The organism is Planococcus liqunii (genome assembly GCF_030413595.1).
Classification (GTDB): domain Bacteria; phylum Bacillota; class Bacilli; order Bacillales_A; family Planococcaceae; genus Planococcus; species Planococcus liqunii.
This window is the reverse complement of sequence record NZ_CP129238.1, coordinates 1,786,305-1,843,780: the sequence shown is the minus strand read 5'-3', so window position 1 is coordinate 1,843,780 and position 57,476 is coordinate 1,786,305. Positions and strand designations below refer to the sequence as shown.

The following is a 57,476-nucleotide window of genomic DNA, read 5'->3' as shown; positions in this document are numbered from 1 at the left end:
CCGGCCCCGTAAATGAGCATCGATACTACCAATAGCGGGAGGCTATTTAGTACTGCAGCAAGCACCACGCCAAGCCCGCCAAATCCCCCGAGCATAAAACCGGTTGTCAAACCGAGGCGTCGGCCATAGCGCTGAGACAGCCGGCCAACAAGCACAGCTGCAGCGGCTGACCCAAGCGTAAACAAGGCGATCGGCATCCCGGCATAGGCAGCTGTCCCAAGCATTTGCTGCGCCAATAGTGCCCCTACGGTAATTCCTGCCGCCAATCCGGCCCCTCCAAAAATCTGCGACAGACTGGCGACAAAAATAACCCGGCGGTATAACTTTTTCATTTTTTCCGGTGAGTCGATATAAGTTTGAACGGACTGATCGGTTTTAGTTTCCATCATGAACCACCTTCTTTTGGCGAAACGTCGCGGATACTATAGAAATGAAAAAGCTTTGGCAACACACAACCATTATAGCCGGCGCTCATTATTTGAGATGATTAAAAGTTAAATCCAGTGCAGAACTGGCCATAAAGGCGTTCGGTAGGATTTCCCATTTTCCCGTGCTATACTTAGTCTCTAGCACTAATGGATTCTTTCAGACTTTTCTTAGTCACTTTCCATAGCAGGAAAGGAGACACTCTCTATGAAATACGATAGCGTAAAAGTTTTTTTAGAAACAATGTGTGAATACAATACGGTGAAGATCAATCAGGTCTTTACCGCGGAAGACGGTCAAAGCTTGTCTGTCCGCTGTTTGCCAAATACAACTACATTTGAAATTACTCATTCGTTTACCCAAGAAATTGTCCAAAACGATTCGACTGAAGAAACAGCACAATACATCATTTCATTTTTAAGTTCTTACGATATGAGCAAAAGCTCCTGACGACTCGGGGGTTTTTTCGATTAAGAAATATGAAATCGGGTAAAACCTTTATAGACAGGCTTGAGCGTATTAAAAATAATGGACGACCTATGTCAAAGAAGGAAAGAGCGCGATTATCATGAAGTTGGAACACATCAAGAATCTTTTGCAGATTTCATGCAATTTTAATACTTCGACCATCAGCCATTCCTTCTCGATTGGGGCGGAAGATACACTGACCGTGAAATGCCTTAAAGACACGTTCATCCTTGAAGTGACTTCCAGTGAAAATCAAAAAATTGAGTACTATACGTCTATTGATGAAGCGGCCAAAGCTTTGTATAATAAAATCCAGGCTACTGAAACAAACTAACCTCCTTGAAAAAGGAGGTTTTTCTGTGGATTGAATTCGGCAGTGGTTCCCGAAGTTGCTGCCAAGTTACTTGATTGCATTTCACATATTAGATTATTTATTTACGTTTTGCTTGTCAAATGATGTAGGAGTTGCTGATAGACCTCTTCCCCATCAGGCACATTGCCATAGCGGTAATGAAGCAGCGTTTTGGATTCTGTTTCCTGTGCTTTATGGCCAAGTGAATTTCTTTGGTTACCCCCTTCATGTACGAGCTTGATATAGGCAGTGGTTCCTACATTATCCGATATAAGCGCCAACTGCAGGATAGTGAAATGGCGCTTGAACTTGTGGCTGGGGTAAAATTCAAGTTCCTGAACAACGCCGCTATGGGTCAGATCGCTTTTGATATTTAGTGCCTTTTTTAACGAGAAATCCAACTCATGCATAGCAGCCAAAATTTTTTCTGCCGCTTCAGTCCCCATGACATGGATGTCATGCTCATCACTTGCCTCCTTCCCCTTTTCCGTTTTTAACACTGTTTTCAGCCAAACATCCACTTTATGGATAGTCTGAGGGGTTTCAGGAGAGAGCTTTAATGAAAACGGAACCGTTTTTTCCTCTTTCGGCAAAATCCTAAAAGAGTCTGTTAGGCTGAAGTGCTGGATTTCTGCGTCTTGCATAACTTTCCGTTCACCTTCGTTCACCAAAATAGTTGTCATAACTGAAATTGTAACGCCATCTATTTTTTGCTCCGCTTCGCCTCCTATTACATACACTTGCCCTGAAACCATATCTCCTTGTCTCACTTTGGCCTTTAAGATATGAAGTCCGATTTTGGCATTCCCTGTTCCGGCGTTTGTTCTTAAAGTTTCTAAAAGAGACACTGCAATCCCTCCTGATTTATCTATATATTCAATCTATTATAACACCGGAGATTGTCTATCGCTTCAGAATGGAATCAGGAAAAGCGCTTATACAGCATTCTTTTAGGCCTTGCCTTATATTCATTTGTTAAATCGGGTTGGCAGTTTTCTTCATCTGCTTTTAAACATACGCTGAAGCAACCTGGCCGGTTTCAGCAGGAATTTCATTGTCTGCAACACTTATCGACATATTAAAAAGAACTCCATGCAAATAATTAGGATAATCGAATAATAGCAGGTTTTAAGCTGGCTAAGATCGTAAAAATTTGGACTTATTAAGACAACAAATGTAAACTTGAGTTGTCAGAATTTTAAGGAGGCAGCCAGTGTGTGCACATCCATCACTTTGTATACGAAAGATCATTATTTCGGCCGCAATTTGGATTTAGATGTGACTTATGGTGAATCGGTTACGATTACTCCCCGAAATTTCTTATTCAAATTTCAAAAGGTCCCGGACATTCAAAGTCATTACTCTTTAATCGGCATGGCTATTGTGGTTGATAACTATCCTTTGTACTTTGATGCAACCAATGAAAAAGGGTTAAGTATGGCAGGATTGAACTTTCCAGAGAATGCTTGCTTTTTCTGGAAAAAGCAGACAAAGACAATGTATCTCCTTATGAATTTATCCCATGGATTCTCAGTCAATGTGAATCTGTTAAGGAAGCTAAGAGATTGCTGGCGAAAATCAATCTGGTGAACATTAACTTCAGCGACGAGCTGCCATTATCTCCTATGCACTGGATGATTTCAGATCAATTGCAATCCATTGTTGTGGAATCGATGAAAAACGGATTGAACGTATATGATAACCCTGCAGGTGTTCTGACCAACAACCCTGCATTTGATTTTCAGATGTTCAACTTAAATAATTACCGCCGCTTATCCCCTAAGGTTTCCGAAAATACGTTTTCAAAAAGTTTGGATTTGAACGTGTACAGCCGCGGCATGGGTGGAATTGGACTTCCCGGGGATTTATCTTCGACTTCCCGATTTGTAAAAGCCGCTTTTACAAGTTTAAATTCGGTTTCCGGCACTTCTGAACCAGAAAGTGTCGGCCAGTTTTTTCATATTTTAAAATCAGTGGAGCAGCAAAAAGGATTGTGTGAAGCAGAAAATAGCGAATATGAATACACCATCTATTCTTCCTGCTGCAATATGGACAAAGGAATCTACTATTACACCACCTACGAAAATAGCCAAATAACTGCTGTAGATATGCATAAGGAAGATTTAGACGGAACGGTATTAACCGCTTATCCTTTAGTAAAGGAGCAGCAGATTCGTTTCATGAATTGATTACAAGGATCATCAAGTATGGTGAACTAAGATTGCATTGCTTCGTTGCCGCGATTCAACTGGCAATTGAAGGCTGCTTTTGCTGGAAGGAGAAACAAAATGAAATTATTTTCCAGAAACAGTGAAGCTAGGCTCAAAAAATTCACCAATAAAAAGCTGTATGAGCGGCTTACACGGCTTGAAAATGAAAAAGTGCCCGATACCGAATCGCTGCAAGCCCTCCTTTTGGAAATCTCGCGTCGGGATCCAGCTGAATTCGAAGCGGGAAAAATCGCGGCAGAAGTAGAAAAATCCAAACGCCATGCTGTTAGGGAGTCTACGGACATCCTTTATTACGAAATCAAGTATTGCGAGGATTATCTAGCCAAACCGCAATCTGAAACCGATCCGTTTGAACGCAAGCTTCGGTATGCCAAACTTCAAATGATTCAAAAAGAATTAAGCTTTCGGAAAGTTTAGGGCAATTGCTTGATAAGGATTTCCTATGAATCAATCTCTGAAGCTGCTCGGTATTAAGACCGTTCTGACTGGCATAACCCCAAGACTCGCTCAAGAACTTATCAACAATGACACCATCCTGACATTTGACCACGTTTACGCTACGCTGAAAATGGCAGTCCGTGCATTAATTGACGACGAGTGAAAAGAAACAAGTTCCAATTCATCTTTGCCTCGAAAATAGTTCAACAAAAAAACAGGATGACTGGAATTAGTCATCCTGCTTTTTGTATAGATGAATCTTTTACAGCTATTGAACAGCAGTTTTTCTTTCAGCCAGTTGCGGCCAATCGATTTTCTTCTTAATCCACTTCTTCAGCCTAAGTGAAAAACTTTTGTTCAAATCCCTTCTCCTTTATAAGATCCAAGGCATGAATTATGATTTTGAGCCCTCGAAAGCTTCCAAAACTGAAAAGCTTTGTTTTTGATCCAGACGATAGCTCGCAAATGCCAAGCCGGAAGCAATCAGCGCACACAATCCTCCGACCCACGATAACTGGTGAAGACTTCCATTCGCTATGACATATCCACCGATTGTCGCTCCTAAAGCAATGCCGATGTTTACAGCAACAGGTGTTAGCGAAGAAGCAAAATCTTTAGCAGCTGGAGAATAAACCGCCGCTAAGTTCATCAAATACAATTGAATAGTGGCATTCATCGCATAAATCATGACGGCCATCAACATAATGCTCACAAGCCCGGCAAATGAATTTCCCATCGTAAAATAAAGCGAACCCAATATGACAGCTTGGATGATGAACACGTAGCGGAGCTTGCTTACACCATTATGGCTGGCAATTTTTCCTGCAACTATATTGCTTAAGATCGAGAATGCTCCATAAGCCAGTAGAACAGCACTAACATATGCCGTGGGAATTGCCAGTCCTTCTTCCAGGATCGGCGTGATATACGTATAAACCGTATAGGTCCCGGCAATTGAAAACGTTGGTATAAGGAAAGCCAAAATCATCCGTGGGTTCTTCAAAAAACGCAATTGTTCTTTTGCCGATCCTTTTTGTACTTTCAGTTTTCTGGGAAGGATTAGGATGGCCATGACCAAACTAATGATCCCGAGCAACGTTGTAAACCAGAAAGTCAGTTGCCAGTTGCGCAACTGCCCAATCAAAGTCCCTATCGGAACGCCGATGACATTGGATATAGTGAAGCCTGCAAAAATGAGTGCGATGATGGAGCTTTTCTTGTTTTCCGGCATGATGTCGCTGGCGACACTCATGGACAAGGCAACCAACACCCCACTGACCACTGCAGTCACGACTCTGGACAAAATCAACAGCTCATAAGAACTTGATAATGCGCTGATCATATTTCCAATGATAAATATAGAAATCAAAGTCAGCATTAATGGATATTTGGGGAACCGGCTGACAAAAATGGTCAGAATCGGCGTCCCGATTGCGTAGGAAATCGCAAAACCGGATATTAAGGTGCCCGCTGCCGCAAGGCTGATTTGCAAATCTGAAGAAACTTCATTCAGCAGGCCAACAATTACAAATTCACTTGTTCCCATCACAAATGTTAAAAGCGTCAGCGTAAAAGCTAATATTTTTTGTTTCGTGTTCAATGAACTCTTTTTTAAAACGGCGGTCATTAAAAATTCACTCCTGATTTTTATTCTTTGTAGAAGATAGTTGCATGAAATTCTTTATATAGATATATCTAGAAAAATAGATATTCATTTCGGAAGAAAAAAGACATGGCAATGTCTTAAATCTCTTCATTGATGAACTTTGCAATTTTCGCCAAAGTTTCTTCGTTCCGTCTGTAATAGGTCCACTGCCCGTAACGCACCGCTTCAAGCAAACCTGCTTTCTGCATAAGCGACAAGTAATGAGAAACGGTTGACTGGGATAAGTTCACTTTTTCTTGAATATCACCAACACAAACGCCGCCTTCAATGCTTACCTCCTTTGGCAAATGCGCTTGCTGTGCCGGAAAATTCTTCTCTGGCTCCCGCAGCCACTTTAAAATATTCAGACGGGTTTCATTTGACAATGCTTTGAAAATATCTAAAACATTTAAATTTTCCATGCATGTATCGTACATCGAATTTAATCGATATGTCAATGCATCCGAATTAAACCTGTGGCATGGAACCCTTGAAAATCAAGAATCTTACTCGAACAAGTAGTTAAACAGCTATTATTTCTTTGTCTTAAACAACTGAGAATTTACTATAAAAAGGTCTATCAACCTTTTTTGACGGCAGCCAATTCAAAACGGTGCCTCCAAAGTTATCATAAATCAACTTTTGGAAGACACCGTTTCTCCAGCAAGCTATCAAACCGAGCTAGCTCTTCAGTTTTAAGGTCATCGCATTAATTGCCACAATGACAGTCGATACGGACATCAGGACCGCTCCTGCTGCAGGGGCTAACGTAATCCCAATGGAAGCTAAAACTCCGGCAGCTACGGGAATGGCAATAAAGTTATATCCGGCTCCCCAAACGAGGTTTTGTTTCATTTTGCCGGTTGTTTTATTGGCCAATTCAATAAACGATTCGATATCTCCTGGATCCGACTGCGTCAAAATTACATCAGCGGAATCGATAGCGACTTGAGTTCCGGCTCCGACTGCGACACCAACGTCTGCCATCGCAAGAGATGGGGCATCGTTGACGCCATCGCCGACCATGATCACGGTTTGCCCTTTGTTTTTCAGAGATTCGACCAAATCGTATTTATCCTGCGGCGATTGGTTGGCTCTGTATTCAATGCCCAGTTCCTCCGCTACGCCCTGGGCGGCCGTTTCATTGTCGCCTGTAGCCATAATTGGTTGAATACTGTTCTGCTTCAATGACCGTATCAGCGTTTTACTCGTTTCTTTTAATTCATCCCCTAATGCGACCGTACCAATGGGTTTTCCGTCTTCAATCAGTATGCTTAATGTGGCTCCTTTTGGAACATCCACCGCAACAGCTTTTCCAAGCTCCTTTTGACTGATTAGTTTGTAGTTCCGTCCATTGGCGTTTCCTTCGACACCGGCACCAGACACAACCTCAATCTGATCGAAACCGGCCGGCTGAATCCCTTGCTCCTCAGCGTAATGGACAATCGATTGGGCGATAGGATGGCTTGATCCGCCTTCAATTCCAGCCATTAGGGCTGTGATTTCAGCTTTGGTATATTGGCTATCCAGCGTTTCCATATTCAATACTTTGAATTCCCCGGTAGTCAACGTGCCGGTTTTATCCAGTATCATCACGTCGGCCTTGTTCGCCAGTTCCAATGCTTCACGGTCTTTCACTAACAATCCACGGCTTGCACCGAGGCTGGTGCTTCGAGCTATCACTAAAGGAATGGCAAGGCCGAGAGCATGCGGACAAGCGATAACCAGCGTCGTGACTGTAAAGAGAATGGCAGTTTGGAAATCTGCTATATACAGCCAAACCCCAAATGCAATTATGGCCGCCGCAATGGCGATATAGAATAGCCAGCCGGCTACTTTTTGGGCCAAGTTTTCAGCTCTTGAAGGCTGATTTTGGGCCTGGCCAATCAAGGCTTGGACTTGAGAAATGAACGACTGGTCACCCGTTTCCTGCACTTCAAGATACAAGATGCCTTCGCCGTTCGTGGAACCACCGATCACCTTATCTCCAACCCCTTTTTCAACGGGTTTGGATTCTCCGGTCAGCAATGCCTCATTGATGCGGGAAGCTCCTCGTTTGATGATGCCATCAGCAGGAACGTTTTCGCCAGCCTGCACCCGTACAAAATCCCCCACTTTCAACTCAGCTACTGGACGAGTCTCAATCGAGTCGTCTTCCAAAACCACATGTGCATCTTTCGGCACCAATTCAGCGAGAGATTTTTGTGCGTCCCCTGCTTCGCCGACAGCTTTCATTTCAATCCAGTGGCCTAGGAGCATGATCAAGAGCAAGGAGGAGAACTCAAAAAAGAAATCCATAATGTGTTGGCCGGTCACATAGCGGGCAAGCACTGCATAAATACTATACAGATATGAAACAGATAGCCCTAAAGAGACAAGGGCCATCATGCCTGGAGCTTTCTGCTTGAATTCGCCTATTGCCCCTTGAAAGAAGGGTTTCCCCCCATAAACCAATAAGATAGTTGCTAAGACAGCGACTACAATATCCGAGTATGGGAAAGTAAATTGAAAGAAAAGCCGAACGTCCATCATTGGCGACAGTACCAGAATGATCATTCCCAGCGGCAGAGACTTCAGGAAAATTTCTTTGAAGTTCCCATGGTGCTGATGGTGGTCATGTTCACCGTGATTATGATGCTCGGCAGAATCGCTGGGGCCATGACTGCCTTCTTGCACTTGTGCTTCGTGATGAACATGCCCGACGTGTTTAGAATGATCCATCGTAACATGATTCTCGTGTTCCTGCTGCGAATCAAAATGGTTGTTTTCGGACTTCGTCATTTATAACGCCTCCTCCAAATACGGTTCAGGGGTATATTTTTCTTAAAAATATAAAGTACTGTTCAGCACTCTTATACGACCCTGTATCCTTTTTCTTCAATTATTTCTTGAATTTCAATCAATGATGTTTTACTGCTGTCAAACTCCACTGCCACTTCACCTTTAGCAAGATCCACTTTTACCGCTTTTACGCCTTGATGGCCACCTGCGATGGATTCAACCGCATTTACACAATGTCCACAAGACATCCCTTCTACTTTCAATATTCCGTTCATCATGATTCCTCCTAAGATTTGATCTCTTATAGTCAATATATCTATTGGACGTATACTACTTATTCTGTTCTCTCTTTAATTTGGCCACTATGGTATCTATTCCTCTGCAGGAATTTGTGCCAATTCAGGCGTACGGACAAATATGAGCGACAGGATTGCACCGGCAAATGCTATGATTCCAGACCAGAAGAACGCTTGCTGAAACCCTGCATTCAATGCCTCGATTGGATCAGCGGAACCGCTTGAAGCTGTCGCCGCGCCGGCAATTGCTACCATGATGGCCAATCCGATGGCGGAACCTACTTGATAAAAGGTATTGTACAGGCCAGATGCCAGCCCCGATCTTTCCGATTCAACTGCTGCCACTGATGCTGTAGTTGCCGGCAAATAGGCTAGGGCGTTGCCCAGTGCTGCCAGTAGCGACGCGAGTAAGACGTTCGTCCAGTAATTCCCTTCGATTGTTGCCGATTGGGAAAACAGGATGGACCCGGTTCCGAGAATAATGAACCCAACAATCAATGTTTTCTTGATGCCCAATTTGGCCATCAGTTTTTCTGCTACCGCAATCATGAAGATGGCCATCAAGATCGGCATCGGCAATAAGGCCATTGCTCCGCCGAGTGGTGAAAGCTGCAAGACTTGCTGCAAGTACAGCACCAAAATATAGATCAATGGGAACCACGATGCCGCAATCAGGAATACCGAAATATTCCCGATGGTCAGGTTAGGCGTCTTAAAAATATTTAGCGGCACGAGCGGGTCCTTTTTCTTTGCCTGAACCAACAGGAATATCAAGAACAGAACAATGCCAACTGCCAAAGACGATAAGGTATTGAACGACTGCCAGCTGCTTTGCTCGGCCATGACGATGCCATATACGATCAGCATAAGCGAAACAGTCACTAACACCGCTCCAAGATAATCGACGCGGCCGGCTGCTCTGCGTACGCTCTTTTGCAAAAGCTTGGGTGACAAGATTAGCACGATGAAACTGAGCGGTACATAAATCAGTAGCGTCCAGCGCCATCCGAACACTTCTGTAATCACACCGCCGAGCACGATGCCCAGTGCGCCGCCGGCAGCCCCGGAAAGTCCCCAGAAAGCCAGGGCTTTTCCCATCTCTTTCGGGTTGGCAGAAAACAGCAGCATGATTAACGACAATGCCGCTGGTGCGATGAAAGCAGAGGCCAATCCTTGGGCACCCCGTGCCACGTTCAGGCTTGTTTCACTCCAAGCAAGACCAGCAAGTAACGAAGATATGATTAAAATAATAACGCCTAGATTAAAGATGCGCCGGTTGCCGAATAAATCCGCCAAACGGCCGCCAAGCAGCAGGAATCCGCCAAAGAAAAGAAGAAAGGCACTCATCACCCATTGCAGGCTTTCCTGGCTATACCCGAGTGTCTCTTTAATGGAAGGCAAAGCAATTTGGACAATCGCCGAGTCCATCATCACAAGAAAGTTTGCAAAGCACAAAAGAGCTAATGCTTTCCAGCGTTTTGGATCTGGTTGTTGAATCGTTTGTGTTTGTGTAGCCATAAGTACATCTCCTTCTAGTTTCCAGTTAGTCAACAAAAAAGTTCACTTTCAGTGGCCCATTTTGATTTTTCACGTATTTGCCGTCGATAGAGTTGGAATCCACCAAATATATTAATTATTACTCTATTAAATGGAGCCGGCCTATTCTCTTGGTGTATTTGTAAAAGGTTTCGCGTTTTTTTCCTGTCTCTGCATATCCTGTGATGATTTTTTCTACTGCTTCGTACAATTCTTCAGAGGAAAGATTCTCCAGCAACAACGAACCAACTTCCGCATCTTTTCCTTTTGCCTTTCCACCGACATACAGATTAAAGCGGTCCCGGTTTTTCATCACCCCGATATCACTCAGCATCGGTTCGCCACACCCGACCGCACAACCCGTATAGGCAGCTTTCAATGTAACGGGCACCGGTTTTCCGGCAATGCGGCGGTTCAACTCTTTCGCCACCGGCATCCCTTCTGCTTCTTCCCCTTTGCAGAAATTGCAGGTCCTTAAGCTTTTGACAAAATTGCCGACCGGGTAACAGGCAAGTCCCACCTTTGTAAATTCTTCGATGACTTCTTTCTCTTTGTCTGCTGGAACTTCAACATAAAGCTGCTGGAAAGTCGTCAGCTCCAGCTCCTCATCCTCCTCCATATATTTTGAAATGGCCACCAGCTGTTTGGCATTCAGTTTGGCGCCGAATCCAATGCCGCCATTGATGGCAATTTTCATTTTCTCCTGTTTTTCCATATGCTTTCTCCTCTCTTCCTAAATAAATTTTTTAAGCAGCAAGAATTCCAACGCACACTATACATACAGGGGGTATGTAGTTGTGCAAAAAAATTTACCCTCGACTTTTCCTTGACAAACTTCGCTATTGAACATCTTGGCACCTTCAGATAATCTATCAACTTCACAAGAACAATATACTATACCCCCCTATAGTATGTAAAGAGATTTAGTATTTTTCTTAAAAAATCCCTGCTTCTTTGGATTTTGCAATCGGATGGCCTTCTTTCGACGTGATGGATAGAGAGACAACAGTACCCTGAAACACCATGTCTCCCCAGCTAGACAACTTAAACGATTAAAAGAAATTATTTTACAAGCAAAAAGGACATCACCTGCTGTACAGGGTGCCCTTTACTGACCATTGATCAAATTGATTTCTGACGTTTTTCTTTATCGATAAGAACTGGGAGTGAAACAAAGCATAATCCAATCTTTGGAACTCATTTTACTCTACTTGTATTGAAGAAAGGCCAAATTCCTTTGCTGCTGATCTGTCGGTTGTTAGTTTAAGTTCCTTATCAATTTTTTCCGTCTATCTATTTGAAGTATGAAACTTACAGGTTTTCACATGATCATCCACGATACCGATGGCCTGCAGAAAGGAATAGGTGGTAACCGGTCCTACAAACTTAAAGCCTCTCTTCTTAAGGTCTTTACTGACCAGGAGGGATAAAGGAGATTGCGCAGGCATCTGCGCATCAGTCTCCCAGCCATTCACAATCGGTTTATGATCGACAAAACTCCATAAGAAGTCAGCAAAACTCCCGTATTCTTTTTGAATCTTTAAGACTGCCTCCGCATTGGTGCGAATCGATTGAAGCTTTGAAAAATGCTTGATGACTTGATAATTCTCTTTTATCTCTTCTAAATCTGTATCATTCAATCCGGCGCAAAATGTGATGTCAAAATGATGAAAAGCAGTTTGATAAGCATTGCGCTTTGCTAAAACAATACTCCAAGATAAACCGGCTTGGGCCCCCTCCAACGTTAACATCTCGAAAATATATCGATCATCTCTACTGGGTCTGCACCATTCCTCATCGTGATAAGCTTGCATAAGTTCACTGTTTTGCGGCCATACACATCCGTCCATAGTTCGGTTCACCTCTTTCTTTTTACTGAACTTACTTTACCATTCCACAAGGTCCAACTCGCCCTATTAAGCATGGTATTTTCCAGCGGTATCAATCAACGAACGCCGTTGTTTAATTTCTTTTATGGAAAGGTACAAAGTATAATTTCCGTAATTTAGAATCGCATTCAAGAGCAGGTTTAACTGATCTTGGGAAGCCACTTTTATTTTCAAATGGTAGCAGCCTTCTCCCGATACACGGTGCGCTTCGATTACTTCTTGCCGCTCCCCAAGAAAATCGGTGAACTGCTCGTGATTGGTTGTTTTCATGTAAATGATGACAAATGCCGTATATGAAAACCCCAGCTTCATCTCATCGACAATCAGGGAATAGGCTTGAATGACGCCGCTGTCTTCCAGTTTCTTGATGCGGTTGCCCACTGCCTGGCCCGTCATGTGGATTTGTTCGCCCAAGTCTTTCCATTGGATACGGGAATTCTCCGACAGCAGGCGAAGGATCTGAAAATCAATATTGTTTAGTTCCATATTCAATTCCTTTCATGGTGAAATGATATGACGCAAAAACGCTTCATCAGCCTATCGCTAATTATGTGGAAGCTGTATATCATGAACGTGTAGGAAAAATTATAAATGAGGTGGAAAAATGAGTACAGCTTTGATTATTGTCGATATTCAAAAAGACTATTTTCCAAACGGCAAGATGGAATTAAGCAATCCTGAAGAAGCAGCTGCCAATGCAGCGAAAGTTCTTGACTGGTTCAGAAAAAATCAGAAAGAAAACATTTTCCATGTTCAGCACGTAGCAAGCGACCCTGCAATGGGCTTCTTTCTACCGGATACAGAAGGCACTGAAATACACAAAGCGGTTCATCCTTTGGAACACGAAAGCATCATCATCAAGCATTTCGCGAACAGCTTTTTGCAAACCGATTTGGAAAGCCAATTAAAAGAAAAAGGAATAACGAAGCTTGTAGTGGTGGGAATGATGACACATATGTGTATCGACGCAACCGTGCGTGCTGCTGTAGATTTGGGCTACGAAACAACATTGATTGAAGATGCCTGTGCAACTCGTGAGTTGACTTACCAGGACAAAGTCGTTTCAGCGGAACAGGTCCATTATGCGTTTGTCGGTGCACTTCAAGGCATGTACGCCGAAGTAACATCAACCGAAGCTTTCTTGCAACAAAAAGCCGCTATCCTTTAAACTGGTTGAATTCAATATAAATGGAAACTTGTTGTTCTACAAGTTTCCATTTTTCATTTCCTTTATTCTTTTACATCAAAGAGATGGTATGAGGAAAAGTATAATTTTCCTTTGTTCTAAACTTTTTAAAGGCAACTAATTATTACTTCGCTTGTTAACTTCGATTGAAATGAACTCCGGCAAATAGTTGGGCGTACATCCTTTGGATACCATTTCATCTTTGTAAAGACCCGTTTTCTCCCCAATATTCATACAGCGTGCACGATAATTTTCATCATAAATGCCTATCCAGCCTGCGGTGAAATTCATCGCCCATTGAACTTCCGGTTCTTCCTGCGCAAGATTCGCTTCTATTGCAGCCAGCAAATCTTCGGTGTTGTCAGGCGGTGTTTGGCCAGTCCATCTCAATCGCCCTTGATAATACCAGAAAGCTCGCCTTTGGAGAGCAGAAGGACTATTCCTCCAGGACTCCATCAAGGCAATGTTTTTCTTATCTTTCATGAGCTGATTAGCCATCAACCAATCCATCAAGTTATTTCGCTCATCAATAGTGTGCGTCTGCATATCTTGATCAAGCTGATTAAGAACATCTTGTGAGAGCAGTTTTTTGTCCATAATTAAGATAGCCAGTAACCTGGGCAAAAACTCTCCGGTTGACCAAAGTTCCATAGCAATTTCGTGGTCTTTTTTAATGTCTTTCGCGATTTTCCGCAAATCCCCCAGCTTCGTTTTACTATTGATCTGAAGTAGTATATCTTCTGCTTTTGAAGAGCGTTTTATTTCTGTCTCTCTTTTTTCAACCAATTTAAACAGCTCCTTTAGTAAAGCATTTTTTGTATGTACTTTAAATGATGTATCGAATACTTAAGTTCATTATAAGCCTTATTGTACTGGTGTGCTCCAGAAGTTCAGCTTAGACCATTTTAACGAAAGTATAAAAAATAGGCTGACATGAATCCGGTCAATTGCTGCATTCATGTTAGCCAAAAAAAGCATATCTACCGTTTCAGTTCTTAATACAAGTGATGATCTGAAAACATGAAAGTTCACTAAATAATTTAGTCTTAAATAAATTTACTGTTTCAATTCTTTTTGATAACTGCAAAAAACCATCTATTGAATCCAATCAATAAAAGGAGCAGGCCATTAACAAATGTTAATAGTGCTAAGATTGCTCCTCCGTAACCCGCTCCTTCCCCAGTTCCGCCTGAACTCCAGTCATAAAAGAAAAGAAACAAAGCTTTCATTGTAAAGTTCACTAAAGGGGAAAGCATTATTAAGATCAAACCTGAAACCATCAAACCTAGTTTTTCTTTTTTAGACAAGCTGAAGAAAAGAACATTCAGGGATATTAAAACTACAAGGAAGAATGCCAAAATTAAATTTGCCATAATGCAACTCCTTATCAGTTTGATTGGATTTCGATTTAGCATTTGTTATGTAACTAAGAACAGGGGGATAAATATTTCACCTTGTATAGTGGCCCATTCCTTTTTCTTTTAATAACATCACAGTTCCAGCATCATTAAATTGCAGTGTTGCAATTTCATTCTTCCGATGTCAGCATGTCATGAGGCGGCATCACCCCTACTTCATGATGTAGCGTGACGCTCCCAAGTTCCACTTCATAAGAAAGCATCTACTCTCCATTTGCCATTCCTCCGTGAAAAATCACCAGAAAACTGCAATTTCCAATAACTGATTGGTTTAAGCCTTTTTACCATCCTCATTATCATGGTTTGTACTTAATGACGGAATTACTTTTTACTTATTCTCTCTAAAAGTACAGGAGCTATATTTAGCAAAATCGATATGATGGTCAAAACCCATAATGCTGATGCCATGATAGGCACTACGTCCATTAAAGCAGACCAATCTTCCGCCTTTACCCAATTGGACACCATACTGTAATCTGCAACAACTGTTAGGGTGGTAAATGCTAATCCCATTGCCATTGCCATTTTATAATCTTTTCCTATTGCATACAGATAAAGATTTAAACAAGTGGCTGCTATTGCAATGAGTCCGAATATGAACCACATCATTATGCCTCCATTCTCTTTTTGTTTATGGGGAAGATTTATTAAAAGATTAAAGGATTTAATCATGACCTTCTTTTAAAATCAAATTCATTGGCGCAAAAATTTATCTACTCTTTAATAACGATAAAGATTTACAAAAGTTTCCAAAGGGTGCCGTGAATAAAGGGCCCCTCTTTTATGAGCGAACTTTAACAAACTAAAAAGACAAGAAATTCATAAACGAATTTCCTGTCTTTCGATTGTTCTTAATATATTGTGTTTATTCATTGAGTTTTCTAGCATTCATGCGGATGTCATTGCTCTCTAAATTACTTCTCATGCACTTCTACATATACCGTGCCGATGACTTTATCATTGAAAACCGCTGTTAACTTCCACATGCCCTTTTCAGGCAATTCCATCATTGTGGGGATGTGGTGGTCCGCACCGTTATTCGGGCTAGGGCGTGACTTCATTTTCGGAACCACCACAATTTCTTCAGGGCTGTTCTCATGGACGCCGAGCACTTTAAACGTACCAGTCAATTCTGCTTGGCTTCCCCAGAAATGCCACATGTACTTTTGTGTTTTATCTTCATTGATACGAGACACTTCAGCATCATCGTAAATAAAACCGGCTCTACCCTCTTCGCCAATCATGGTATAAGGTCCTGATTCAAACAAAGGGCTTTCCTGCCATTTGGATTCATCGGTTTTTTTCAGCACCAGGTTTTCCTGTTGGCCTGCCCACTCGATTGTTCCTGGGATTTCATCCTGATCCGTATAAAGGATGCAGGTCGTGCACGTCCCAAAATTAACATTGGCGTAACTGCTATCTTCATTTAATGTAACAGAACCTCCAAACGACTCTTGATCCTTTTTATAGAAAAACTGATAAGAGGCATCTTCCGGCTTCGATCCTTCCCCTATATATTCTAAAGTCAAAAACGCTGACCGTACGCCATCTTCGACTTCCGTTTGGCTATAGGTTACTTTCCAGTCCTCGCTTTCATCCGAAAAATTTTTAACCGGTACTGTCTTCCGTATAGAGGTTGAGGCCTGCCGTTCTTCGCCCATTCCGAGGAGGGCAGCAACAAGAAAAGATCCGACAACCGCTAAAAGAACGGTAAAAATAGCGGTAATTTTCAAAGTGTTGAATCCTCTCCTAATTAATTTTCTCGGTCTGTTCTCTTCATTTATTCTCAATAAGATTTTCTCTTTCGAAGCTTCATTGAAATGGGGACTTTCTCCGATAAACTTATCCATATCCCGCTTAAATTTGTTCATCAAGCAGCCCCTCCCATTCTCTTGAATCTATCTTGTCCTTCAACAGAACCTTTGCTCTTCTCAACCGTGTTTTCACGGTATTTTCCGAACAACTCAACAGGCGGCTGATTTCTTTAGTGGTGAACTCCTGGTAATAGTAGAGCAGGACAACTTCCCGGTACTTGATTGGCATCTCCAATACGTTCCTCATTAGAACAGCTTGTGCCGAATGCTGATCAAATGCTTCTTCAGGGGTTTGGGCCCGGGAAACCAACTGGCCCATCGCCTCTGTTAAGTAGGAACGTTTGTTTTTCCAGCTCCTGAGGTGATCGTGGCATTTGTTGATGGCGATTTTAGAAAGATAGGTTTTAAGGGAGGAACGTTCTTCAAATTGATTCGATTTCCGATAATAAGCGATAAAAACTTCCTGTACGATGTCTTCAGCTACTGCCCAGTCCTTTACATATAAAAAAGCTAAACGAATCAAGTATTCTCCGTACAGATTCATAACTTGCTTTAGTTGTTCTTCATTTAACCTTTTTTCTGCAAAGTCCCTCGACACAGAACGCACCGCCCTTTCCTGAACACCCCATAGACGCAGGATTTTCAAAAATAGTTTCATTATTTATTCGAAAGAAATATTTTGATGAACATTTTTTTGGAAGCTAAAAGAGGAAGAGAAGAACTTGATCTCCCTCTCTTCCCCTATATCAAAACCCGTTGAGTAGGCTATCGAATGCAACAGTCTATCTCAAAATTTATTGTTGCTCTTCGAATTTAACTGCAATGTAACTTTCAGTTTGAGCGCCCATCAGCTAAACGATTTCTTTTATTTATAAAGAACTCCATAATAAGAAGATTTACGAACGTATTTATTGGAATGAAATATAGCAGTGTCCCTATGCCTAATGATTCAAACAAACCTTCTGTCTGTTTATGAAAAGTTTGAACATCCAGTTTGTAAAGATAAGCTGAAGCTATCGAAAGGATAAGTGCATTTAAGCAAAAAACTGCCAAAATTCTTGTCCATTTGTTTGCTGTTGTTTTTGCCATCACATAACTTATTAGAGAAGAAATCAATAAAGAAAAAAGGATGACTCCCAGGAATGTCGGGTGCAAATTTATCTCTCTTGACTAATTTTTAAGTTAAATAATGAATGAGAAGTAAATACCAATAAGTTACACTCTAATTCATATTCCCAAATGGTAAAGAAAGAGGTTCTCTTCTTTCAACCTGTCAATCATAGAAATCAACCTTTCGAGTAAAGCAAGAACGTCATTTCTATTGAAAATTAAACCTTCATATTCACCCAACGTATTTTTCTTGGAAGAAAGCACAAACTCTCCAGTCAACTCCAGTTTTTCAGGAGAATTTGTAAACAAATTGTGCCAAGCGGCCAAAACATTTTTCATAACGGCTGCCGATGTTTGATCAAAAAGGGTGATTCCATGATAATTTATTCCTTTTTCTTCTCTTGTCATCGATTTGGCTGGATTCTTACTTGGAATCCAGTTCAACGAATCCCTTATGTATTGAATCAAGTCGTCTGGAATGGTTATGGAGTCAATCGTATTAGAATCTTTTTCTCCGCTCATAATCCGTTCAAAATAATTCACTGTTTTAGGTACTAAGCAAAATTCATGTTCTATGCTCATCTTTCTGGCCTCTCCTCTAATAAGTTTTAATTTTTATGGGATAGCTTTTGAAGGCAGAAGAGTCCCATCATATAGCCTTGGGGTGCGGTTTCGGCTGCCGCTGCCGCTACATTCTCTTAAGAAAACTCGTCATCTCCTTCTCCCGTCCTTATTCTCCACCCTTGCATAAGTAATAGCGGTGCTTGGCTATTTGTGTTTTTCGGAACCTCTTCAGTGTTCTCCTGATTTGAGCTCTATATACAAGGGATGGTCTTGGACAGAAGTCACTTCTTTCTGCCGATGGGATTAATCCTTATTAAGGAGAAAGAATCAAGCTTCGCGACCTTTAATAATTGTCTTCATTTCCAATCGTTCAACACAAGTAAATGAACAGGACTTAATTGCTGCTGTGTAGCATTCGAATCAAAAAGAAATACAATGCATTTAAAATTTGGTCTCAAATAAAATCCAGCCGATTAAAATGCTTTTATTACGTTCTTTTCCTGTCCACATCGTTTGCATCTGTAGATAAATAATGCTGCTTCGTTATCTCGCCCCACTTGCTCGAATCTATGTAAGCCAATTCTACATAACAAACTTTTTTCTTTATTAGTAGCCAGCGATGAAATTACCAACATAATCAAGCCCGCGATAATTAATATGTAAGGAGCATTGTATAAATTGAAGGTTTCATCAACTTTTGCAAGAAGAAGAACAAGTCCAGTCAAAATAGCTGTTGAAGCAATGAATTTAACTTTAGAAAACAAAAAACTCCTCCTTCCTAAATGTTTCATCCAGTTTCACAAATTATCCCCTAAATATTAACTTTAAATCCATGAGTTAACCCTGCAAATGGCCTGAACTAAGATAGCCACTACTTTTACCTTAGTTGTCCGGTGTTCAAACAGTCCTTGGAGTGCCATCGTGCTGCCCCTCTAATAAAGAAAATCCTCTGCTTCAATAATTTCTCCTAATTTCAGACATATCTTGTATTTTTGATCTGCCATTTAAAGTTGAAGCCTTACTTTCACTATAAACCAATGCAAACTTCATTCAATCGGTACTTTTTCTTAGCAAAGAATTTTTCCCAGCTCAATTTTCATCTAGATTTCATTTCTTTCCGGTAAAGTCGTTTTAAGTTAAAGGATTGGAACGGTTTTCATAAATATAAAAGCCTGCTAGCCAGAACGAACGGAGGATGAATGATGAAAATTGAAATCATACAGGCCGCATTGGCCCAAAGAGATGCTATGCAAAGCTTGCTGGAGTTGTACCAATACGATTTCTCGGAATTTGAATCTGAAGATGTAAACGAAGACGGAGTTTATGGATACAAGTACCTTGACTATTATTGGACAGTTCCGGGGCACTTTCCATTTTTTATAAAAGCTGACGGAAAACTTGCGGGTTTTGCCTTAGTGAGAGAGATTGCTTTGGAGGGGGTGCATCGTTCATCCTACTTCAAAATCAATGAATTCTTTATCCTTAAAAAATACCGCAAAGAAGGCATCGGGAAACAAGCAGCATGCTACTTATTCGATTTATATCCTGGAAACTGGGAAGTTGCGGAGTTGGAGGCTAACCTTCCTGCACAAAGATTTTGGCGTCAAGTCATTTCTTCGTATACACAGGGAAACTACGCAGAAATCCGTAAAGATGATTGGGAGGGGCCGATCCAGCGATTCACAACTGTACCCTGCTTTTCGCCGCGCACTGGAACTTCTTTGGCCCACTATGAAAGCTGTGTATAAGGGGAGCCGTGCAATCATTGCCAATGCTTCCGGATTGCTTGATTATACTAAACAAATCTGTAATGGCCACTATGCTGTAAGGAGGCAACTACTATGAAGACAATAAGGGGGATGGAACGCCTTTTCATCGCGGTTCCACTATTATTACTCCTGCTTTTTGCATGGACTTATCTTCCCAATAAAATTTTAGATTTAGAATCCGCCCAAATAGCTGAAATAGAAATTTTGAATGGAAACTCGGTAAAATTAACAGAGATCACGGAAGAAAGCGACATCCGGTACCTTGTCGACGATTTGAACAACATCACTTTTCAAAAAGGAGTCCCTTCAATCGGAGAGAAGGAATTTGGTTATAGAACGATCTTTTTAGATAATGAGGGAGAAGTAATGGAAGACTTGGTCATCCATTCAAGCGATACGGTAAAATACCAGGGTTTTTTCTACAAAGCAGAAACTGAAGCAATTGCTTACGATTTTATAGAAGAGTTGGCGAATGATAAGACGGGAAGTGGCGATTAAGAACCTAACCCCATATCAACCATTAACTCCATCCTAACTTTCCCTGGATTTCACATTTGAAGAGCTGGAACTTCTTCAAAGCACTCAAGACTTTTGCAACATAGTCTCGCCTTTTTATCAACAATCGAATATACACCGTCGATTGGGAAGTATTCACAAACTAAAGGGAGGAGCAGAACTTGCTCTCTCCTTTTTTTAATTTAAGATCATTGGAGAACTCTTGAGATACCAGCTGATAAAACGCTCTAACTAATCCAAGTGAACTAGGCAAGGCGGTAATGCCCGTGTGAAAGAGTTTCATTGAACATGCATAAATCAGGAATTAATGTGCTGCCATTGTCTGCACTCGCAAGCTAAACTATACAAATAAACGGGGAAAAGAATTGCTGCTAAACAAGTCTTTTCTTCGTTCTAATTTTAGGTCTAGCAGAGGCAATGTCTTTGTTAATCCAGGCATATCAACTGTTTTACTAAGGTCTTTCTGTTTTCTTAAAAAGTATTTATCTATCCTTATGGAATTTCCTTACCACTCCCGCCATTCTTCGGTAATGTCTTCATCGGCAACCAAACCGGCTTTCTTTGCATGTTCCATGATGAATTCACAGAGTTCTTCCCGCTCTAAAGTCTCAATGAAGAAGTTGTATTCTTCATTCACTGCATTCAAGCGAAGAACCACTTCTTTCACTTTTTCCATCAGTTCTTCTTCGGTCGGTTCTTGAAGCCGAGAAATTCCATCAATATAAGACTGAAGCACTTTTTCAGCTGCCGCTATACTTTCTGTTGAAAACAGGTCGTCCCCGTCATCCATCCGATTTTCCCACTCTTGTGTTGGCATAGTCTGTTCCTCCTGATTGTCGTCTTGTAATTCCGGTTTAACAGGTTATAAATTTCATTAAGGAGATGTAAACTTCATTTTTTTAGTAAGAAAATGAAGTTCGGAAAATCAAAATGTGTATATGCTTTAAGTTAGTTTCTTTAAAAGCTTTACAAATTCCCCGTATTCATCTTCGCCATGATATAAAATATTTGTAAACCCCTTCTTCTCGTAAAGATGTCTTGCGTTTAAGTTATCTGTGTCTACACCGAGTGAAACTTCTGCATAACCAATTTTTTTCGCATGATCAATCAAATAATCTGCAATAATGCCGCCTATTCCACGATTCCGATACTCTTCTTTAACAATCATATGAGACAGGTAAATTCGTTTACCAGGGATTGTGTACGCTGGATCATTGTTTTGAAGAACCAAAGAACCTTCCCCTACAAACTCATCATTCACTAAATAAATAAAAGTAATTCGGTTTCCACTGACTAACTCGTCATAAAACGCCACAGTCATCTTTGGATTCTTTTCCATCTCCCAAATATTACTGCATTTATGATAATCTTCGATTATTAGTTTTTTTATTTGATAGGAAGTCATCCTTCATTGCTCCCTCGTGATTATTTTGATTTATTTCTTATTATATCCAACTACACTCTGCTGTTTTGTTCTTAAGTTACTGGGAGTTCCATTTGAAATCAAAGACAGCTTTTTCTACGCTTGTCTGTTCATCGGTCGTTTTGATGATAATATCGAAATGCCGGCTATAAGGATGCATAAACAGTTCATATTGTATCCGGCGTTCTTCATGGGACTGTCTTAGATAATTAATTTCGGTTCCTCTTTCAATCACATCACGACCCGACCGTCTCCTGAATTCTGTTTCGCCATCTGTATAGAAGTAAATTTTCACATCAAATAAAGCGGGATCAATAAACGCCGCACTCATCCCTTCTACGATCGTCACGTTATTCTTGGAAGAGAGAAACTCGCTTTGTTTGTAATGCGTAGCTATCGTATATACATCCATCCCATTCCTTATCATCTGGACGTCTCTTTCTAGGGAAGGCAGATGATGCGCTGCCGGATGGCAGGCGGTCATTTTATACCGATGATTTTCGTTTTGATAGGAATAGTCGATAGTGGTGTGCTTACGGACTTGTGAACTCACAATATACGGATCGGTGTTCAGGTAATTGACCTTTTTTTCATCCATCAGGTTCAGAAGCCGATTTGTGAACGTCGTTTTTCCGGCAGCGCCATGCCCGGAAACGCCGATTACAATTGGTTTATTCGCCAGGCTGATCCAACTTAAGAGTTTTTCTATTAACTGTTCCGTCGTTTTCTCCTCCTAGTGTGCATATATCCTTTTAACATCCAAGTAAGTATATTTTCTATTCTCCTTTAGCTATATGTTACCTTTTTTCACTTTAGCATATTTATCCATTATTGAAGTCACTTGAATGTATCAACGAGATTGAATTTATCAGTTGATCTATTCGTAAATTCAAAAATACCAAAAGAAAAGGCATTTCCACGCTACCTTTACGGTAACCGGAAATGCCTTTTCTTTTATAGCCATTAAACTGACTGGCTAGATTCCTGTTTGTGTTGCTGTGTTTTTGAAATGATGCCATCTACTGCCAGCATTCTACTGCCGTTCACTGCAAGGAAAATAGCGATTGCCATGAAAGCAATGTCCAGTTCATATCCTGCTCCCACACCGTCGCCTAAGAATCCTGCCGGCAATTTTGCTGTGAAAATTGCGCCAAGCATCACCACTGCCAACAATGCGGAGACGATGCGTGTACCCAGTCCAATGATCAATGCAAATCCACCTATCATTTCAATTAAAGCCACAGCATATGCCAAAGATCCAGGGATGCCGATGCTGTCGAACCATCCTGCAGTATTGCCGATCCCTCCTTGAAATTTCACCAATCCGTGGACAAAGAAACTGATTCCCAATACAACACGCAACAATACAGTGCTTGCTTCTACTTTATTTGACATAATAATTTCCTCCTCTATTAGCTCTTTTGGGTCATGCCAGTGAATCTAGCAGCCACTTTTCAAAATCCTTATAATTCTGCAGCGATACAGTATGTGCTGACGGATAGTTCTTGAACGTCACATCCGCCCCTAAGCCCTGGAAATAATTCCGGCTTGTTTGTCCCCATTCAAAAGGCAAAGCCGGGTCTTGTTCTCCGTGCGAGATGAACAGCGACAGCCCTTCCATTGAACTTTGCTGAAACTCGGTTTTAACAAATTCCGGAATGTACCCACTCAAAGCAACAATGCCCCGGATGCGGGTTCCCAAAGACAATCCTATTGCCATCGAAAGAATGGCTCCCTGGCTAAACCCAAGCAAGTAAATCCGGCTTGCATCCAGCGGATATTCACTTTCAGCCCAGCCGATAAAATCCGAAACTTTATCGGCAGCTGCCTGAAACACCTCTTGATGGGGTTTTCCAAATCGCTCAATTGTAAAAAAAGCATATCCAGGTGGACGTTCAATTGGGCCGCGTATACTGAAAATATAAAAATGGTCTTCCAGTCCACTCACCAAATTCAGCATATCTTTTTCATTGCTGCCCATACCGTGCATGACAAAAAGTGCGGGATAAGTTCTGTCCGGATCTGCATTACGGGGCTTTTTTAGTTCAAAAGCCAAAGGTGCATTCATTTTGACCATCCTTTCTCTTTCTTGTTCTCTTTAAATTCTTTAAGAGATAAATTATTCTTATTAATAAACTTACAGGCAGAAAAAATAGCCAATCGGCTTTTTGTTTTCTAATAAGAATCTTTATTTCTTATAAGATAACAACCTTCTGCTAGATTGTCAACAATTTGTTTGCTAAAATAGAAATAAGTTCTCTATAATGAAACATAAGAGGTGAAGAAAAAAATGGACATTGGATCGAAAATCCGGAGCATACGCAACCGCAAGCAAATCACGATTGCGCAGATGTGTGAAGAAACCGGTTTGTCAAAAGGCTTTGTCAGCAACATCGAAAATAACAATAGTTCCCCTTCCATTAGTACACTGCAGACCATTTCAAACTATTTGAGGGTGCCGCTACCCTATTTGCTATTGGAAAAACAGGAGCATATGCGGGTTGTAAGAAAAGACGAGCGAAATTACTCCAAGTACAACAGTTTGAAGGTGGAGCACTTATCTTCTATCGGAGGTTTGCGGATGATGATTGTCGAATTTCCTCCTGGTGCGTCTACCGGAGAAAGCAATGCACATGAAGGCTTGGAGTCCCATCTGGTCCTTGAAGGAAAAATCCTTGCTGAACAAGGAGAAGATTCCATCGTAGCCGAAGCGGGAGATTCTTTCAGCTGGAATGCCTGTGTGCCTCATTTTGTCAAAAACATTGGTGAGGGGAAAGCGGTTGTCCAGGTTTCCGTTTATTCAGACACTGAACTCACAGAAGTTTATTGATCTCTTTTTGCTGCATTCATTAACGCACACCGCTTATATGAATGAAATTCAATTTCAAAGACTCCTTTAAGGACTGCACTCAATTGTCGGGCATCAATCCGGCAATCGAATGCAGTTTTTATTTGATGAAAGTTTATCTCGGATAGCGGGCGAATCGTCTATCCTTCTCTGCAACTCGATGCAGAGAAGGAGCACAGTAATTTACCGTACACATGTCCTGCGATAGGTTTAAACCATTTTATGTTTTGGGCCAGTTCATTTTAAAGCCCATAAAGTTTTAGCAATTATAAATTGCCCGGCTTGACGATGGTCACTTGGTTAGAACTTCTGCGTATTTCGGATGTACATCGAAGTGGTACTTTGTAGATGGACGGTCCACTATCATTTCTTATAAATCAAAATAATCACCTGAAGTTATAAATTTCACTGAAACGTCTGCGTTTCTTTTTAGTAATATTCTATGTTACAATTTGTTTAGCCTACTAACTATATTTGTTATCTAAGTGTCAGTTCACTTGATTTAATCCAACATGATAAGTAATAGGTGAAATAATATTCTAGGAGGAAGAAAAATGAAGTTTGGAATCATAGGAGCTGGACCAATAGGGGCAAGCATCTCAAAAAAATTAGTTAAAAATGGGCATGAGGTTAAAATTGCAGATGCCCGGAATATTGAACACCTGGATGGCAAGGATATTGCAGGAACACCTGTAGATGTCGAAGAGGTTATCACCAACATTGACGTTCTTCTACTCTCCCTCCCTCTTCATGTCATGCCGAGCATCCGCCCTATCATCGATCAAGTTGGAGAGGACGTCATCATTGCAGACACGTCCAACTATTATCCTTTTAGAGACAATCAGATTAAGGAAATTGAAAATGGAATGGTTGAAAGTGTTTGGGTTTCAAATCAATTAGGTCGGCCCATTATTAAAGCATTCAACAATCTGTTAGCATATACGTTAGAAAATAAAGGGACTCCTGATGGCACGGAAGGCCGTATTGCCATGGCAATTGCCGGTGATAGCCCATCACAAAAACAAGTAATGATCGACGTAGTGAATGAGCTTGGCTTCGATGCAGTGGATGGCGGTTCGTTAAGTGATTCCTGGAGAGAGCAGCCTGGAACTCCTGCCTACTGCACCGAACTGACAAAAGAAGAATTAGTCGAAGCCTTGAAAAAGGCCGATAAAGAAAAAGCACCCATCCAGCGGGATAAAGTAATGGAGAAGTTCTCAGCTGGAATGACACATGACGATATTGTGAGAATTAACCGGGAGACCTATAATTCTTAATTCAAAAAATCCCTAGATTCATCGCATCAAAATTTTTTAGTAAGACCGAAGCCAAAGGGTGCTAAATATTAAGCAAACATAAGAATCTTCCACTCGTTAGAAGGGTGAACATGAAAAAGAAGACCTGCAGCTATTATTTAAGCTGCTGGTCTTCTTTTTTGGGCAGTCCATTCAGTTAAGTACTTCTAATGCCATATTGTACCTGTATTTCTTTTACTAGAGTTTCTTAATATGTCTAATCGATCAATGCGGCGAATTAATCATTTCTCGCCGCACGACTACCCGGCGAATAAAGAATCCCATGATCAGGCCAAAAATAGCGATTATTACAGTAAACAAAAAGACGTTTTGCAAACCTGAAGCCATCGCATTGGCCATTTCTGACGGTTTTGTCGGTGCTGCAGAGTGATGCAGATAATTTTCCATACCGCCTGTCAAAATACTGACGGCTACCGCCGTCCCGACTGCCCCGATCACTTGCTGGAGTGTATTCATGATTGCCGTACCATGCGGATATAATTCGGGTGGCAACTGATTCAAGCCGTTCGTTTGGGAAGGCATCCAGATCATTGCAATCCCAACCATCAACCCGATATGCAGCGCTACGATAAATGCCACTGATGAAGCAGTGGTTAATGTGGTAAAGAACCATAACATCGTTGTAATAAGAATAAGTCCTGGAATGACAAGCCATTTCGGTCCGAATTTATCAAATAACCGGCCGATAACTGGTGAAAGCAACCCATTCAACGCACTGCCAGGCAATAGCATGAGCCCGGCAATAAAGACAGACAATCCGGCACCTGTCTGGAGGAACATCGGCAGAATGATCATGCTCGACATAATAATCAACATACTCATCATGACCAGAAGCAGTCCCACCACGTACATCGGAAATTTGAAAACACTCAGGTCCAGCATCGGATCTTTCATCGAGTTCTGACGCAGCACGAAGAAGAACAAAGCAATCAGCCCAATGATGATGGACGTGATAACGACCGTACTGCCCCATCCCGCCTCTCCTTCACCGGCCTTGCTGAACCCAAAGACCACTCCTCCAAAACCGATGGTGGACAGTAGGACCGAAAACAAATCGATCCGTGGTTTTGTCACTTCAGTCACATTTTCCAAATACTTCAGCCCAATCAATAGCCCAATTACCAGGAATGGCAGTGAGAACCAGAAAATGTAATGCCATGTTAAGTATTCGATTAATAAACCGCCAATGGTCGGGCCGGTTGCCGGTGCGAACATAATGACAAGGCCAACAAATCCCATAGCCGCTCCCCGTTTTTCAGGTGGGTAGATGACCAGAATGGTGTTAAACATGAGTGGCAGCAATAAGCCCATCCCCATTGCCTGCAGCACCCGTGCCACCATCAGCATCTCAAAATTGAACGCTAGTGCCGCAATTAATGTCCCTGTAATCAAGCTAATGAGCGCACCAATGAACAGCTGTCTCGTCGTAAACATTTGCAAGAGCAAGCCGCTGATCGGCATCAAAATACCCAATGTCAACAAAAATCCGGTCGTCAGCCACTGTGCGGTTGCCGCTGAAATGTGGAACACATCCATTAAATTCACCATGGCGATGTTTAAGGCGGTCTCACTGAACATGCCGACAAACCCGACGATGAGCAGCGATGCCAAAATCGCTTTTGTATTGTATTGTTTCTTCATTTGTTCTCTCCCAGTAATCTCATTAACTTAATAATGGTTAATTTATTTGCATAGCCTTGTTTATAAATTTGAAGCTATTGACGTTTGTTACTCATAGAAATCTCGTATTCTGCAAATCACTTAGTCTCCGCGTTTCCGTACTGATAAGGTACGCCCATGTTTTCGCGTAGCGTTTTTCCTTCATACTCTTTGTGGAAAAGCCCGCGTCCCTGCAAAATCGGAACAACCTGCTCCACAAAATCGGCTACACCATCGTAGGCAATATCCGGAACAACCGAAAACCCATCCGTCGCGCCTGCCAAAAACCATTCTTCCAAAAAGTCGGCTACTTGCACAGCAGTACCGGCAACGACCGGGTGATAATTGATGACGCCATGCGCCAGAACGTCGCGAATGGACAGGCCTTGCTTTAGCAGTTCCAAAGCTCTAGGGGAACGGGGATCCTGAGGGCTAGCATAGGCACGTTCCAACAAGTCAACCGGTAAAGGCTGGTCGATATCTACTGTATGTACTGATAGCCGTAACCCCACCATGGCTCCAAGGTAACTGACCCGGCTTGGAATCTCCTCGGGATTAAAACTCATTAGTTTTCTTCGCCGTTCCAGCCCTTCTTCTTCCGTCGCCCCGATGGAAAACATAAAACCGGCATACATTTTGATGTCATCCGGATTTCTCCCAAAACGGACTGCACTCTCCCGAAGCGCTTGCCGATGTTCACGGGCAGAAGCGATGTCATAAGGATTGGCATAGACACCGGACGCATAGCTTCCAGCCAGTTCCAGCCCTTCGTAACCGCCGCCAGCTTGGAAAATCACTGGCTGTCCTTGTTCAGAAGGAGGAATCGGCAATGGACCACGGGATGAATAATACTGGCCTTTAAGATTGACCGGCTGTATTTTGGCCATGTCGGCAAACTTTCCGCCTTTTATATCCAGCGTCCAGGCATCTTCTTCCCAGCTCCCCCATAAAGCTTGCACGATTTGAATCGATTCATGAGCCATGGCATAGCGTTCTTTGCGGCTTAACGGCTGCGCACCAAAATTTGATGCCGCGGATGGATCGGATGTGGTCACTGCATTCCAGCCGACGCGTCCGTGGCTTATCACATCCAACGCTTTAAACTGCCGCGCCAAATTGTAAGGGTAATTGAACGTCGTGGAGAGGGTGGCAACAAGACCGATTTTTTCCGTTTCCCTCGCTACGGACAGCAGGGCGAGCATCGGATCCATCGGAAACATCGGCGTTTGAGCTCCTAAATCATTTGGCAACGCCGGCGTATCCGCAATGAAGATCATCTGGAACTTCCCTTTTTCCGCTAATTTCGCTCGTTCCACGTAACTGTCCATATTGGTATAGGCTGCTGGGTCGGTACCCGGCATTCTCCAAGCGCTGAATTCGCCCCCGTAACCGGAAACCATCTGTAACGCCAATTGCATTTCTTTTTGTTTTATCATGTTGGTAATCTCCTTTATTTTTGATAAGCTCTAATCCTTTACATGTGCCTGCATAGAATTATCGCATTCACTTTTTTCTCTAGAGTAAACCTTGTTAAATATAGTCTTAATGATTAAATTCTATTTCACTTATCACTCTTAGTGCCTTTGCCGTCTATTTCTTAAATGACTATCACCCTTTGAAATAGATTTCATATAGGTTGAAAAGATTGCTAGTTCATAGTCTATTTGACGGGATCCATACTGTACCAGCGGTCCCCTCGATTATGAACACTTCCATTTCTTTTCAATATCCGCAAATGCTTATAGATAGAACCTTCCGAACTGTGTTCTTCCACGGATGATAAATTGATTGTTTTTAAGTCTATACAACTAATAATCTTTTTTGCGCTTATTCCGGGACGTTCTTTTATGCATATAATTATGCTCTCCTCGAGCTTAATAATTTTCCTCCCAGCTTTTAAAAAAGTATGTCTCTTTCCATTTAATTAGCTTGCTAAACAATTAATTTCTACTAACCTCGAAATTAACGCTCCTAAGAAACTTAGTTTCATCTATTAATACTTAGCCTGCTAAGTAAGTAGTTAGAGAGAACTTAAAACAAATTTCTCTCCATCCGCTTCATTAAATCTCTTAGAACTAAGCGTTCTTCCGATGAAATGCCATTCAGCAATTTCTCTTGCTGCTGTTTCCATTTAAAATCAACTGGACCTTCTAACTCTTTTCCTTTGTCCGTTAGATATATCCGCATAACCCTACCATCTTGTCCATCGCGCTTGCGGAGTATAAATCCGTTTTGCTCCAGCGATTTAACCATATTGGTGACTGTCGGCGGCTCGCATTTCAAATGATCGCATAATTGCATTTGCGTGATTCCATCCCCTGCCCATAAACGGGCAAGCAAATTGTCCTGGCCAACGTATAGATTAAGTTCTCTTAAGCTTTCACTATAGTCCCGGCGCATCTTGGATGATACTTTATCTAAAGACTCACGGATATCACAATCTACAGAGACTTTCATAGATTTCCCTCCACTAGCCATAATGTTTAGCCCACTAAATATATCACCACGAAATTTAGCTGTCAACAATTAATTAGTAGACTAACTAGTTATTCTTATCTTAATAATTTTTATAGGTAGCACATTAATTGATAAACTAATATTGATTTTAAGGAACTGTCTTTTAAATCATTGACAACCAGAATAAAAAGAGGCCTGTGTTAAGCCTGCTGTCTTTCTATAAGTACTAATAGATACTCTAATTTTTCGTCCATCTATTAAGGGTCGTTTTAAAGATTAGATATATTCCATGCTTTAACTTTTTTTCTTACCATTGCCGAGCGCAGAAATCATATATCTCCCTTTATTCACTTATTGTAATAACCAATTTCTTTAACTATACTTACAAATGAATTTAACTTCGACTTAATTAAATTCAGCAAGACGATGTTGAGTAAGCTGTCTTCTGCTTCCCCTTTCTTTGACTAATGATTTTAAAACGAGAAAAGGATTTTTTTAACTAAAATAAAACAGATGCTGAAATACCGAGAAAGACTAAAGGGATTGCCTAGGCAATCCCTTTAGTCTTTCATGTCGAAGAAGTCGATCTCGTGGATTTCTATTTCCCACCCAAGCGGTTCTCCTCGACTGACCTGTACAGCGCAGCTGGAGTTTCACCTTAAGATTGCCCTTCAGTATTTCAAAATGTCTTTACTTTGCTCGATGAATTGTTAGATTCACCTTATTTGTTTCGCACATAAAAGTAGACAGATGAACAGGTTCGTCATTTGCATCAAAAGCAATTTTTAAAATCCTAAACAAGTTTGCACCAACATCACATTCCAACAATTTTGCATAATCTGTTGTGGCACCAATGACATCGATGATTTTATCATTACTAATAATTTCTGTTTGATATTCCTTGGAAAGGGTTTTGTACGTGGATTCGTCCATTGCAATTTTCTTTTCTAAATCGGGAAAACGAATTAAAGGAAAATGAGCAATATCATAAAAAAGAGGATGATCATTTACGTACATGAGTCGCTCCAGCTCTAAAACCGGACTTCCCACATCAATTAAAAGATGACCTGCAACTTCCTCGGATGCTGGTATAACTTCGCTTCTTAAAATACGTGAGTTCGGAATCATGCCTAACTGATGGCTAAACTCCGAGAAACCGCTTACAGATAATAATTCGTTATGGAATTTATTAGTTGTAACAAAAGTACCTCTACGCGGAACACGTGTTAAAGTTCCTTCTTTCACCAATTCCTCAATAGCTTTTCGAATTGTGATTCGGCTAACATTATAGATATCACATAGTTCAGCTTCCGTTGGAATTTGTTCATCTGGCTGATATTTTCCTTGCTGAATATCATTCTTCAACATTTGCCTAATCTGCATGTATAACGGCTGGGGGGTTGAAGGATTTAAATTCATACTAACTCATCCTTATCCATCAATAGATTGTTTAGTCTCTATTATACATAGATTTCCAATCCCCGTCACCACGCTCCAAAATAGCCGATTGTTTTGGCAGCAGTATTTGATCCCAATTCCATACATTCATCAATTGAAAGTCCCTTTAAGGTTCCGAAAAGAAAACCTGCTATAAATGAATCCCCTGCTCCCATTGTATCTACTATTTCTGTTGCCACTGTCCCACTCCGATAGAAACGTTCTCCATCATAAGCAAGGGAACCATTCTCGCCTAATGTAGCCACAGCGATTTGCGACCCCCGATTTTTAACTTCCTTCAAAAATTGGCGAATATAGTCATCATCTTTTGTGTAAGAGAAAAATGAATAATCTACAAATGGCGAAAGACTTTTTACCAATCCATGACCTAGTTGATCGGAAAAATCAAAGGACGTAAGAATCCCCAGTTCCTTGAACAGCAGGTACTTGTCTTCAGCATGTCCCCAAATCCCTGAGTGTACAAGCTGGTGCGTTCCTACAAACTCCACTTCTTCCTCTGTTAAGCAGAAGTTAGCCATAACTCCTTCATCGTATTCACCGAAATAACGGTCGTTTCCATGTAACTCGACTTGCGTAACTGCCGTTTTCCCTTTTTTTGTTGAAAGATGAGTAGTATCTACGCCTTTTCCCTGGATCTCCTCTCTCATCAATTCTCCGTATGAATCAGAACCTATCCAACCGATATAAGCGACTTCAGCGCCTAACTCTTTTAAATATACCGCCGCATTCACTGGGTTTCCTCCAGGATATGCCTGATCATTCACTTGGTAAACATCCATGCAATTGTCCCCGAGCGTCACAATTTTCATCTTTCTCCCTACTTTCTCTGATATTAAGGAATGGGCACTACAAAGTAGCGCCCATCAGCATGTTAATATGCCATTTGTCGGTAATATCTTCTAAGAGTCAATGGGTGATTTCTTTCACGCTCTAAATATACACTGATACGGCTTAATAATGCCCAGTTGATGTTGACAGAGAAGTGGCTTCTGAATTCATCACTTATTCCTTCCATTTCAAAATCTTTCGTATCAATAACAGTAAGTTGTTTTGTAATCTTTTCAGCAAATCTTTCAACACGATCCATCAACGGTCTTGTTTCATCTTCGCCTTTCAGCAAAATAACACTGGTGTCTTCCAGAACCAGTTCAAGTGTACCGTGGAAGAATTCGGCTGCGTGAATCGACTTGGCATGAATCCATTGCATTTCTTCCAGAATGCACATTGCGTAAGAGTAAGTATTGCCCCATAAGTTTCCGGAACCGACCATCATGTGATAATCCGTGTCTTTATGCTTAATAGCAAACTCTTCTGCTTTCACATCAAATGCCTTCACCGCGTTTAAGATCGCTTTTGGCAACAGTGCAACTTCCTCTATGAATTTCTTGTATTGTGGAAATTCACCTTTGTTGTGCATAAACCGGAATACGACCATGTGTAACAGCATGAAGAACGTGTCAAAAGAATGCGTTTCAGATCCAGTCGTAATGCAGTGGTCGACTGCATAAGTAAGCGGTGTATTCGGTTCTGCCACTAAGGCGATCGTTGTTGCTCCTTTTTCCCGGCAGAATTTAGCCGCTGCCACTGTTTCTTCCGTTGTTCCAGAGACAGATGTGAAAATACAAACAGAGTCTTCGCTGAAGCGTCTATTGTTCATCACCATGAATTCCGCCGCTATTTGTGCTTGCACTTCGATTGTTGAATTGGCTTTCAAAATATATTCATAAGGATACATCATCGCGATGGTTCCACCTGCACCAATAAGGAAAATGTTGCTGTAGCCTTTGTCGCAAATCTCGTCTACAATTTCTTCAATTTTCCCTCTATAAGCTAGCCCTTCTTTTTCCACCAGTTTCAAAAATAATTCTTCATCGTATTTTAGCAATTTCATCTTCCTTCCATTTTTTATTTGTTATGTCTTGTATTATAAATTAATATAACAAATTAAACAAATAGTTTCTATTTTTGTTCAACAGGATTGATTTTCTCAGTTTTAAGGTCCCAAACCATTGCTTCTTCGCTCTTTCTGCCACCATATTTCTTTTCCCAGTAGTAGTACACAGGAAGTCCTGTGGCGACTACAATCAATGCTGCAATCATGCCTTCAATTGGTGCCCAAGTAAATGTGCCCCAAGCAAGCCAAGCTGCGCCTAGAATAGCGAGCATAGTAGTGACTCTCCACATTGGCATACGATAAACCGGCTTATAATCACCTCGTTTGCGGCACTTGTAGACTGCAGCAAAATCCATGATATTGATGAGCAATTGAATAAGCGTGAAATATCCCAGCAAAGCAGTCAGGTTGCTGAACATGACCAGAATGCAAGCATACGTAACTTGTACTACGATTGAGAAGCTCGGGGTTTCATACTTCGGATGAACTTTAGCAAAGCGCTGAAAGAATAAGCCATCTTTTGCCATCGCATATTCAAGACGTGGCTGGAACATGATACATGAACTTAAAGAGCCTAAAATGACAATAATGGCGGTAACCGCCACAAACGATGAAGCAATATCAGATAATCCTGGTATGAACTTTACAGCGTCTGATAAGGCTGCATTAGATGCGAGTAGGTTTTCAAATGGCATTAAGCCGATGACACAAACCGCAAGCAATGTATACAAAGACATCACTATCAAAATAGAACCGATAAGGGCACGTGGTAGAACCTTGCCCGGATTTTTAAATTCCCCTGCCATAAAGCAAATGGCTGCCATTCCTGTGTATGCCCAAGTAGTTGCCGATATTCCTCCAATCAAGCTTGTTGGACCTGAACCTGAAGGTGGGGTATATGAGAAATTTCCTGGATTCATGTACATCAATCCTAAACCAATCACAATTAAGAAGGGAATGATCTTAACGGCTGTAATGATAACTTGGAATAACCCGCCTTCTTTAACACTTCGATAGTGAATAGAAGTGATAATCAAAATGATCGCAATACCCAGCAATTTCCCTGGCAAGCCATCAAAGAACGGCAGAAACGTCGCTATGTAAGATACAAGCGCCAATGCCATGATTGCAATGGACGGAGGATCTAAAGCCCAAAACGTTGCCCAGCCATACAGAAAGCCTAAAGGGCGCCATCCAGCTTTGTTTAAGTAAACGTAACCGCTTCCATTTTGCGGGTAGGCAGTTGATAGTTCTGCTAATACCATGACTTGCGGGATAGCAATTAATCCTCCTATAATCCAAGCAAGAATCGCCAGCGAAGGTGTTCCAGCAGCCCGGGCAACATCTCCTGATGAAACAAAAATACCTGAACCTATTGTCGTTCCCACTGCAATTGCTAAAGCTGCCCAAAAACCTAGCTTTCTGGTCAACGCACCATTGTTCATACGAGTTCCTCCAAATCGAATGATTAGATTTTCATTTCTTTTATCTTTTTCAGGGATTTCATAATTGCCGCTTGAGGATCTTGATAATAAGCAGACCCCATTACTTCTAAAGTACAAGTTCCTTTATACCCGTAATGTTGAAGACTCGTTAAGTACCCTCGCCAATCTTGGACGCCCTCATCTAAAGATAAATGGGCATCGCTATAACCGTCTCCATCAATTAAATGAAAGTGGGTTAATTCCGACAACATGGAGAAATAGTCATCGGGCGTCTCACCAGCTAACTGCATTGCTACTGAATCAATCATTCCCTTTAACGATGGTGCTTGGATTTGTTCTATCATCTTTTTTAATCCTTTAAAATCTGTAATCAGGTCAGATTCGAATCGGGTTAACGGTTCTAAAGCGAGCGTCACCCCTTCCTTTTCAGCTATCCTAGTCAATTGGTAGATAGAATCACTTGCATATTTCCATGATTCTTCCTGAGATCTTGAAAAATCCCCAATCCCTGAAGTAACTAACATTTTATCGGCACCCAATTCCAAAGCCGCATATAGGTTATCAGTGAAATAATCAATGCTAATTTTTCGCCAGTGGTCATCAGAAGCCGCAAGGTTATATGGATAAACACATTGTTCTGGCGTATAGCAGATAACTTTTAATCCTCTGATTCGTATTTCTTTTTTCAGGGTTCTAATATTTCTAAGTGCATTTCGATAAACAAATAAATGAGGCTCTCCTGCCCATAATTCAAGATTCTCAATTTCCAATCGTTTCATTGATTCTAAAAAATAAAGAAAGGAAAATGTTTAAAAGTAATATTCATCCCTGCAACTTGCAAATAGTTCACCTCCTTAACAAATCATATCATTTGTTATGTCTTGTATTATAATTTAGCATTACATTAAAAACAATCAAAATTTTTAAAATTCCAAAAAAAGTTCTTATTCTCTGAATAAGAACTTAGCTTAAATATAAAGAAATTGAAGAAGGTAAAATTGATTTTCCATCATCGAAAAGCTTTAAGATTAAAAGACGACCATTTAAGAGTAAATTGACTTGATGGATTCACTCTATGGATGCGTTCATTTTCAGTGATAAAGAACGTTTTGAAAACTACTTAATTAAAGCCTTTATTTGAAAAGACAAATTTTATACTAAGTATGAAAATGTGGATGTATTAAATACTTCCTCAAAAACTTTGGAAGTGACTAATTACTGTATCCAGCAAACTATAGAAGCTTCTGTTTCATTTTTCTTTTAAAAAATTATTAAGCTCTTTCCAAGACTATAGCTTGGTCAGTCACGCGTATTCCTCTTACTATTTTTGATAAATGGAAAATTTAATAACTACGCAGGCATTTTCTTGGGGCTGTCGAAACAGTTATTATACCTTGGATTATCCAACCATCGGGCAAAGAGGGGGCCAAACTATATGTTGCATTATGTACAGTACAATGTTGAAGATGTGGGACCGACCATTATCGCTATCCCAGCCCTTGGTGAACGAAAAGAAATCTTCGAGGAATTAGCAAAAAGCTTAAAGGGATACCGTTTTCTTGCAATTGATTTACCCGGTCATAACAACCGATCTTTTCAAAAAGATTTTTCAATCGAAACTTACATAACAGAAATAAAAAAGCTTTTAGATCGACTATCGATTTCAAAAGCCCATTTTGTAGGCAGCTCAATAGGTGCATGGATCATACAAAGTTATTATCAAAGCTATGCTGCCTCAGTGCTTTCTTTAACACTCCTGGATGGAGGGTATTATTTTCTTGGTGACTATGAAGGCATTGAGGAAAGTGAAATTGAACTTCCAATCATCGAAAAGCTGGTAGATTTAAAGACGGCTATTAAAGAACAAGTCGACTCGATGGATATGTTACCTTCCAGCAATAAAGTAATTTTTGAAAGCTATCTACTCAAAAATTTCATTCGAAAAGATGGGCTTTATGTCCATCATAGTAATGTGAATGCCTTAAATAGTCTTTCAAAAGAAATGGCGGAAACAAACTACTGTATTCAGCAAACTAAGGAACTTCCTATGTTACTGTTGCTGGCTGACCAAGGAAAAGATGACTCGGAAGAAGAGCAACTCAATAATTTTCTGACATCAAATCCCAATACGACTGTAAAGCGTATTTCCGATAGCTATCATTTATTGCCTATTACCAATTCAAACGATGTGTCAAAGCACTTAAAAACATACATTTATACTGACCCAACAGATGACTTAAGCTGATAAGGGCCATGGCTGCCATTCTTTAAAGCGCTGGTTATGTGTTAAATTCGCTTTCTAATACCGTTCATAAACGTGCATATTTAAGGGCAAAATGGAGAAAAGAGGCCCTTTGATCGGCCTCTTTCTCTATTTTATATTTATACAACTTCTCATAATCCCTCATATGTAAACTGTATTTCCTGTGAGTCTACTTTTTAGACAATCTTTTCAATTACCCTTGGACTTTTTTCGGTAAAAGTATGGACCCCAATCTTCTTCATGAGGAATCACATATGTCCAATTAAAGCCTTTGTCCACAACATAGACATCGCAATATTCGCCTGTTACATTCAACAAATCGTTAGCACTCATGGCAGACGCATATTCCACTTGTAAAACATCGTCGGACTCTTGAAAAAAGATATAACAATAACGCTTGTTTACCTTGTCAAATGAATGAGCTGCTTCTTTCCTAATCAAACAATTCATTTTTTCAGCAGAAAACATATACCATAGAAACTCAGTTAAATATTGATGCTGTTCAAATTGAGCATCCGAAAATGCATGAACCCATCTTTCTCTGAACTCTCGCCCGGCATTTTCAAACTCATGAACAATGATCCCTTTTTTACGAAGAACACTAGTTAATCGAATCGCAATCTCTCCCTTTCCTATTACTTCTTTTCGTTAACCTTTTGTTACTATTGAGCGCATAAAAGTATTCTCCGAAATTGGAGCATGGATATACAATAGCTGTAAAGTATCTATAAAATACACTTCAGCAAACAAAAAGGCGAAAATTTTTACTGATTCGCAATGCTTTTCCCTATTTATTTTGCGATTAGAATAATTGCTTCTAATATTTCTTGATACATAAACCAATAGACCACTTATAAAACCAGCTAACGAACTTATTTTTGTTTAAAGCAATTGCTACTATTTTTTATTTGCTAGAATTCAACTTCAAACTCCGGTGTTTCTCCATCATAACTCAGGCACTTGCACCCGATCTTCTCATAGAAACCAATGGCTTCCTTGCTGGTATTCCACTGGAGCCACTTCGCATCAACCGATTGGCACCATTCAAACGTCGCTTCCATCAACTGGTGGGCTATTCCTAGCTGCCTGTAGTTTGACAATACATATAAATCATGCAGTCGACACGTCTTTTTGCCAAGCCGCAGATGTCGGCCGTAGTCCTGTACTAATGCATACCCGATCGCTTCCGCTCCGTGAAATGCCACGATTAAAAAGTAACTTGGGTTGTGTACCATTTCCTCAAAGCGATTTTGAAATCCACGGTGTTCCACCTTTCCCATGCTTTTAAATAGCCCTTCTAATGTCTTAAAATCCTCTTCCCTAGCCCTTCTAAGCCTCATATTAAGCTTCCTCCTCCAAAATCTGCTTCTGCTCAATCGCCCAGTAAATTCGGGATGCCTGGTGAAACAGCTTTATATTCTATTTTCATTTCAATAGTTCCTGTCCGGAGACATCAGATTTTTAGAATACGTACATATTAAGAAAAAGAATTAGCTAAGTTTTGTAATAAAGCCGTTCGTATAAGTGCTCTTTTAAAGACAAAAGAAAGGAGAGGTGCTTTGGTCAACCTCTCCCTTCCCTTTGAATACAACCATCTTCTAATTTTTACGCACATGTAACTTTCTCTGACAAATAACATTGAAATAGAAGAACTTTTTTCTTGAGTGCAGATGCCATCACGATTCTTTCTATTTTCCTTTGCTATTCTGTAAAAGTTTGAAATTTGTCTTCCACTAAAATCTATGGGATGTGGGCAATAATCCAAATGCCCTTATTTGGTTGTAAAGACTGTATAAACAATGAAAAAGATCAGCAGTTCCGTTAAAAGGACTAATACAGAAACTGAGACGAGCAAATTGAAAATCAGGAAAGAAATTAAAATAGCGAGAAACAAAAGCAGATGCCAGACTTGTAAACGATGTTCAGGTCTACGGTACTTATGGAACACAGCTGTCGTTGCTGAGAAATATACAAAAGCAGTACTAAACGTCAAAACCAATAAAAAAACCGGTTCTACTTCGTATAGATAGCTCATCTGAATGACTGCAGCAAACAAGCTTAAAGACATTAGAATGAATAAATGCCCATAAATGATGACTTGTCCAGAAGTGACAGCCTCTTTATCGATTTTCTTTTCAAGGTTGTCGAAATATTGCCACCACATGGCGATGATTACTAAAAATGCAAGGAAAATAAGGACCGCTTCACTCCATAAAAATGCTTCTGTTTCGAATATGGCAACAAGGCTGACGATTGATTCTCCGAACAAAATGATTGTCAATAACCCGAATCGCTCCAAAAGATGCGGCGTATTGACCGGCACTTTTTCCAAATGCTTTCTGTTCAAGATTGGAATAAAGAGATCGATAATAATTCCCAAATACAAGATGAAATACCTTAGCCATGAATCGAAAAAGACGGATAAAAGCGAAATGAAAATTCCGATGAGAAAGCCGAACCCCAGGTGTTTAGCCACGGCGCGGCTAGGCCCTTTCAAGGAACGGAGTGTATAGATATATTGAAGAGCGGTTACCATGCGTACACCAATATATCCGATGAGAAATGGGATATAGTAATTGTCAAAATCAGGGGACAGGCTAGCTGTCAATACGACCATAAAAAACATCTGAAGAATCATAAACAGGCGATGGGACAGCCGGTCTTCCCCAAAGCGGTTCGTATAAAGTGTCTGGCCTACCCATGACCACCAGATTGGGATGAAAATTAAAACAAATTTGAATAAGTATTCCCCTGGAATTATTCCATTTTCCAAATGCAGCAATACATGCGTAGCTTTTGCTATAGCCGCAACAAAAATCAAATCAAAAAATAGCTCCAACCATAACACGCGTTTATGAATCATTTACTATCACTCCAATTACTCTTTTTCAATCCGCTTTAGTAATTAATTACTTGTCGCACTGGTTTTAAACTAAATCAAATGGCTAAACGAATCGCTATCCGTTTAGCCTCTAGCTAAGACCTGTATTTAGTTCAAAACTCGTCTTATCTATTGCTTTAAAAGAAGCGATTTGAAAAACGGAGTTCGTGCTTACTTGGCTAAAACATCTGCATATTCCGGATGTATTTCAAATTGATGCTTCGCAAAAGGACAAAGAGGCACAATCATCAAGTTGTTTTCCCTTGCATAACCAATCACGGACTCCACTAATTGTTCCCCTACTCCCTGGCCTCGAAGCTGCTCCCCCACATGTGTGTGATCAACAATAATTCGAGTAGCGCCAGCCGGGACATAATGAACTTCAGCATCCGTATTCTTAATATCATCACCAATATAAAATTTGTTTTCTCCTGATTTGATTTCCATCAACTTTTCTCCCCCTTGCAGATCGAGCTTTTGTCGCAGAAGGGGACATTATTTGATTGTCCGTATCCACAAAGTATGGCGCGATATGTTTGTATGTCTTCATCCACATGGCTTATCTGAAGATTTCCGCGCATAACTAATTGCTGGGATACGGTAGGGACAATAGTAGCCGGTTCATCCGGTTGTTCATTTGGCTCCCCATCCTTTCGGCCATACTGGAGTGCTCCACTTGGACAACGTTCAATGACTTGAGCTATCGCTTCCAAACTCTCTTGCTCCGGATCCATCCAGGGCCGCCGTGTTGTATCAAAAACCATCGGAAGTCCTTTGACACATTCCACAGCATGGATGCAAAGAGCCGGCGTGAAATAGACGTCTATTTCACTTCCTCTATATTCTTTTTGTACCAGTTTCAAATTGATATCCCTCCCTACTTCTCTTGATAAATGAGTAGTCAGCTGTTCAGGACTGTCCTATGCATTGGGCAATTGCTCTTCTTTAAAAGGATATATTCTTTTTCCTCTCTCTTTTCTCTTCCTTTCTGTTCTATCCTTAAGTTCTCTTTTATAAAAGAAAATTCCTACATAAAAATAAAATAAATCCGAACTCGAGAATATCCTCATATGTTAACTAAAATTGAGTTTTCTTTTTCTATAAAATTATTAATTCGCATTCTTGTTATCTTTAATATTCTTCCTAGCGATCTCTTCTTTCTTTTCATCTGAAACTTCACTTGTTTATAATGCCCTATTCCAGGTAAAATGGTTCGTTATTGCGCGTCGATTTTTTAAAGCTTTTTACCCTTATCAAATGTAAATTAATTACATGTTTATGGATTAAAAAGTTGAGGTATAGATAGTTAATTAGTACTGCAACGGAGTGTGAGAATGACCACTAATCAAGAATTAAGGACTATTCATATGACTAAAGATAAAGCATCATTCGAGGCTTTTTACGATAAGTATGAATACTTCCTATTTAATATTGCATATAAGTTAACAGGCAACAAAAACCACAGCGAAGTTTTACTAACCAAAGTTTTTAAAAGAATTATAGAGCATCCATCTGATTTATTTGAAGCATCTAATAAAAATCCTTCTTTCACACTGTTTGAGCTCACTGTACAAGTGCACAAAGAAAATTGCCAAGGTTAAAAGCTCCACGCAACTTTTCTACGCTTATTTTCTTCTTAGGCCAAAAAAATCGGAAATATTCCTATCTAAAGCCATCAGTTCATTCTGATGACTTTTTGCTTTTTAAAGAACTTAGGTTAAAGTAACCGTCCCTAAAAGGACACCTATTCGAATTAAAGGTCGAAAAACGAAAGTCTTATACCTTTCTAATGTGCTATTGTATAAAAGTAAAAGTGTCTTCATTATTCCTCAAATCACTCATTAATTCTTTGGCAAACTTGGCCTTACAAATAACGGAAATTAAAAGCTATTAAGTTGCGGTAAAAATACAAGAAGTATTGCCAGATAAAAAAAGAATCTCTCACTAATTTTCCTGCCCCATCTTATCTAGTAGAAGAATAGGTACAAATTTCAAGAACAGGATACAAAAAAATTCTATTCGGCAGGAAAAGTTGCTGTGAATTATTTAGCTGCTTGGCTACATGCATTATTCATTCTAAGAATCATTTGATTCTTCTATATGAACAAAAAAAGGAGTGATAAAGGTGAACGAAGCGATATTGCTAGTGGAAGATGATCACCACATTCATGAGATGGTTTCAACTCACATGAAAAGAGAGGGTTACACGATTACATCGGCGTTTGACAGAGATGAAGCAATATCCCTATTCTCAAAGGGAAATTACGATTTAGTCATTTTGGATTTGATGTTGCCGACTTCAAACGGACTGGATGTTTTGCAAACGATTCGAAACGAAAGCATGCTGCCCATTTTAATCATGTCTGCAAAAGGAAGTGATTTGGACAAAGCACTGGGGCTGGGATTTGGAGCGGATGACTATATTGCCAAACCTTTTTCATTAATCGAAATGACAGCCCGTGTGAGAGCGGCCTTGCGCCGGTCAAAACAATATAGTCAAACGGCTCTCAATCAGGAAGAACAAATTATTGAAATAGGTGATTTAAAAATCAACTCAGCAAACTTTTCTGTCATCAAAGAAGGACAGGAGTTGAATCTGACAGCCAAGGAATTCCAGATTCTAAGCCTGCTTGCGACAAACCCAAACCGCGTTTTTACAAAAGGCCAGCTGTTTGAGAATGTCTGGAAAGAAGCTTATTACGGAGATGACAATATTATTAATGTTCACATCCGACGCCTAAGAGGAAAAATTGAAGAAGATCCATCTTCACCAACATACATAAAAACCATTTGGGGCATCGGCTACAAAATTGAGGTTGGAAAATGATCATACTATGCGCAGCGCTCTTGCTGCTGTTGATATTTGTCAGTTATCGCTATTACAAAATCAAAAAAATGGTTACAGCAGACCTTCCGTATATAACAGACAAGCTAGACAAAATTATAGAGAACCAATCGACCGAAAGGCTTCTTGTGATGACCGAAGAAAAGCCCTTAAGGGAATTACTGGTCAGCATCAACACATTATTGGATTATCATCAGGAATATATTGCTGACGGTTCGCGGCTACGGATGTCAATGAACCGGATGCTATCCAATGTTTCCCATGATTTGAAAACACCCTTGACCGTGGTATTGGGTTATATCGAAACGATTCAGCACGATAGGCACTATACATCCGAAGAACGGGAAGAACTGCTGGCGAAGGTAAATGGAAAAGTCATCGAAGTTGGAAATCTTATCAGTAAATTCTTTGATTTAGCCAGACTGGAATCGAATGATTGGCCGATTGAAATGCAAAAAATCAATGTGAACGAAGTATGCCGGGAAACCATTCTTGGCTATTACGATATTTTAAACTCTAAAGGTTTTGAAGTCGCTATTGAAATACCAGAAAAAGATATTTTTATCCATGCTGATAGACAAGCCCTGAAACGTATTCTGGAAAATTTATTGTCCAATGCGATCCGGTACGGCAAAGAAGGAAAAGTATTGGGTCTTGCACTGCAGCAAGACGAAAATCAAGTAATCATTGAAGTTTGGGACCGCGGCAAAGGAATCAGCGAAAAAAATGCCCACCAAATTTTTGAACGCCTCTACACTTTAGAAGATGCACGAAGTTCTTCGACTGAAGGCAGCGGACTGGGATTGACCATCGCTAAAAGACTGGTGGAACGAATGAACGGAAGCATCAACTTCACTAGTGTTCCTTTTAAAAAGACTTTATTTACGGTTAAATTTAAAAGCTGACAAAACGTAAGGAATTCGTAAGGATTTAGTAAGTGAAGCGACAGAACCTTTTGGTAAAGTGGTTCTAAGAAGTAAGAGAGGAGAATTCAGTATGACTTATATTCTTAGAACGCATCAGCTGACCAAGACTTATAATGGCGAAGCAGTCGTTTCTGGAGTGGACATGAACATCAAGTACGGAGAAATTTATGGGTTTTTAGGTCCCAATGGCGCCGGAAAAACAACTATTATGAAAATGATTACTAATTTAGTGCAGCCATCAGGCGGGGAAATAGAAGTATTCGGGGAAAAAGTACACGATACTTCTTATGAAGTGTTAAAAAGAATGGGAAGCATTATCGAATATCCGGTCTTTTTCGAAAAACTCACAGCAAGAAAAAACTTGGAACTTCATTGTGAATACATGGGCTATTACGATAAACAAGCAATTACAGAGACGCTGGCACTTGTTAATTTGGTGAATGTAGAAAATAAGCCTGTTAAAGACTTTTCCCTTGGGATGAAGCAGCGGCTTGGTCTTGCGCGTGCAGTCATCACAAAACCAGAAATCCTCATTTTGGATGAACCGGTCAACGGACTGGATCCTGTAGGGATGCATGAACTGCGTGATTTGTTTATGAAACTCAGCCGGCAATATGGCATTACGCTGCTTATTTCGAGCCACAATCTTTCAGAAATTGAACAGATTGCAGATACAATCGGTGTCATCCGCAAAGGAAAACTAATTAAAGAAGCCCCTATGGAGGAAATACGCAATGCCCATACCAATCATATAGAGTTGGTTGTAAAAGATTACCCTAAAGCAGCTTTCGTGTTGGAGAATAAATTGAACGTGCGGAACTTCCGAGTCAGAGAAGATAAAAACATTATTAATATTTATGATGATTTTTCACAGAATGATATCATTCAATCAATGATTCAAAATCAAGTGACAATCGAGTCTATTGTTCATAAAAAGCAGCCTCTTGAAGATTATTTCCTGCAACTCATAGGAGGGGATGGTCCAAATGCTGAATTTAATTAAACTAGAATTAAAAAGAATGAATTTGAAAAATGTGGCTTTGAGTTTTGTGCTTATAAATGTAGCGATTATTGGAATGTTGATGTTATTGGGCATTGAACCGGAAGCAGCCTCTGAATTTTTAGCCAGCCCAGATGACATTCGTATACTAATTGAACTGTTTGCAATTGCAGCCTTTGTCATCTATGCTTCGGTCCTTCTATCTCAACTAATTATTGAGGAATTTAAAAATAAGACCATTTCATTTCTATTCTTATATCCAATCAGCCGAAAGAAATTGCTAATGGCCAAATTGATTATTGTTAGTGTCCTTACTTTTTTTTTCGTCATCGCTTCAGTATTGATCGTCTACTACAGCTTTTCAGCTTTTAATAGCGTGTATGCATTTACTGCGGTCAAACTGGGGGGTACCTTGTCTCTCAATTATATCGTCCACTTGGTGGTTCTGGCCATTGCATGTGCAGGACTTTCATTGATTCCGTTATTCTTTGGGATGAGGAAGTACTCAGTCCCAGCCACAATTATTTCGGCAATTGCTATAGTCGCCCTCCTGTCATCTTCAGTGGATATGAACGACACCAATCTTTTTTCAATTACCGCAGTCCCTGTATTCCTGGGGGTTCTCGGATTCATCATTGCCAATTTGGTAGTAGGCCGGGCAGTAAAAAAAGATTTTTGATCCGCTGAGTAATATTAGCCGCTTGCAGTAACCCTGACAACTATTTTAAATAAAAGGCCTTCTTGTCGAATTAAGTGCTTGCACTTAAAACGACAAGAAGGCCTTTTTTAATCACATTTTAAGAATATAACCCATAAACTTATAACATGCATTTCTGCATTTAGAATGGACGCTTTTAAGGTTCCATTAAAATAAGGAAGGGACTTCGCAGAAAGTCTCTTCCTTATCGATAATTCCGGAAATGCAAACTAAAAAATCCGCTATTAATCCCTTCGCCGCTTCCTCTTATCTTCCTATAACTACATGATTTGAAAACCGTTTGTTAATCTTCTAATTCAAAAAGTTTAGGATAATTGGTTATATCGCCTAATTTTTCGTACTATAAACTCGCATCGTCTACACCTTGAATTCCAATAAAAAATTTGTCATATAAAATTGTGCTTCCATTATTAGATGTGTTTAACAACGGGGGCTCAGAACACTTTGTTTCGAGTTTATCAATATCCCTTTTTCTACTCATAAAATCGGGCTTAGCAAACGGGAAATTCCTTCACGCAATTTGACTGTCCAATTGCGCTTGGCATATAGCTCTTTCGTCAGCTTCCGGCAATTCACTGTATCCGACTCGAACAACGATTCAAGTTCAAGGGCAATTCGCCGGTTAAATACCAGCGCATTAATTTCGAAATTCAAGCGAAAACTGCGGGCATCCAGGTTGGTCGTGCCAACAGTTGAAATTTCTCCATCGACTGTCAATGTTTTGGAATGAAGAAAGCCGCGGTCATATAAGTAGACATCTGCCCCGTAATCGAGCAATTCTCCAAGAAACGACCAGGATCCCCACATGACAAACGGATGATCCGGTTTGCCCGGAATCATGATATGCATTTTCACACCGCTCAGTAATGCCATTTTGCAGGCGTCCATGAAACTCTTATCCGGTATGAAATAGGGTGTCTGGATGAAAACTTCTCGTTCAGCCGATAGAATCATTTTGATCATCATGTTTTTTAAATGCTCTGTATGGGAATTTGGACCGCTCGTAACGATTTGCATCGGGGATAAATTCTTTACACCGTGCTGAGGAAAGCAAAATAGTTCGTCCCGTTTTTTATATTGATTGGAGTAGTTCCAGTCCAAAATAAAACGTTCCTGGATATGTTGGACCACATCGCCTTCTATTCGCAAATGTATGTCTCGCCAATAGCCAAATTTTTTAACTTCCCCCAGATATTCCATGCCAACATTAAATCCTCCGATATACCCGACTTTCCCATCGATGATGCACACTTTCCGATGATTCCGGTTATTGATGCGCAAATTTAAGAACCCGAAAGCCGATGGGAAGAAAATCTGCACTTCGCCGCCGTGCTCAATCAATTCCTTAAAATCCACTTGCCTCAAACTCCTGGAACCGAAGCCATCATAAAGAAGGCGAACTTTGACACCCGCTTTTGCCCGCTCCAACAAAGCATCGAGCAGCCGCTTGCCGAGTGCGTCCCGTTTGATGATGTAGTACTGGATGTTAATCTCTGCCTGTGCTTGGCCGATGTCCTCAATCATTGTATCGAATTTCTGTACACCTTCAGAGAGTACATGCATGTCGTTATAGAAGCTAATCAGCGACCGGGAAGATTGCAAGTTCATGATTAACAACTGTTTATGCTTTTTCAGCAATTCCTCGTCGTATTCCGCTGCACCACTTTGAATCCGTTCGACTTGAGAATTAATTTGCCGAGTGTGATAAGATTGTTCTTCTTCGCTTAAATTATAAAAGTTCTTATCTTTTAAAAGTCTGCCGAAAAACAGATAAACGATAAAGCCAATGACTGGTAAAAAGAATAAAATCAGCAGCCATGCCCAGGAAGCCCCTGGATCACGCCGTTCGTTAAAAATCACCACAATGGCCAGCCCAATATTCAATAGGATTATTCCGTCCAACGCCCAGCTCAACAAGATCAGCCAATCCATCTTGCCACCCCTTTCGCCATCTTCCAACCTTATTCTCTAACAGCCTTAATATTCCTCTTTATCAAGATGAAAAGCGATCAAGACGGAAGTTTTTTCTGACTTGATCGCTTTTATTAAATGCTTCCTACTTATTGTCGATAAGAAGGAACAGACTTGAGAACTCCAATGATGAAGTGCCGACCCTTGAAAACTAAAATATTGCAACTCCTTACTAAGAAATAGATCTTTAAGAAGGATCAGACTACATGTTGATTGGTTCTTTATTAACTTCATAATCAAATTTATTTTCGAAAAATTTTAATCGTAGATTCCCCAGTCATAGATGAAATAATAACCATTGGTTTTCCCGAAGAACTGGTCGCATACGTGTCCTTTTATAACCAATATGGCCTCAACATTGGTTAAGCTCCGTGTAAATCGATCGATCTTCGGACTTGTCTTGTTCAAGTCGATAAATTCCCCTTTGCCACTCAATACCTTTCTCAGTAAATAAAAGTTTACTTTCATTAATTTCTTGATCCAATGGCATCTATATCACGTTGACTCAACGTGATTGCTTCGTTCGGCTGTTCAATTTTCAAGTAAAAAAGTTTCTTCAACAGCGTCATTTGCTCTTCCGTAAATTCATATTCCTCTTCACAAGCCTCAAAAGCTGCAGCAAGATCCATGCATTAAATTTCTAAAAGTTCTCCTCCTTTTACAAGCATTTCATCAAAAGAATGGGAAGAGAAAACCTGGTTCTTATCTTCCCAAATCGCTGTAGTGATCGAAGGAAGAGTCTCCCCATCTACATCATCCAGCAAATACTGAAGCGTTTCCTGCTCAGCGAATCGGATAACTTTTTCAGGAGCCTGGCTTAAAGAGTCTTTTGCACTCCAACTGTCAGATGAAAGTTCGTCATTCCGGAATCCCGCTACAAAGAAGTCTGGATGAAAGGTTATGGTTCCTCTGCTTCCCTGGCTATTATTCATATTATAGTTAAAACCATCCCATGAAATTTCATGAGCAAGGTCCGGGGCATCCGCGACAAAAATAGCATGGGTGATGGACATCAGCATGCAGCCTTGCCATAATTCCTCATAGGACCACCCTTGTTTAGCAATAAGATGTGCAGGCATTGTATTTACTCCTTCTATTTAATTTTCGTAATTGTACATTTTCTTTAACAATACTGAGGAAAAGTATGGAAAACCAGGTATTCTTAGAAAATAAAACCGGGAGTAAAAGTTTATGTACACGAATAAAAAAGAAGAGACTTCCTGCGAAGTCTCTTCCTTACCGATTATCCGGTTATATGGTCTTTGGGAACAAGCTGCAAAGGAAAAAGTGATGAATAGATTAAAAAGTGTAATTCAAAAATGTTAGTGTTAACTTTCACTTCTTTTTTGAAAAATAAAGCATCAATACAGCTATTCATTTAAGTCGAAGTTGTTCCAGTATGTGTGGATCTTTTATTGTTTTGTCATTAGCCAGTAACAAGATTTTAGCTAGAATTTCAGCCGTTTTCGAATCTTCATCCAAAAATGGCAGGAACAGTCTGCCTCTGTGCTGGCTATGGACAGGAATAATATAAATTGAACCCGTCGCCATTTTCTGTACCGATCCGCTGCCCAAATGGACTCCGTACTCCCCCAGCGCACCTTGTATATAAGCAAAATTCTTTTCAATTCTGACATTGTCCGTTTGGGTCAGTCTTAATGATTCACGGATGATTGCTTTTCTCATGTCAATCGTCGTTAAGCTTTCCTGAGGATCGACGCCGCCGACATGCGCAATACTGACTGCCAGATCGACATCCCGCATGGTTTCCGAGAAAAGAATCGGCGGAATGCTTATCAATTTCAATGGTTTGTGTGTTCTGCGGTGGAAGAAAGTTACCTGTTCCAGGGCAGGACTTTCGATATCAGCTGGTGAAAACCAATCTGCCACTGCGTCCACAGTCGCGATGATATTATCCTGGTGGTACACTTTCTGCAGCCCTGTTTCGTAATGAACCGTCCAGGAGCGGCCTCTGAACAGTGCGATGGCTTTTGCAGGCTGTAGCTGATGTCCCGCATAGCGGAAAGATCGATACCCGTCCTGTTTTTCATCTTCATTAAGAAGATAAAGTTCACGGAAAACTTGTTTGAACGGCTGGACGATCTTTTTATCATACAAGTTCCGCTGATAAGCCCCCCACACACCGTATTTCTGGAGGTTCACACAATGGGCTATAGTTGCTTCATCAGTCTCATGTATTCTATATGTGTTTTCATCTTCTTGAACAAGTCCGGTTTCAGTAAGAAAACCGAAGCGATTTCCGATTTGAAATACCAGTTTTTTTACTAGGGGTGCTACGGTTGGGTTTTGCAGCATCTTTTGTAATTCGTTTAATCTGAATGGACTTTGCGAAATCATTGATTTTTCCAGTTCCGCCCGATTTCGAATAAATTGTTCTTTTAATTCACTGTTAATCTCTTTCAGTTTTTTCACATACTCATTCTTTTTGAGTTTGGCCGGTAAAGATGCAAGTTCTTTCTCTTCCTTGAAGATTCGAAGGCGGCTTTTTCCGTTTTCATCAATTGCGATATGGACCCGGTATCCTTCCACTTCAGCCGGAAGGGTGTATGGCTGAATGGCGTCCGCTTTTCTGGCTTCCAAGGACCAGCGCATTCTCGTCATGTCTCCATAGCCCCCTGCTTCCGCTAAGTTCATCAAAGCAATTTCCACCACTTTTGCTTCACTGGCGCGTCTTTGCGCCCCGAAACTCTTGCTTTCCGTTAAAAATTGCTGGATAAAGTCATAGCGTTCCAAAATAATCTCTTTGGAATTTCCGGTGGCCGGCATCAAACTGAATGACAATAAATGCTCTTTGTTGCGTTTTGTCCGTATGCTTTCTTTCAGCTCTTCGGAATCCAAATTCCCCATCGCTGCGTCTGCAAACAATTGAGCTCTTCTGTGAAACGCACCTGTCGAAATATATTTCGCACAGTCATATAGCTGATTAAAACGCTCCCTTCCCAGTTCCTCGTAGGCTTCTTTGAACCACCCAATATCAAAAGCGCCGTCATTAAACTGTTCCGGTGATAGTTTGGAATAATAGGCTATAACAGTTTCTTTTTCAGCAGAAAGGCTTTCGCCTGTATGTGCATGAAAATACCAAATCGCTTTTTTCAGCCCATCCCATCCAAGAAGCTCAGAAATAAGGTCCGTCCATTGAGGGGCGTACATGGCCGCTTCCAGCAGGCGGGTATCTCTTACCGGAAACTCTTTGAACAGAAGCGCAAGCCGTTCTGCGGTGTCATCTTTATGGGGATGACAATTTCGGAGAAGATGGCTTAATACGTCCTTTTTTGCATATTCACTAAAGAATGAGTAAAAATATCCCCTGGCAAATGTTTCGCCGTCCAGTGCTTTCAGAATGGAAACAAAATATTTGATCCCTTCAAAATAATCGATCTCCACTACCAATTTGGAATAGGCTGTCTGAAGGTCGCCTCTTTTTAACTCGATTTCCAGCAGACGTGCGACCAGTTCTTCTTTTAGCGGCGCGAGCGCTTTGAAGTTGGCAGCTGTACTTGGATGTGTCAGGTTATAAAGGTGATGGCGAAACTCTCCTCCGTTGCGCTCCACTAGTTCTTTGAAGCACTCATTTTTGTCAATCAACCCCAGCGAATAGGCTCTGTCGATTTCTTCTGTGCCGAATTGATATTTTCTGAAGTTCTTCGCTGTATAAAGCTGATACTTCATCATAAAATAACGGCTGAATCTTTCATCATCCATTGCCTCTTCTGAAAGCCATTCCAACCAGGGATGAGCCAAATATTCGTACAATCCTTGCTGCTCTTTGCGCAATTCTTCAGGAATCGCTGTAACAAAGGAGTTTAAAATCCGGCTGGTCACATCAAAGAATGCCTGTTTATCCCGGTCTTCAAAAAACGCGGTGAATATTTCAGCCAGCTGTGGTTTATAACGCATCTTTTCAAATACGGCATAGTAATCGGCTAAAGCTGACAGCGGGTAGAGCGATTCAAACAACTCTTTTCTCCATTTGCTGGAAGGTGTTGAACTGGTTGCTTCTATTTGACGAAGTTTTAAAGAATAGCCATAGCTTTTCCGCAGTAAGAAAATCGTTTGCATTTGAAAGAGTTCCAAAGGCGTCACTTTCATTTCCTCAAAAAAGTTAATCCACACCTGCGTTAAAGGAAGAGTGTAGATTCCTTTTTTCTGATTTTCTTCTTCATACTGAGTATCCCGGTTGATTTCTGCGCCGATTAGATAAACTTCGGTCGAACCATACCACTCCAATTCGTAGGACTCATTCCGGTGCTCATGGATCAGTTGATCCAGTCCGAACAATATCTCTTTGAAACGACTTTGTTGAATCGTGATGAAAGAATGCAGCAGGAGAGGCTCAAATTTTTGTAGTTCCTTAAACAGTTGCAATTTTTGATTTGGATCATACAACCCTAAACCTGCCTGAACGGCAGCTTTTTCTTGAATGTTCAACTTATCCAGCAAAATTTGCTCTTTGGCAGTCGGTTGATTGATAGACAGATGCATCTCTTGAAAAAAGGAATAGTGTTCAGGTTTTTTGTTTTTTATAACTGTTAAAATCTCCAGTGCACCAAGTCGCTGCAATTCATTTTTGCATGAAACAAGGCGGTTCAGAGAACCCTTTAACAATGGCTCATCCAATTTCAGCAATAGCTTTATCACAGCTTGGCGGACCGTTCCCGTTTTCAACTTTAAAAGTGCCTCCACCCGCATCACATCACCGGCATCCAGCGTCATTTGATCAACTTTTTTCAAAGCAAGCTCCCGGTTGTGGCTGCTGCGGTCCGATAAGCTTGATAATATAAAGTCTTTAAATACAGGATCCTCAAAATTCCGAATGAAATTTTCCAGTATATTGCCCTTCGTATCCGAACCTAGCAGCGCTCTGTGCTCAAGCAGCGCCTTAAGCTTTTGCGGGTCATGGTCATACGAAATCAAATACAACATTTTCTGTGCGACCAAATCGCTGGAATAATAAATTTCAGCACCATTAAACAGGGTGGAAGCAATGACTCGTTCTTTATGAGGGGCGATTTGAAACATTTCCATTAATAATGAAAATTGACGGGTTCTCTCAGCATCATCTCCGAGCTCAGTTATATATTCCACATCATCTCTGCTCTTTTTGCCATTAGCATGTGCTTTAAAAATGGCTCCATAATCAAAGGTATCGGGATAGTTAGCGATGATCATCGCTTCTATTTCCGGCGTTGAACCCCCTAAATTCGCAGCCGCAACAGCATACTTGACGGAAAGGTTTTCGCTTTCCATGAGCAAATGCAAAGCCGCAACTTTTTGATAAGCTGCCCCGTTTCTCATAGTTTTTTCTACAGCATTTTTCAGGTGCTGTTCATTGTGCACAGCCGTGGCCCATATACTGATATATAATTTATCCGCGTTTTCGCTGGCAAGCCATTCTGTCCTGCATGAACTGTCAGTTAGAGCGTCATGCATATAACGGATAATCTGTTTTAAAACCCTTTTATTCTCTACGTCGAGTTCTATCCCTGTCCATACACTCATGGCTCTCGCTACTGAACTGTACCGGATCAGATCATTTTCAATAATTACTTTCATTAGATGGATGGTGGCATCAAGACACCCTTCATCCATCGTTTCAACAATGCTCTGCCTTAGCCCTTCCTGCAATTTAGCAGCCACTAATAGCTGTCCGAGCATAGCGTACATTTCGTTATTGTGGCTCATCACCATTCCCTTGATCATTTCTCTGGATACAAGGGCAATATTGTTGTCGCCAAATACAGCTTGTTGAATATTTCCCAATACTTCTTCGTTGCCCCTGTCGATTTCATAAGCGATTATATCGCTTGCAATACTGTACTCAGTTTGAAGCATTTTGCCGGCCAGCAAATCTGAGGCATTCAACCCTGAAGAGGCAAATGCATGAAGTTCAAGGCATTTAAAAAGAATTGTATCCAAATACGCTGCCTTTTCTAATGTCCGAAAGGGTCTTCTGTAATAACCGGATGTGTAAGCATAATCTGTAGCATGTTGGATGATGTATGCGAAAACGTCTGAATAATAAGAAGGCAAGAGCTGCTTTGTTAAAAACTCCAGTTTGGTCAGCTTCTCCTCAAAATTTTGCGCATGCTGTTCCAGCTCTCTTTTCAAACGGCGTACGTGGAGATCATAATAATAATCTTCCAACACAGCGGCTCTGGCCAGTTTTTTTCCGAGCGCTTTATCAACTTCGGGCAATCCATCGACCTTTTTAGTGAGCTCTTCTAAATATTGATGATCAACTTTTCGGGTCATCCCGTTTCCCCCTTTGGCTCACCATAGTCTTCCTGCCAGCATAGTCAACCGCATAAAAACCAGGTTGTCGTTCTCGGCAAGTTTGATTGTTTCTTTATATTCCATTAATTCAATATCATTGATAAACACACGATATAGCCCGTCTCTAAAGGCGGATTCTGCTTCTTGTAAGGCCTTTTCCATGTCCGTTTCTTCCTTGCCATACGTATACTGAAATCCAACTTTTCCTGTTGCCAGCTGGTTTTCAGTGTCTTTTGCCGTCAAAAAGCTTATTATATTCCCTTGTTCATGAGAAGCAAGAGCGGCTTTCACGTTTTGTATGATGAGTTCTTCCACAAGCTCCTGCAGCGTAGCAATTGTTTCCGGCAAAGCCACAGGCCGCTGATTTAGATATTTTTTTGAAGAACTTGCACTTTTTACAGTAATGAATATTTTCATGCCAGCACGCCTCCTCGCATTTTTAGTTTTCGATTAATCGGATACATCTATGAAAAATACCATTATCAATCTTCCTATTGATATATGGAATACACGTATCCAATGGAATCGAATTAACAAACGAAATTATTAAAAAACTTAATAAATCTATCTATGTATAATGCCAAAAATGTGTGCAATATCGTTTATGGTCAGTTTCTGGTGTTTATTCACCAAGTCTTCAAACCAGTCCTGCGTGCATTCGCTCATATCTATTTTTCCTTGGTCGTGTCGGTTTCGGGAATGAGCTCGCTGTTCAAATCACCTTAGCCATTCTTGATAATCCTGTTTTCTTAGCGGTCGTACGATTAGTCTTTCTGTTTCTGAAGTAACCTCGAATCTTTCTGCCTCTAAAATCAATTTAACATCTCCTTAATAATCCCTTTTCCTTCAAAATCATTAAGCGCAGGTGACTATCGATCAAGTACCTTCTCATGAGACATTAACCTTTTGTTGAAATGGATCAATTAGCAGATCTTAAAAGAAATATTAAATTCTTGGTACATCAATATTAACAATAATTCCCACCATAAAATAGCTGAAATTATCGCTAACAATAAATCGGGAAATAAGCATATCGAAAAGTATACTTTTTAGAACAAAAAAAGAAGAGGCTCTGATGCAAGCTTCTTCTCCACCAATAACGCAGGAAATGTAAACTAAATTTTCTATAAGCCTCTTTAACGGGATACTCTCTTCTTAACGTCAATTTAATACAATCTTTTAAATCTCCTTGGAGTTTTCTATAAAAGTGTGGACCCCAGTATTCTTCATAAGGAATCACATAGGTCCATTTAAAGCCTTTGCCCACAACATAATCATCGGAGTATTCGCCTGTTGTATGCAACAAATCTTCAGCCCTCATAGCAGACGCGTATTCTACTTATAAAACATAGTAAACATGAAAGAATTAAGGGATAGCAGCTGTAAACCCTTTATTCTTTCATGTCGAAGGAATCGATTGCGCGGATCTCTATTTCCCACCCCAGCTGTTCTGCTAAACCGGCCTGCACAGTCGGATGTAGAGAAGCCACTCGGATTGCTTCTTCAAAACTCGCGTCTCCCATTATGAACGCACTTCCGATGATTTTATCGGTCTGGGTTTCTACATTAGAGCTAACTAAATTCTGCTCCAATTAATAAAAGATATGCCATGCCGAACATTGCAATATTTGATAGAGTTCCAATAAGGACATACCACATTTCTTTAGATCCTAAAGCAAACCCTATCCCTAATAACGAAATTAAAGCAATGATCATTGCATCTATTTCATTGTCTATAGGTAAAAAGAAGAAAATTATACTTGTTATCGCTGCAATTATTGATAAATCCCCTAATATATTCCTTTTGTTTTTCTTCATCATGATTTCCTCCCTACAATATAGGAAATACTTGTTTTCTGTTTATTCCTGTACATCTTGATAGTTTTACTTCATTAACTGCACTTAAGTTACATTCAAACCCTAATCTTTATCTTGAAATTTCCATTTACAATATGTCTAAACTTTCTTCATTTCCTCCAGAGCGTTCTGCAGTTGCTTAAAAACTATTGCTATAATTTACCTGCCATTATAGTCAGCATCATTGCATTCGATTAGTGTTTGTAATTATGAGTTCAACAATCTATTAAACTTTTTATCGTACTGACCTCGTTTTAAGAAATCTGCGCGCCAATAATCATATAAATCTTTTCGGTTCGCTTTTAAATAAGTTTTTAGTATTTTTTTCAAACCAGAATCGTAAGAAAATAAAATATCTTTTCCCAAGCTGTAGCCTTTATCAAAATAAAATGAAGCATTTTCATAGTCTTTAATTTCCTGATATAAATAACCGATTAAGATAAAGCCACTAGCCAATTCTTCTATCACAAACTCTTCTTCATTTAGTTTACTTTTAAAGAACTCTATCGCTCTCAATCTTTTCTTCTTCGGAAATAATCCAAGTGAAGGATAACCTTCATTTACTAAATCTATATATCTTTTTGAAGGATCTTTTAAATTGTTATTGCGTTTCATTTTAATATCTATCTCCTTAATACCTTCTTGTTGATCTTATACCCCTCACTTGTATAGTAAGGCTGTTCCTTTAAATATACGTAGCGACAAAAGAAATAGCTAGTTAATTTTGGAAATAAAACCATTCGTAAAAGTACACTTTTGCAGACAAAAGGGGAAAAGCATTGCTGTTTAGCAGCGCTCTCCCCCTTTGTATGTTGCTATTAAAATAATTACTACTTCTGATAATACCTCATATGTATACTTGTACCTGCACTATGGAATTCAAATAAAATTAACCCTTACTATTTCTTACCTGAATATTGTCGTTAATAACAACAAGATTCATATAGATTCGTCCAAAAATACGACGTAACCTGTACATGAGGTGGTTACGATGTATCGAAATGCAGTCAAAAATAAAAATGTTCTCTATTACTTGGCAGGCGCTGGTATTTCACAGCTGGGAAATGTCCTTGCGGGGCTGGCTTTTCTTTTTATTGCCTATGAATTGACCGAGTCAGCTGGCCTGACAAGCGTGATCGCTATTTCACAGGCAGTACCTTATCTGCTGTTCGGATTAATTGGCGGGGCTGTTGCAGACCGTGTGCAGAAGAAAAGGCTGCTATTGTGGATCGACCTTATTCGAGTTCCTATAATTCTCTCACTGGTTGTCTTCTATCAATTCGACATGTTAGCTTTCTGGCATTTACTGATTGTCAGTTTCGTGATTCAGAGCCTGGGCTGTTTTTATAATCCGGCATACCGGGCCGTTTTGCCGCTCGTTACCCCAGCTGATGACCGGACGACGGTCAATAGTTTGCTGGACACGGTGACAAGAGGTGTTCAGGTACTCACCCCTATTTTCAGTATCGATCTGTTGAATGCCGGACAAACCATCCATTTTTATTCGATTGATGCGCTGACGTATGCTTTAAGTGCGCTTTTCATCTTGAAAATCTATTGGGTTGAACCGCTGAACGAGGAGCATGCAGCAGAAAAGAAAAGAGACGGAATTTTCCAGTCGATTGTGGCATTCTTCGTGGTGGTAAAAGACGAAGGAACCATAAAAAATTTGTTTATGGTGACGTTTCTGATGGTCTTTTTCAACACCTGGGTCTGGCAAGTCGGTTTGCTCTTGCTTCTCCTGCAACACTATCCGAGCCAAGGTGAAGAATTTTACAGTCT

General features: G+C 40.5%; 60 protein-coding genes and 1 pseudogene (2 of these 61 cut by a window edge). 17 read left to right on the top strand and 44 right to left on the bottom strand.

What is annotated here, in order from left to right:
• Window positions 1–386: the 5' end (the start) of an MFS transporter gene (locus tag QWY22_RS09330; protein WP_300984365.1), read on the bottom strand. Its footprint begins 901 nt before the window's first position; 386 of the gene's 1,287 nt are visible here — the first part of the coding sequence; it begins with the start codon at window positions 384–386; its stop codon lies off the left edge, out of view.
• Between the two features lie 247 nt (window positions 387–633).
• On the opposite strand from QWY22_RS09330, the gene QWY22_RS09325 reads away from it, so the two are divergent.
• Window positions 634–876 (top strand): hypothetical protein, encoded by a 243-nt coding sequence (locus QWY22_RS09325; protein ID WP_036808936.1) that lies wholly within the window; start codon window positions 634–636, stop codon window positions 874–876.
• Window positions 877–994: 118 nt separating this feature from the next.
• A complete protein-coding gene (locus QWY22_RS09320) occupies window positions 995–1,228 on the top strand; it encodes a hypothetical protein (protein WP_300984146.1) in 234 nt (77 codons plus the stop codon).
• Window positions 1,229–1,329: 101 nt separating this feature from the next.
• Here QWY22_RS09320 and QWY22_RS09315 read toward each other — a convergent pair whose 3' ends face one another.
• Window positions 1,330–2,094, bottom strand: coding sequence for a sporulation protein (locus QWY22_RS09315; RefSeq protein ID WP_300984145.1), 765 nt, complete (start codon window positions 2,092–2,094; stop codon window positions 1,330–1,332).
• 367 nt (window positions 2,095–2,461) lie between these two features.
• Here QWY22_RS09315 and bsh point away from each other — a divergent pair.
• The 3 genes and pseudogenes from bsh (at window position 2,462) to QWY22_RS09300 (ending at window position 4,078) form a co-directional block, all read left to right on the top strand.
• Window positions 2,462–3,435 (top strand): annotated as a pseudogene (bsh, locus tag QWY22_RS09310) (choloylglycine hydrolase).
• Between the two features lie 99 nt (window positions 3,436–3,534).
• Complete coding sequence (locus QWY22_RS09305; protein ID WP_300984144.1) at window positions 3,535–3,894, top strand: hypothetical protein; 360 nt, start codon at window positions 3,535–3,537, stop codon at window positions 3,892–3,894.
• 25 nt (window positions 3,895–3,919) lie between these two features.
• Window positions 3,920–4,078 carry an STAS domain-containing protein gene (locus tag QWY22_RS09300; RefSeq protein WP_300984143.1) on the top strand — a complete coding sequence of 53 codons (159 nt, stop codon included), beginning with the start codon at window positions 3,920–3,922 and terminating at the stop codon, window positions 4,076–4,078.
• 231 nt (window positions 4,079–4,309) lie between these two features.
• Here the strand turns inward: QWY22_RS09300 and QWY22_RS09295 are convergent, their stop codons facing one another.
• The 8 genes from QWY22_RS09295 to QWY22_RS09260 form a co-directional block, all read right to left on the bottom strand.
• Window positions 4,310–5,542 carry an MFS transporter gene (locus QWY22_RS09295; protein WP_300984142.1) on the bottom strand — a complete coding sequence of 411 codons (1,233 nt, stop codon included), beginning with the start codon at window positions 5,540–5,542 and terminating at the stop codon, window positions 4,310–4,312.
• Between the two features lie 116 nt (window positions 5,543–5,658).
• Complete coding sequence (locus QWY22_RS09290) at window positions 5,659–5,982, bottom strand: ArsR/SmtB family transcription factor (protein ID WP_300984364.1); 324 nt, start codon at window positions 5,980–5,982, stop codon at window positions 5,659–5,661.
• 259 nt (window positions 5,983–6,241) lie between these two features.
• Window positions 6,242–8,281, bottom strand: a complete 2,040-nt coding sequence (locus QWY22_RS09285) for a heavy metal translocating P-type ATPase (RefSeq protein ID WP_436836786.1) — start codon at window positions 8,279–8,281, stop codon at window positions 6,242–6,244.
• Window positions 8,282–8,412: 131 nt separating this feature from the next.
• Entirely contained in the window at window positions 8,413–8,616 is a 204-nt protein-coding gene (locus QWY22_RS09280) for a copper ion binding protein (protein ID WP_407072358.1), read from the bottom strand.
• A gap of 96 nt (window positions 8,617–8,712) precedes the next feature.
• Window positions 8,713–10,155, bottom strand: a complete 1,443-nt coding sequence (locus tag QWY22_RS09275; protein ID WP_300984139.1) for an MFS transporter — start codon at window positions 10,153–10,155, stop codon at window positions 8,713–8,715.
• 118 nt (window positions 10,156–10,273) lie between these two features.
• A complete protein-coding gene (locus tag QWY22_RS09270) occupies window positions 10,274–10,888 on the bottom strand; it encodes an NAD(P)/FAD-dependent oxidoreductase (protein ID WP_300984138.1) in 615 nt (204 codons plus the stop codon).
• A gap of 574 nt (window positions 10,889–11,462) precedes the next feature.
• Entirely contained in the window at window positions 11,463–12,023 is a 561-nt protein-coding gene (locus QWY22_RS09265) for a DNA-3-methyladenine glycosylase I (protein WP_300984137.1), read from the bottom strand.
• Between the two features lie 66 nt (window positions 12,024–12,089).
• On the bottom strand, window positions 12,090–12,548 hold the full coding sequence (locus QWY22_RS09260) for an Lrp/AsnC family transcriptional regulator (protein WP_300984136.1): 459 nt from the start codon (window positions 12,546–12,548) through the stop codon (window positions 12,090–12,092).
• Between the two features lie 118 nt (window positions 12,549–12,666).
• Between QWY22_RS09260 and QWY22_RS09255 the strand changes: the two genes are divergently transcribed.
• Window positions 12,667–13,230 (top strand): cysteine hydrolase family protein, encoded by a 564-nt coding sequence (locus QWY22_RS09255; protein WP_300984135.1) that lies wholly within the window; start codon window positions 12,667–12,669, stop codon window positions 13,228–13,230.
• A 135-nt stretch (window positions 13,231–13,365) separates the two neighbouring features.
• On the opposite strand, the gene QWY22_RS09250 is transcribed toward QWY22_RS09255, so the two are convergent.
• From QWY22_RS09250 to QWY22_RS09220, 7 genes are all read right to left on the bottom strand, one after another.
• Complete coding sequence (locus QWY22_RS09250; RefSeq protein WP_300984134.1) at window positions 13,366–14,034, bottom strand: DNA alkylation repair protein; 669 nt, start codon at window positions 14,032–14,034, stop codon at window positions 13,366–13,368.
• Between the two features lie 278 nt (window positions 14,035–14,312).
• On the bottom strand, window positions 14,313–14,621 hold the full coding sequence (locus QWY22_RS09245; protein WP_036808971.1) for a hypothetical protein: 309 nt from the start codon (window positions 14,619–14,621) through the stop codon (window positions 14,313–14,315).
• Between the two features lie 366 nt (window positions 14,622–14,987).
• Window positions 14,988–15,272, bottom strand: a complete 285-nt coding sequence (locus QWY22_RS09240; RefSeq protein WP_300984133.1) for a hypothetical protein — start codon at window positions 15,270–15,272, stop codon at window positions 14,988–14,990.
• 308 nt (window positions 15,273–15,580) lie between these two features.
• Window positions 15,581–16,537 (bottom strand): DUF4871 domain-containing protein, encoded by a 957-nt coding sequence (locus QWY22_RS09235; RefSeq protein ID WP_300984132.1) that lies wholly within the window; start codon window positions 16,535–16,537, stop codon window positions 15,581–15,583.
• On the bottom strand, window positions 16,524–17,078 hold the full coding sequence (locus QWY22_RS09230; RefSeq protein ID WP_300984130.1) for a sigma-70 family RNA polymerase sigma factor: 555 nt from the start codon (window positions 17,076–17,078) through the stop codon (window positions 16,524–16,526). The genes QWY22_RS09235 and QWY22_RS09230 overlap by 14 nt, the downstream gene beginning before the upstream one ends.
• A 629-nt stretch (window positions 17,079–17,707) precedes the next feature.
• Window positions 17,708–18,172 (bottom strand): hypothetical protein, encoded by a 465-nt coding sequence (locus tag QWY22_RS09225; protein WP_300984129.1) that lies wholly within the window; start codon window positions 18,170–18,172, stop codon window positions 17,708–17,710.
• Window positions 18,173–18,627: 455 nt separating this feature from the next.
• A complete protein-coding gene (locus QWY22_RS09220) occupies window positions 18,628–18,918 on the bottom strand; it encodes a hypothetical protein (RefSeq protein ID WP_300984128.1) in 291 nt (96 codons plus the stop codon).
• A 438-nt stretch (window positions 18,919–19,356) separates the two neighbouring features.
• Here QWY22_RS09220 and QWY22_RS09215 point away from each other — a divergent pair, with 438 nt between their 5' ends.
• Both QWY22_RS09215 and QWY22_RS09210 read left to right on the top strand, forming a co-directional pair.
• Entirely contained in the window at window positions 19,357–19,902 is a 546-nt protein-coding gene (locus tag QWY22_RS09215; protein WP_367281300.1) for a GNAT family N-acetyltransferase, read from the top strand.
• Window positions 19,903–19,995: 93 nt separating this feature from the next.
• Window positions 19,996–20,421 carry a hypothetical protein gene (locus QWY22_RS09210; RefSeq protein ID WP_300984126.1) on the top strand — a complete coding sequence of 142 codons (426 nt, stop codon included), beginning with the start codon at window positions 19,996–19,998 and terminating at the stop codon, window positions 20,419–20,421.
• Between the two features lie 523 nt (window positions 20,422–20,944).
• Here QWY22_RS09210 and QWY22_RS09205 read toward each other — a convergent pair.
• The 5 genes from QWY22_RS09205 to QWY22_RS09185 all read right to left on the bottom strand — a co-directional run bounded on the left by QWY22_RS09205 (window position 20,945) and on the right by QWY22_RS09185 (window position 23,930).
• Window positions 20,945–21,256, bottom strand: coding sequence for a hypothetical protein (locus QWY22_RS09205; RefSeq protein ID WP_300984125.1), 312 nt, complete (start codon window positions 21,254–21,256; stop codon window positions 20,945–20,947).
• 126 nt (window positions 21,257–21,382) lie between these two features.
• Complete coding sequence (locus QWY22_RS09200; RefSeq protein WP_300984124.1) at window positions 21,383–21,844, bottom strand: GNAT family N-acetyltransferase; 462 nt, start codon at window positions 21,842–21,844, stop codon at window positions 21,383–21,385.
• A gap of 76 nt (window positions 21,845–21,920) precedes the next feature.
• Entirely contained in the window at window positions 21,921–22,571 is a 651-nt protein-coding gene (locus QWY22_RS09195) for a uridine kinase family protein (RefSeq protein ID WP_300984363.1), read from the bottom strand.
• Window positions 22,572–22,825: 254 nt separating this feature from the next.
• The gene (locus tag QWY22_RS09190; RefSeq protein WP_300984123.1) at window positions 22,826–23,257 is read right to left on the bottom strand and encodes a DoxX family protein; all 432 of its coding nucleotides are present in this window, start codon (window positions 23,255–23,257) and stop codon (window positions 22,826–22,828) included.
• Window positions 23,258–23,288: 31 nt separating this feature from the next.
• The gene (locus tag QWY22_RS09185; RefSeq protein ID WP_300984122.1) at window positions 23,289–23,930 is read right to left on the bottom strand and encodes an alpha/beta hydrolase; all 642 of its coding nucleotides are present in this window, start codon (window positions 23,928–23,930) and stop codon (window positions 23,289–23,291) included.
• A 222-nt stretch (window positions 23,931–24,152) separates the two neighbouring features.
• Between QWY22_RS09185 and QWY22_RS09180 the strand changes: the two genes are divergently transcribed.
• Window positions 24,153–24,692: a helix-turn-helix domain-containing protein gene (locus tag QWY22_RS09180; protein ID WP_300984121.1), complete on the top strand. Its 540-nt coding sequence runs from the start codon at window positions 24,153–24,155 to the stop codon at window positions 24,690–24,692.
• A gap of 572 nt (window positions 24,693–25,264) precedes the next feature.
• Window positions 25,265–25,987, top strand: coding sequence for an NADPH-dependent F420 reductase (locus tag QWY22_RS09175; protein WP_300984120.1), 723 nt, complete (start codon window positions 25,265–25,267; stop codon window positions 25,985–25,987).
• Between the two features lie 243 nt (window positions 25,988–26,230).
• On the opposite strand, the gene QWY22_RS09170 is transcribed toward QWY22_RS09175, so the two are convergent.
• The 8 genes from QWY22_RS09170 to QWY22_RS09135 all read right to left on the bottom strand — a co-directional run bounded on the left by QWY22_RS09170 (window position 26,231) and on the right by QWY22_RS09135 (window position 35,718).
• Window positions 26,231–27,667 carry a DHA2 family efflux MFS transporter permease subunit gene (locus tag QWY22_RS09170; RefSeq protein ID WP_300984118.1) on the bottom strand — a complete coding sequence of 479 codons (1,437 nt, stop codon included), beginning with the start codon at window positions 27,665–27,667 and terminating at the stop codon, window positions 26,231–26,233.
• A 116-nt stretch (window positions 27,668–27,783) separates the two neighbouring features.
• On the bottom strand, window positions 27,784–29,121 hold the full coding sequence (locus QWY22_RS09165; protein WP_300984117.1) for an NtaA/DmoA family FMN-dependent monooxygenase: 1,338 nt from the start codon (window positions 29,119–29,121) through the stop codon (window positions 27,784–27,786).
• 595 nt (window positions 29,122–29,716) lie between these two features.
• Window positions 29,717–30,142, bottom strand: coding sequence for a MarR family winged helix-turn-helix transcriptional regulator (locus tag QWY22_RS09160; protein ID WP_053168225.1), 426 nt, complete (start codon window positions 30,140–30,142; stop codon window positions 29,717–29,719).
• A gap of 690 nt (window positions 30,143–30,832) precedes the next feature.
• Window positions 30,833–31,561, bottom strand: a complete 729-nt coding sequence (locus tag QWY22_RS09155; RefSeq protein WP_074510692.1) for a GntR family transcriptional regulator — start codon at window positions 31,559–31,561, stop codon at window positions 30,833–30,835.
• Between the two features lie 65 nt (window positions 31,562–31,626).
• Complete coding sequence (gene frlD, locus QWY22_RS09150) at window positions 31,627–32,409, bottom strand: fructoselysine 6-kinase (protein WP_300984116.1); 783 nt, start codon at window positions 32,407–32,409, stop codon at window positions 31,627–31,629.
• A 62-nt stretch (window positions 32,410–32,471) separates the two neighbouring features.
• Window positions 32,472–33,485, bottom strand: a complete 1,014-nt coding sequence (locus QWY22_RS09145) for an SIS domain-containing protein (protein WP_367281307.1) — start codon at window positions 33,483–33,485, stop codon at window positions 32,472–32,474.
• A 74-nt stretch (window positions 33,486–33,559) separates the two neighbouring features.
• A complete protein-coding gene (locus tag QWY22_RS09140; protein ID WP_300984113.1) occupies window positions 33,560–34,939 on the bottom strand; it encodes an amino acid permease in 1,380 nt (459 codons plus the stop codon).
• 23 nt (window positions 34,940–34,962) lie between these two features.
• Window positions 34,963–35,718: a TIM barrel protein gene (locus tag QWY22_RS09135; RefSeq protein WP_300984112.1), complete on the bottom strand. Its 756-nt coding sequence runs from the start codon at window positions 35,716–35,718 to the stop codon at window positions 34,963–34,965.
• A gap of 656 nt (window positions 35,719–36,374) precedes the next feature.
• On the opposite strand from QWY22_RS09135, the gene QWY22_RS09130 reads away from it, so the two are divergent.
• Window positions 36,375–37,184, top strand: coding sequence for an alpha/beta hydrolase (locus QWY22_RS09130; RefSeq protein ID WP_300984111.1), 810 nt, complete (start codon window positions 36,375–36,377; stop codon window positions 37,182–37,184).
• Between the two features lie 207 nt (window positions 37,185–37,391).
• On the opposite strand, the gene QWY22_RS19585 is transcribed toward QWY22_RS09130, so the two are convergent.
• From QWY22_RS19585 to QWY22_RS09110, 5 genes are all read right to left on the bottom strand, one after another.
• Window positions 37,392–37,817, bottom strand: coding sequence for a DUF4275 family protein (locus QWY22_RS19585; RefSeq protein WP_367281306.1), 426 nt, complete (start codon window positions 37,815–37,817; stop codon window positions 37,392–37,394).
• 296 nt (window positions 37,818–38,113) lie between these two features.
• Window positions 38,114–38,542, bottom strand: coding sequence for a GNAT family N-acetyltransferase (locus QWY22_RS09125; protein WP_300984110.1), 429 nt, complete (start codon window positions 38,540–38,542; stop codon window positions 38,114–38,116).
• 431 nt (window positions 38,543–38,973) lie between these two features.
• Entirely contained in the window at window positions 38,974–40,065 is a 1,092-nt protein-coding gene (locus QWY22_RS09120; protein WP_300984109.1) for a low temperature requirement protein A, read from the bottom strand.
• 189 nt (window positions 40,066–40,254) lie between these two features.
• Entirely contained in the window at window positions 40,255–40,530 is a 276-nt protein-coding gene (locus tag QWY22_RS09115) for a GNAT family N-acetyltransferase (protein WP_300984362.1), read from the bottom strand.
• Window positions 40,530–40,946: a (4Fe-4S)-binding protein gene (locus QWY22_RS09110; RefSeq protein WP_300984108.1), complete on the bottom strand. Its 417-nt coding sequence runs from the start codon at window positions 40,944–40,946 to the stop codon at window positions 40,530–40,532. Before QWY22_RS09110 ends, QWY22_RS09115 begins: the two co-directional genes overlap by 1 nt.
• 471 nt (window positions 40,947–41,417) lie before the next feature.
• Between QWY22_RS09110 and QWY22_RS09105 the strand changes: the two genes are divergently transcribed.
• From QWY22_RS09105 to QWY22_RS09085, 5 genes are all read left to right on the top strand, one after another.
• Window positions 41,418–41,684 (top strand): RNA polymerase sigma factor, encoded by a 267-nt coding sequence (locus tag QWY22_RS09105; protein WP_300984107.1) that lies wholly within the window; start codon window positions 41,418–41,420, stop codon window positions 41,682–41,684.
• A gap of 524 nt (window positions 41,685–42,208) precedes the next feature.
• Entirely contained in the window at window positions 42,209–42,910 is a 702-nt protein-coding gene (locus tag QWY22_RS09100) for a winged helix-turn-helix domain-containing protein (protein ID WP_300984106.1), read from the top strand.
• A complete protein-coding gene (locus QWY22_RS09095) occupies window positions 42,907–43,833 on the top strand; it encodes a sensor histidine kinase (RefSeq protein ID WP_300984105.1) in 927 nt (308 codons plus the stop codon). Before QWY22_RS09100 ends, QWY22_RS09095 begins: the two co-directional genes overlap by 4 nt.
• 91 nt (window positions 43,834–43,924) lie before the next feature.
• Window positions 43,925–44,857, top strand: a complete 933-nt coding sequence (locus QWY22_RS09090; RefSeq protein ID WP_300984104.1) for an ABC transporter ATP-binding protein — start codon at window positions 43,925–43,927, stop codon at window positions 44,855–44,857.
• On the top strand, window positions 44,841–45,533 hold the full coding sequence (locus QWY22_RS09085; RefSeq protein ID WP_300984103.1) for an ABC transporter permease: 693 nt from the start codon (window positions 44,841–44,843) through the stop codon (window positions 45,531–45,533). The genes QWY22_RS09090 and QWY22_RS09085 overlap by 17 nt, the downstream gene beginning before the upstream one ends.
• Window positions 45,534–46,049: 516 nt before the next feature.
• Here QWY22_RS09085 and cls read toward each other — a convergent pair.
• The 9 genes from cls to QWY22_RS09040 form a co-directional block, all read right to left on the bottom strand.
• Window positions 46,050–47,504 (bottom strand): cardiolipin synthase, encoded by a 1,455-nt coding sequence (cls, locus tag QWY22_RS09080; RefSeq protein ID WP_300984102.1) that lies wholly within the window; start codon window positions 47,502–47,504, stop codon window positions 46,050–46,052.
• A 297-nt stretch (window positions 47,505–47,801) separates the two neighbouring features.
• Complete coding sequence (locus QWY22_RS09075; RefSeq protein WP_300984101.1) at window positions 47,802–48,011, bottom strand: hypothetical protein; 210 nt, start codon at window positions 48,009–48,011, stop codon at window positions 47,802–47,804.
• Window positions 48,011–48,172 carry a hypothetical protein gene (locus tag QWY22_RS09070; protein WP_300984100.1) on the bottom strand — a complete coding sequence of 54 codons (162 nt, stop codon included), beginning with the start codon at window positions 48,170–48,172 and terminating at the stop codon, window positions 48,011–48,013. Before QWY22_RS09070 ends, QWY22_RS09075 begins: the two co-directional genes overlap by 1 nt.
• Window positions 48,173–48,175: 3 nt before the next feature.
• Window positions 48,176–48,622 carry a hypothetical protein gene (locus QWY22_RS09065; RefSeq protein WP_300984099.1) on the bottom strand — a complete coding sequence of 149 codons (447 nt, stop codon included), beginning with the start codon at window positions 48,620–48,622 and terminating at the stop codon, window positions 48,176–48,178.
• Window positions 48,623–48,917: 295 nt separating this feature from the next.
• Window positions 48,918–53,816, bottom strand: coding sequence for a DUF4132 domain-containing protein (locus tag QWY22_RS09060; RefSeq protein ID WP_300984098.1), 4,899 nt, complete (start codon window positions 53,814–53,816; stop codon window positions 48,918–48,920).
• A gap of 18 nt (window positions 53,817–53,834) precedes the next feature.
• On the bottom strand, window positions 53,835–54,254 hold the full coding sequence (locus tag QWY22_RS09055) for a hypothetical protein (RefSeq protein ID WP_300984096.1): 420 nt from the start codon (window positions 54,252–54,254) through the stop codon (window positions 53,835–53,837).
• A 974-nt stretch (window positions 54,255–55,228) separates the two neighbouring features.
• Complete coding sequence (locus QWY22_RS09050) at window positions 55,229–55,360, bottom strand: hypothetical protein (RefSeq protein WP_300984095.1); 132 nt, start codon at window positions 55,358–55,360, stop codon at window positions 55,229–55,231.
• 49 nt (window positions 55,361–55,409) lie between these two features.
• On the bottom strand, window positions 55,410–55,655 hold the full coding sequence (locus QWY22_RS09045) for a hypothetical protein (RefSeq protein ID WP_300984094.1): 246 nt from the start codon (window positions 55,653–55,655) through the stop codon (window positions 55,410–55,412).
• 246 nt (window positions 55,656–55,901) lie between these two features.
• The gene (locus tag QWY22_RS09040; protein ID WP_300984093.1) at window positions 55,902–56,309 is read right to left on the bottom strand and encodes a hypothetical protein; all 408 of its coding nucleotides are present in this window, start codon (window positions 56,307–56,309) and stop codon (window positions 55,902–55,904) included.
• A 376-nt stretch (window positions 56,310–56,685) separates the two neighbouring features.
• On the opposite strand from QWY22_RS09040, the gene QWY22_RS09035 reads away from it, so the two are divergent.
• Window positions 56,686–57,476, top strand: the 5' portion of a protein-coding gene (locus tag QWY22_RS09035) for an MFS transporter (protein WP_300984092.1). The gene runs 454 nt beyond the window's last position; 791 of the gene's 1,245 nt are visible here — the first part of the coding sequence; the start codon lies at window positions 56,686–56,688; its stop codon lies beyond the right edge, outside the window.

What these genes read in the sequence shown, in the direction of transcription:
- QWY22_RS09285 (WP_436836786.1), bottom strand. Translation starts at nt 8,281, where the DNA reads ATGGATCATTCTAAACACGTCGGGCATGTTCATCACGAAGCACAAGTG.
- QWY22_RS09090 (WP_300984104.1), top strand. Translation starts at nt 43,925, where the DNA reads ATGACTTATATTCTTAGAACGCATCAGCTGACCAAGACTTATAATGGC.
- QWY22_RS09170 (WP_300984118.1), bottom strand. Translation starts at nt 27,667, where the DNA reads ATGAAGAAACAATACAATACAAAAGCGATTTTGGCATCGCTGCTCATC.
- QWY22_RS09190 (WP_300984123.1), bottom strand. Translation starts at nt 23,257, where the DNA reads ATGTCAAATAAAGTAGAAGCAAGCACTGTATTGTTGCGTGTTGTATTG.
- QWY22_RS09295 (WP_300984142.1), bottom strand. Translation starts at nt 5,542, where the DNA reads ATGACCGCCGTTTTAAAAAAGAGTTCATTGAACACGAAACAAAAAATA.
- frlD (WP_300984116.1), bottom strand. Translation starts at nt 32,409, where the DNA reads ATGAAAATTGTGACGCTCGGGGACAATTGCATGGATGTTTACCAAGTG.
- QWY22_RS09085 (WP_300984103.1), top strand. Translation starts at nt 44,841, where the DNA reads ATGCTGAATTTAATTAAACTAGAATTAAAAAGAATGAATTTGAAAAAT.
- QWY22_RS09095 (WP_300984105.1), top strand. Translation starts at nt 42,907, where the DNA reads ATGATCATACTATGCGCAGCGCTCTTGCTGCTGTTGATATTTGTCAGT.
- QWY22_RS09180 (WP_300984121.1), top strand. Translation starts at nt 24,153, where the DNA reads ATGGACATTGGATCGAAAATCCGGAGCATACGCAACCGCAAGCAAATC.
- QWY22_RS09060 (WP_300984098.1), bottom strand. Translation starts at nt 53,816, where the DNA reads ATGACCCGAAAAGTTGATCATCAATATTTAGAAGAGCTCACTAAAAAG.
- QWY22_RS09175 (WP_300984120.1), top strand. Translation starts at nt 25,265, where the DNA reads ATGAAGTTTGGAATCATAGGAGCTGGACCAATAGGGGCAAGCATCTCA.
- QWY22_RS09125 (WP_300984110.1), bottom strand. Translation starts at nt 38,542, where the DNA reads ATGAGGCTTAGAAGGGCTAGGGAAGAGGATTTTAAGACATTAGAAGGG.
- QWY22_RS09305 (WP_300984144.1), top strand. Translation starts at nt 3,535, where the DNA reads ATGAAATTATTTTCCAGAAACAGTGAAGCTAGGCTCAAAAAATTCACC.
- QWY22_RS09200 (WP_300984124.1), bottom strand. Translation starts at nt 21,844, where the DNA reads ATGACTTCCTATCAAATAAAAAAACTAATAATCGAAGATTATCATAAA.
- QWY22_RS09105 (WP_300984107.1), top strand. Translation starts at nt 41,418, where the DNA reads ATGACCACTAATCAAGAATTAAGGACTATTCATATGACTAAAGATAAA.
- QWY22_RS09165 (WP_300984117.1), bottom strand. Translation starts at nt 29,121, where the DNA reads ATGATAAAACAAAAAGAAATGCAATTGGCGTTACAGATGGTTTCCGGT.
- QWY22_RS09320 (WP_300984146.1), top strand. Translation starts at nt 995, where the DNA reads ATGAAGTTGGAACACATCAAGAATCTTTTGCAGATTTCATGCAATTTT.
- QWY22_RS09270 (WP_300984138.1), bottom strand. Translation starts at nt 10,888, where the DNA reads ATGGAAAAACAGGAGAAAATGAAAATTGCCATCAATGGCGGCATTGGA.
- cls (WP_300984102.1), bottom strand. Translation starts at nt 47,504, where the DNA reads ATGGATTGGCTGATCTTGTTGAGCTGGGCGTTGGACGGAATAATCCTA.
- QWY22_RS09290 (WP_300984364.1), bottom strand. Translation starts at nt 5,982, where the DNA reads ATGGAAAATTTAAATGTTTTAGATATTTTCAAAGCATTGTCAAATGAA.
- QWY22_RS09275 (WP_300984139.1), bottom strand. Translation starts at nt 10,155, where the DNA reads ATGGCTACACAAACACAAACGATTCAACAACCAGATCCAAAACGCTGG.
- QWY22_RS09050 (WP_300984095.1), bottom strand. Translation starts at nt 55,360, where the DNA reads ATGGGAGACGCGAGTTTTGAAGAAGCAATCCGAGTGGCTTCTCTACAT.
- QWY22_RS09055 (WP_300984096.1), bottom strand. Translation starts at nt 54,254, where the DNA reads ATGAAAATATTCATTACTGTAAAAAGTGCAAGTTCTTCAAAAAAATAT.
- QWY22_RS09260 (WP_300984136.1), bottom strand. Translation starts at nt 12,548, where the DNA reads ATGGAACTAAACAATATTGATTTTCAGATCCTTCGCCTGCTGTCGGAG.
- QWY22_RS09185 (WP_300984122.1), bottom strand. Translation starts at nt 23,930, where the DNA reads ATGAATGCACCTTTGGCTTTTGAACTAAAAAAGCCCCGTAATGCAGAT.
- QWY22_RS09040 (WP_300984093.1), bottom strand. Translation starts at nt 56,309, where the DNA reads ATGAAACGCAATAACAATTTAAAAGATCCTTCAAAAAGATATATAGAT.
- QWY22_RS09135 (WP_300984112.1), bottom strand. Translation starts at nt 35,718, where the DNA reads ATGAAACGATTGGAAATTGAGAATCTTGAATTATGGGCAGGAGAGCCT.
- QWY22_RS09130 (WP_300984111.1), top strand. Translation starts at nt 36,375, where the DNA reads ATGTTGCATTATGTACAGTACAATGTTGAAGATGTGGGACCGACCATT.
- QWY22_RS09235 (WP_300984132.1), bottom strand. Translation starts at nt 16,537, where the DNA reads ATGAACAAATTTAAGCGGGATATGGATAAGTTTATCGGAGAAAGTCCC.
- QWY22_RS09160 (WP_053168225.1), bottom strand. Translation starts at nt 30,142, where the DNA reads ATGAAAGTCTCTGTAGATTGTGATATCCGTGAGTCTTTAGATAAAGTA.
- QWY22_RS09265 (WP_300984137.1), bottom strand. Translation starts at nt 12,023, where the DNA reads ATGGACGGATGTGTATGGCCGCAAAACAGTGAACTTATGCAAGCTTAT.
- QWY22_RS09075 (WP_300984101.1), bottom strand. Translation starts at nt 48,011, where the DNA reads ATGAAAGTAAACTTTTATTTACTGAGAAAGGTATTGAGTGGCAAAGGG.
- QWY22_RS09115 (WP_300984362.1), bottom strand. Translation starts at nt 40,530, where the DNA reads ATGGAAATCAAATCAGGAGAAAACAAATTTTATATTGGTGATGATATT.
- QWY22_RS09045 (WP_300984094.1), bottom strand. Translation starts at nt 55,655, where the DNA reads ATGAAGAAAAACAAAAGGAATATATTAGGGGATTTATCAATAATTGCA.
- QWY22_RS09325 (WP_036808936.1), top strand. Translation starts at nt 634, where the DNA reads ATGAAATACGATAGCGTAAAAGTTTTTTTAGAAACAATGTGTGAATAC.
- QWY22_RS09300 (WP_300984143.1), top strand. Translation starts at nt 3,920, where the DNA reads ATGAATCAATCTCTGAAGCTGCTCGGTATTAAGACCGTTCTGACTGGC.
- QWY22_RS09140 (WP_300984113.1), bottom strand. Translation starts at nt 34,939, where the DNA reads ATGAACAATGGTGCGTTGACCAGAAAGCTAGGTTTTTGGGCAGCTTTA.
- QWY22_RS09070 (WP_300984100.1), bottom strand. Translation starts at nt 48,172, where the DNA reads ATGGATCTTGCTGCAGCTTTTGAGGCTTGTGAAGAGGAATATGAATTT.
- QWY22_RS09245 (WP_036808971.1), bottom strand. Translation starts at nt 14,621, where the DNA reads ATGGCAAATTTAATTTTGGCATTCTTCCTTGTAGTTTTAATATCCCTG.
- QWY22_RS09155 (WP_074510692.1), bottom strand. Translation starts at nt 31,561, where the DNA reads ATGAATTTAAATCCTTCAACCCCCCAGCCGTTATACATGCAGATTAGG.
- QWY22_RS09255 (WP_300984135.1), top strand. Translation starts at nt 12,667, where the DNA reads ATGAGTACAGCTTTGATTATTGTCGATATTCAAAAAGACTATTTTCCA.
- QWY22_RS09210 (WP_300984126.1), top strand. Translation starts at nt 19,996, where the DNA reads ATGAAGACAATAAGGGGGATGGAACGCCTTTTCATCGCGGTTCCACTA.
- QWY22_RS09225 (WP_300984129.1), bottom strand. Translation starts at nt 18,172, where the DNA reads ATGAGCATAGAACATGAATTTTGCTTAGTACCTAAAACAGTGAATTAT.
- QWY22_RS09215 (WP_367281300.1), top strand. Translation starts at nt 19,357, where the DNA reads ATGAAAATTGAAATCATACAGGCCGCATTGGCCCAAAGAGATGCTATG.
- QWY22_RS09205 (WP_300984125.1), bottom strand. Translation starts at nt 21,256, where the DNA reads ATGCCAACACAAGAGTGGGAAAATCGGATGGATGACGGGGACGACCTG.
- QWY22_RS09240 (WP_300984133.1), bottom strand. Translation starts at nt 15,272, where the DNA reads ATGTGGTTCATATTCGGACTCATTGCAATAGCAGCCACTTGTTTAAAT.
- QWY22_RS09120 (WP_300984109.1), bottom strand. Translation starts at nt 40,065, where the DNA reads ATGATTCATAAACGCGTGTTATGGTTGGAGCTATTTTTTGATTTGATT.
- QWY22_RS09280 (WP_407072358.1), bottom strand. Translation starts at nt 8,616, where the DNA reads ATGAACGGAATATTGAAAGTAGAAGGGATGTCTTGTGGACATTGTGTA.
- QWY22_RS09065 (WP_300984099.1), bottom strand. Translation starts at nt 48,622, where the DNA reads ATGCCTGCACATCTTATTGCTAAACAAGGGTGGTCCTATGAGGAATTA.